Genomic DNA, 54,102 nt, shown 5'->3' with positions numbered 1-54,102 from the left:
CCAGGCGACGGCGACGCGGGCGCCCTCGGTGCCGCGCACGAGGGCGGTGAGGGCCTCGGTCAGCTCGCGGCTGACGCCGGCCCCGACGGCGCCGTCGAAGGCGTCCATGCCGCCGGTGGCCCGCCGGTAGTCGATGGCCTCTCGGGCGGCGTGCAGGGCCTGGTGGAGGCGGACGGCGAGCGGCCGGCCGCCCGGCACGGGAGCGAAGGCGGTGAGGGGGCGGCCTTCGGCGGCGGGGCCGACGAGGACGTCCCGCAGCAGAGCGGTGGCGGGGCCGCGGTGGCGGGCGCCGTGGTAACCGGCACGCGCGCGTGTGGCGAGCGCGGCGGCGAGCAGCATCCGCCGTGCGGCGTCGCGCAGTTGCTCGTCGGCCGGCCAGGGCGCGGCTCCCGCCGGCCCGCTGGGCGTGTCCCGCCACCAGCGGATCTCGTCGCTGGGCAGGGTGAGGGAGATCAGCACCTCGCGCGCGGCGGGGCTGTCGCTGCGGGCGAGGGCGCCGAGGGCGTCGCCGAGCAGGTCGTCGCTGTCCGGGAAGGCGCGGCTCACGGGCACGAGCAGGCTGGTCCCGCCGCCGCCCGGTCCCGGCGGGGTCCAGCGGCCGTAGCGGCCCGCCGCTCCGCCGCGCCGCTGCCAGCCGTGCCGGTGCAGCAGGGCGCCGAGTACGGCGGGGTCGACGTCGGCGGGCCGCGGGGGCCGGTCCCAGGGTGTGCCGGCGGGGTGGGGCCTGACCTGCCGCACCGGCTCCTCGTGGGGGCGCTCTGTCATGGTCTGCCTCCCGTCCCGACCCGCGTCATGATCTCGCAGAGCGCCCGGTCGTCGAAGATGCGCGAGGTCGGTATCCGCACGGTGGTCCGGTGCCGGCCGGTGAGGGGGTGGCCGGCGAGGTTGACCCAGTAGCAGCAGTGCCGGAGGTCCAGCCGGTCGTGGCCGGCGCGCAGCCAGTCGTCCGGTGAGCGCGGCACGAGCATGACGACCAGGATCTTGTGCACCGAGACGGGGGTGCGGGCCAGTTTGCGCAGGTGGTCGTTGTCGAGCGTGAAGGAGAAGGTTCGGCCCGGGGGGTTGGGCGCGATCTGGTAGGTGCACTTCAGCTGCACCTTGATGGTGACCTCGTCGTCGACGGTGTGTCCGGGCGCGCTGTGGCTGACGTGCCAGTCGATGCCGTTGTCCGGGAAGGGCTGGGAGAGCGAGCAGCCGGCCGCGGCGGCGACCGCGTGCAGATAGCCGACCTGCAGTGTCTCCATGCAGGCGGTGGTGGCGAGCGAGCCGCGGAGGTGGCCCGTCCGGTCGGGCAGCAGCCCGCGCCGCTCGGGCTGCGCAATGGCCATGACCAACAGCCTTCCAAGCCAGGGGTTTCCCCGTTCCGGGTCGCTGAACTGCAAAGACCCGTATTCCTGTTGTCTCCTCCCGGCGTATCGCGCAAACGGCCCGGGTATCACCAAACGGGCAGAAGACGGAACGTCACCTGCCGTGGGCGAGCGAGGAGTTGGGGCGTGATGACGACCTGGTACGAGGGGCCGCTGGCCGCTTTCGACACGGAGACGACGGGCGTGGACGTCGAGACCGACCGGATCGTGTCGGCCGCCGTCGTCGTCCAGGACGCGCCGGGCACCAGGCCCCGGGTCACCCGGTGGCTGGTGAATCCGGGCGTGCCGGTGCCCGGGGCGGCGACGGCGGTGCACGGGCTGACGGAGGAGCACCTGCAGCGCAACGGCCGCTGGCCGGCGCCGGTGATGTACGAGATAGCCGAGCAGCTCGCGGAGCACGCGGCGATGGGCCGGCCGCTGGTGGTGATGAACGCGCCGTTCGACCTGACGCTGCTGGACCGCGAGCTGCGCCGGCACCGGGCGTCCGCGCTGGACCGCTGGTTCGAGGCGCGGCCGCTGCGGGTGCTGGATCCGCGGGTGCTGGACAAGCAACTGGACCGCTACCGCAAGGGCCGGCGCACGCTGACCGACCTGTGCGGGCACTACGGCGTGACGCTCCAGGACGCGCACGACGCGGCGGCCGACGCGCTGGCCGCGCTGGAGGTCGTACGCGCCGTGGGCCGCCGCTTCGCGGCCCGCCTGGAGCGCCTCTCCCCCGCCGAGCTGCACACCCTGCAGACCGACTGGCACGCGGCGCAAGCGCGTGGTCTCCAGGCGTGGTTCGCGCGCAGCGGCTCGGAGGAGATCGTCAGCACGGACTGGCCCCTGCGGCCGGAGCTTCCCGCGGCGGCCTGACCACGGGCGGCATGAAGAAGGCCGGTCCGCTGCTGCGGACCGGCCTTTCCCGGTGGGCGATACTGGGTTCGAACCAGTGACCTCTTCGGTGTGAACGAAGCGCTCTCCCACTGAGCTAATCGCCCGGGAACGCACTGAACAATACAGGTCTGAGCGCGGTTCGTTCAAACCGCTCGGAGGCGGCGCACCAGTCCCCGCCGTCCGGCGGCCATCATCAGCCGGTGGTTGGCGCGGAAGACCGGCCGTCCCGGTACGGCCAGCCGTCTGAGGAGGGGCTTCGTCACGTCGACGTCCTGGTCGTACCGGGCGAGGGTTCCCGCGCCGCCGGGGGTGACCGTCCAGCACGCCGAGCCCTCGATGTCTCCGGACAAGGTGGCCTCCAGAACTCCGGCGGCCGGGTCGCGGCGCGTCTCGCGGGCGACGAAGGTGATGTCGTAGGGCAGGACGGAACGGATGGTGAGGACGCCGGTCGCGCCGTCGAGGCGGGTCACCGCGCGCACCTGCGGCCACCATCCCGGGTAGGTCTCGGGCCGCTCCAGCGCGGCGAAGACGGCGGCCGGCGCCGCGGGCACGGACCACAGGGTGCGGAAGCGGTAGTGGTTCCAGTCCATGGCCGGAGTCTGCCCGGCCGGGCCGGTGCGTGCACAGGTGCCGCATATATCTGAGTACGCGTACTCATGCGTTCCGGCCGCGGCCCGGGCCACACTTCGGGGACGAGCGCCGCCGCCCGTGCGACGGCGCTCCCCCCATCCTCTGACCGGGGCTCAGATTTCCCGCCCGTGCGCGGGACCCGAGGCCTACGGGAATTCCCCCGCCTTCCGTACTTCCGGCGGAATGTGACGGCGTTTTGGAAAATCTCCGGGGAATTACCGCCGGCCACCCGGGGTCGGAACTTCCGTCTGTACGGCCGATAGGTCTCGGAGCCGGTCTTGACCTTGAGCTTCGGGCGCTTCTCCCGAAAGGCACGATCGTCCGGTTGATCTCTTCGCCCCGCTGCGCGAAGGCGCCGGACACGCCGACGGCCCACCTGCTTCTCGCAGGTGGGCCGTCGGTCCGGGTGGGCGATACTGGGTTCGAACCAGTGACCTCTTCGGTGTGAACGAAGCGCTCTCCCACTGAGCTAATCGCCCGGACGCAGGAAGAACATTACCCCATGTCAGGGGGTGCCTGTGACCAGGAGCCCGGACGCCGGGCGGCCGGACTCCGGTCGCGCGTCACTGATCCTTGATCTTCCATGGCATGACGAGGCCGAACTTCCACAGGTAGACCCCGGCCACCGCACCGATGATCACCAGTCCGAGCACGGTGAGGACGATGTTGCGCCGGCGCACCTTCGGGTCGAGGGCCCGTTGGGCCGCCTCGGTGACCTTGCGTTTGGTCCAGCGGAGCACCAGCTGCGCCCAGACGAACTCGGTCGCCCAGATCGCCATGCCGCCGAAGATCACCACCCAGCCGGGTCCGGGCAGTGGCAGCATGACGATGCCGGCGGCGACGACCGCCAGACCCACCACGAAGACGCCGACCTGCCAGCTCAGGTGCAGGGCCCGGCGGGCCTTGACGAATTCGGGCGCGCGGGAGCCGAGGCCGCGCCCGGCCCCGTCCTCGCCCACTGGTCCTTCCACCCTCACCTCGTCCGCCGCCGCGACGACATCGCCCTGCTGGTCACTCCCCGTATTCATACAGACAAACCCTACCGGAGTGAATCCTGTCACCGGAATGGACGTAGATCTGGTACGAGTTCTCGGCCGGAAGAGTTACGTAAACACACGCAAAACCCTCAGAGGGGTTTACAACGGCACCGTAGGTGGCATGTCGATTTCGCCGACGTGCGAATCCCCGAGCGCACACTGAGCGAAAGGCCCTGGCGCTTATGAACACCACGGTCAGCTGCGAGCTGCACCTGCGCCTCGTTGTGTCGAGCGAGTCCTCCCTGCCTGTCCCCGCAGGCCTGCGGTACGACACGGCCGACCCCTACGCCGTGCACGCCACCTTCCACACCGGAGCCGAGGAGACCGTCGAGTGGGTGTTCGCCCGTGACCTCCTCGCCGAGGGGCTTCATCGGCCCACCGGAACCGGCGACGTCCGCGTCTGGCCGTCCCGCAGCCATGGTCAGGGCGTCGTGTGCATCGCCCTCAGCTCCCCCGAGGGGGAGGCCCTGCTGGAGGCCCCGGCGCGGGCCCTCGAGTCCTTCCTGAAGCGAACCGACGCCGCCGTGCCGCCCGGCACGGAGCACCGGCATTTCGATCTCGATCAAGAGCTCTCGCACATCCTGGCGGAGAGCTAGGCCGCGGCCCCCACAAGCAGCCCGGTGCCGTCCACTCGGGGAGACGGCTCGGGCCAAGACAACCGCATACGGCCGGACCGGCGCCGTCACCGTGCGTGTTCGCGGGGCGGCGTCGGATCCGCGAGGGTGATGACCGGCCGCAGCCGGGCGGGACGTCGGCCTGCGGCTGCGACGGCCCGGTGCGGCGTCGGCGGCGCTACCATCGGCCAGCATCGGCGGGCGCCCGCCCGACCCCAGGCCAGGGAGCGAAACGTGCTGATCACCCACGACACCCGGTGCGCCCTCGACACCGTGGTGGATCTGGTGAACTCCGCGCCGGAGGACGAAGCGGCGGTGGACGGACTGCTGGATGTGCCGGCTCTCGCCGATTTCGTGCGAAGCCACAAAATGAGCGACGTCGGAGTGCTGTCCGAGTTCGACCTCTCGGCGGTGCGCAAGGTCCGTGCCAAGTTCGCGGGGATCTTCGCGGCACCGGACGCCCGGGCCGCCGCCGGTCTGATCAACGAACTGGTCGCCGCCGCGGGCACCACTCCGCGCCTGACGGACCACGACGGCTACGACTGGCACGTGCACTACTTCGCGCCCGGCGCCTCGGTGGCCGACCACCTCGCCGCCGACTGCGGAATGGCGCTCGCCTTCTTCGTGGTCGCCGGGGAGCAGGAACGGCTGCGGCGGTGCGAGGCACCGGACTGCCGACGCGCCTTCGTGGATCTGTCCCGCAACCGTTCGCGCCGATACTGCGACAGCCGCACCTGCGGCAACCGGCTCCACGTCGCCGCGTACCGGGCGCGGCGCAAGGAAGCGACTGGCTGACACGTCCGCGGCGACGTCGGTCCCGGCGGGTGGCGCCGGGACGGACGTGTACGGCTCACAGCAACAGCAGGTCGTGCAGCGCAGCCATGAGGATCAGACACCCGATCACCGCAAGGAAGATCATCAGCGGTGGCTGGGAGAGGGCGAAGAGGCATCCGCGCGGCTCGTCCTTCGGCGGCGCGGCCTCGCTCTGTGTCGTGTCCAGCATCTCGCGGCCGATGATGACCTACGCGGCACCCCGCACGCGATCAACACTCGGGGATCTTGCGGACTGCGCCGATTGCCGTGATCTCTCGTTCGGCTGGTGATCGTTTCCGGACGCCCCGGGACTCACTGTGTCGTTTCAGTGACTCGTGTGACTGTCATATGCCGTGCTTCTTGAGGATGGCCTCGATGTCGCTGAAGTCCTCGGCCGGCTCGGAGGCCCGGGGCGCCGCGGACGGCCGGGCCGCGGCACGTCCTGCCTGGCCCAGGGAGGGCGCCGAGGCCGCGGGCGCCACCGCCTCGCGCCCCGCGCGCCTGGCGGCTCCGCGTCCGGTGCCGGCACCGGAGTCGCCGCCACCGCGTCGGCGCTCCACGGCACGGGTGCCCGCGAACAGCAGCCAGGCCGCGCCGAGCACCCCGAAGCCCGCCCAGGCGGTGGGGCTGAAGGCGGTGTCGGCGAGCCAGCCGACGATCCCCGTCATGACCAGGCCGATGGGCACGAGCGAGTAGGCCGCGACACGGGCGGCCGCCAGGAAACGTCGGCGGTAGGCCGTGACCACCGCGATGCCCAGGCCCGCCACGGACACGGCGGAACAGACGGTCTCGGCAATCATCCGGTCCTCCTGGCGGGCTCGGGCGGTGGAAAGCGGGGCGGCTGGGCGCACGAGGTACGTGGCAGGTGCGCTCCGTCCCTTCCATCCTGCACCGCCAGGTCCGCGTGATGCCATGCTCCCGGCGGACATCAGGGACATCTCCGGGTCGCCCCTCCTCCTGGAGTGCCGGCCCGGGTGCGCGGCGGCGTCCCGATTGGGTCGCCCGCGCCGGGCCTGGAAGACTGGTGCGCATGAGCGACTCCTCCCCCGAACGCGCCGACGCCCTCGTTCTCGACGTCTGGTGCGAACTGCAGTGCCCCGACTGCCGTACCGCCCTGGACGACGTCCGTGCCCTGCGCGCCCGCTACGGCGACCGGCTGGAGTTGCGCCTGCGGCACTTCCCGCTGGAGAAGCACAAGCACGCCTTCGCCGCCGCCCAGGCCGCCGAGGAGGCGCTGGAGCAGGGCAAGGGCTGGCCGTACGTGGAGGCCGTGCTGGAGCGGGTGGCGGAGCTGGACCGTGCGGGCGAACCGCTCCTGGTCGAGGTGGCCCGTGAACTCGGCCTGGACGCCGAGGAGTTCGACACCGCTCTGATCGACGGGCGGCACATCCTGATCGTCGACGCCGACCAGGCCGAGGGCAAGGCCATCGGTGTGACCGGCACCCCGACGTACGTCATCGGCGGCGAGCGCCTCGACGGCGGCAAGACCCAGGAGGGTCTGCGCGAGCGGATCGAGGAGATCGCCGACCGGCTGCTGGCCGGGCAGGCATGAGCCGTCGGCCTACAGCAGGGTCTTGAGGAAGCTGAAGCTGTCCGTCTCGTAGCCGAGTGAGGCGTACAGCCGCTCGGCCGGCGTGTTCCCCGCGAACACGTTGAGCCCGAGGAGGGGACGCCCCGCTTCCAGCGCCTGGCGCTCGGCAAGCAGCATGAGCGAACGGCCGTGGCCGCGGCCGCGGTGGTCCGTGGCCGTCTCGACGTCGTAGACGAACGCCTCACCGTCCCGCAGCGCCAGCCACAGCGTGCCCACCGGGTTCCCCTCGTGTTCCAGGACGGTGAGAACCATGCCGCCGGTCGCGCGGCCGTCCGGCAGCAGCCTCGCGTGATCCTGGTGCGCCTTGGCCCGCGCCGCGTCCTCGGGCAGGCCCCGTTCGATCCATGTACGGGCGTAGCGTGCGGCCTCGCGGGTCCGCCAGTCGTCGAACTCGGCCGGGCTCATGGGGCGGGGACGGCTCCCCGGCGGCAGTGCGGGCGGCGTGCCGCCCAGGTGTTTGCGCATGCCGCAGTTGGTGAGGGTGTAGCCGAGGGTCCGCGTCAGGCGCAGCGCCCCCTCGGCCCCGGCCGGCACCGCGGCCCCGATGCGCGTGCACCCCCATCCGCGCGCCACCTCCTCGGCGGCGAGCGCGGCCACCGTCGCCCGCCCGCGCCGCCGGTCCGGCTCGGCTATCCGCAGGTCGAGGATCCTGGCCACCGAGTCGCCGAGCGACGCCGAGGTGCCGAGGTGGATCTCGCCGACGGGGCGGCTGTTCACGCACACCTGGTAGCGGCGTGAGCGCGTTCCGTCGGCATGGCGCTGAAGCGGCTCGGCCGGCCGCAGGGTCGTCGTCATCACGGGTGTTCTACCCGCTTCGCGGCCCCGGGTCAGCAGCGATTTCGGCGCTGTCAGGGATCCAGGTCGTCGCCGGCCCGCTCGTCGAAGATCCGCATCGCCTTGGCGGTCACCGGGCCCGGGGCGCCGGCCGGTTCCCGGTCGTCGACCCGGTGCACCGCCTGCACGTCGCGCAGGGTGGAGGTCAGGAACACCTCGTCGGCCCGCTGGAGCACGTCCAGCGGCAGGTCGGTCTCCTTGGCGCCCGTCCACTCGGCCACCAGGGCGCGGGTGATGCCGGGGAGGCAGCCGGAGGCGACCGGCGGGGTGTGGATCTCGCCGTCCAGGACGACGAAGACGTTCGAGCCGGTGCCCTCGCAGAGCTGTCCGACCGTGTTGCCGAACAGCGCCTCGGACGCGCCGTGTTGGTGGGCGCGGGCGAGCGCCACGACGTTCTCCGCGTACGAGGTGGTCTTCAGGCCGGTCAGGGCGCCGCGCTCGTTGCGGGTCCACGGGACGGTGATCACCGAGGTGGAGTCCGGGCGGCGGGCCGTCTCGCCCACGGCGACGACCAGGGTCGGACCGTGCTCGCCGCGGTCGGAGCCGAGCGGGCCGTGGCCGCCGGTGTAGGTGATCCGCAGCCGGCCGAGCGGCATCGGGTTGGCCTCGAGCACGGCCGCGCAGGCCTCGCGGACCTCGTCGTGGTCGGGGTCGGGCAGGCCGAGGCCGCGGGCCGAGCGGGTCAGCCGGTCGAGATGCCGGGTGAGCGCGAAGGTCCTGCCGTCGAGGGCCTTCACCGTCTCGAAGATGCCGTCGCCGACCGTCAGCCCGTGGTCGAAGACGGAGACACGGGCGGAGTCCAGGTCCCGCAGCCCGCCGTCAAGCCAGATCCTCATGCGAACGCCCTTCCACTCTCGTCGTACCACCCCGACGCTACCGCGAGCAGCCGGGACGCCTTGAGTTCGGTCTCCCGCCACTCGCCCTCGGGGTCGGACCCCCAGGTGATGCCGGCCCCGGTGCCGAAGCGCAGGACGCCTTCGGCGCGGTCGATCCAGAAGGTGCGGATGCCCACCGCCAGCTCACCGGTGCCCCGGTCGGCGTCCACCCAGCCGACGCCGCCGCAGTACGGGCCGCGCGGGGCCGTCTCCAGGGCGTCGATGATCCTCAGGGCGCTCGACTTCGGCGCGCCGGTCACCGAGCCCGGCGGGAAGGCGGCGGCGAGCAGTTCGGGCCACCCGGCCCCGGCGGTCAGCTCGCCGCGGACCGTGGACACCAGGTGGACCAGGCCGGGGTGCTTCTCCACGGCGCACAGGTCGGGGACCGTCACGGTGCCGGTCGCGCAGACGCGGCCGATGTCGTTGCGGACCAGGTCCACGATCATCACGTTCTCGGCGTAGTCCTTCTCCAGGAGGTCCGCCTCGGTGCGCCCGGTGCCCTTGATGGGACCCGACTCCACGATCCGGCCGTCCCGGCGCAGGAACAGTTCGGGTGAGGCGGTGGCGATCTCCACGCCGTGCCCTGGCAGGCGAATCGTTCCGCCGTAGGGCGCCGGGTTGCCGCGGGCCAGGAGCGCGGTCAGGGCGTCCACGTCCGCGCCGGGCGCGACCGGCGCGCTGAGGACCCGGCAGAGATTGGCCTGGTAGACCTCGCCGGCGGCGATGTGCTCGCGTATCCGGCGCACGGCGGCCGTGTACGCGGCGCGGTCCAGGGAGGAGGTCCACTCCCCCACCGCCGGGCCCCGCCAGCCGCCCGGAGCGGGCGCCGGCACCGGCTCCTCCCTGACCTCCGCGAAGCGGGCGCAGGTCAGTCCGCCCTCGAAGTCCGCGCAGACGGCCCAGAAGCCGGTGGAGTCCAGGGCGGCCGGATCACTGGTGACGTCGAGGAGGCCGGTGGCGACACGGTCACCGAAGCGGGCCAGGGGAGACAGCCGGGAAGGGGGGCCGGAAGGGTGGTGGAGCACGTGGTCGAGTCTAGGTCGGGTGTCGCACAGGTGGCCCGGGGATGTCCCGCCGGGGGGCCGGACCATCCGGCCGGTCGGGTGCAGCGCAGCACGCTGCGCAAACGCGTTTTTGTACTGGCCCGGGAATCCGCTAGAGTTCAACACGTCGCCGGGACGCGCAAGCGGACCGAAACGACAGGCGGACGTAGCTCAGTTGGTAGAGCGCAACCTTGCCAAGGTTGAGGTCGCGAGTTCGAGCCTCGTCGTCCGCTCGAAGGAAGTAGGGTTCATCCCGATCCCCTACACTCCTGGTGGAGTGGCCGAGAGGCGAGGCAACGGCCTGCAAAGCCGTCTACACGGGTTCAAATCCCGTCTCCACCTCCAAGGACGATTAGCTCAGCGGGAGAGCGCTTCCCTGACACGGAAGAGGTCACTGGTTCAATCCCAGTATCGTCCACTGGATCTTCTTCGAAGGTCCGAGGATCTTCAGCGAGATCCGTACCCGCGCGATTAGCTCAGCGGGAGAGCGCTTCCCTGACACGGAAGAGGTCACTGGTTCAATCCCAGTATCGCGCACCGACTGTGACCCGAGGGTTACAGCCCGCGGACGATTAGCTCAGCGGGAGAGCGCTTCCCTGACACGGAAGAGGTCACTGGTTCAATCCCAGTATCGTCCACGCACCGGGAAGCCCCCGGCCGTCTCGTACGGCCGGGGGCTTCTCCGTGTCTCCGGGTCAGCTGGAGAACAGCATGTGGCCGAAGCTCTTGTGGCGGTGGTGACCGTAGTGGCCGTGGCCGCCCTGGTGGCCGCCGTGCTGGGCGCCCCAGGCGGGCGCGGGCGGAGCCGGGTAGGCCTGCGGAGCCGCGGGGGGCGGCGGGGCGGGCTGGGACCACTGGCTCTCCAGGCGGGTGAGCGCCTCCAGCTCGCCGTAGTCGAGGAAGATGCCGCGGCAGCCGCTGCACTGCTCGATCTGGACGCCGTTGCGGTTGTAGGTCTGCATCGGCGCATGGCACTTCGGACACTGCATGGTCGGCTCAACTCCCTGCCGGTCGGTCCTGCTTCTCGTTTCCCCAGGACAGACTCCGTCCGGCCCCGGGCGGTTGCAGCCTAGTCCGGATGTCCGCCGGTCAACTGACGGGGGACCGTGACCATTCGGGCACAGGCGTCGACCAGGGCCTGCTCCACCACGTCCAGCGGGCGGCGCGCGGCCACCGCCTTGGTGATCGCCAGGGCCGCCGTCTGCACGGTGAGCGCGCGGGCCGGGACGTCCAGGGCGGCCCAGGGGTCGCCGTCCGAGGGCACGGCCGGGCCGCCGGTCCGCTGGTACGCGGTCAGGAAGCGGGTCCATTCGCCGGGCGGGAGGAGCCCGCAGGCGTACCAGGCCGCGGGGCGGGCGAGGTCCCAGGCCGGGACGCCCACGCCGAGGTCGTCCACGTCGATCAGCCGCCAGGGGCCGTGCGGGGCGGGGTGCCGGACGAGCTGGCCGAGGTGCAGGTCGCCGTGGCACAGGTACGCGGGTCCGGGCATCGCGGCTTCCGCGCGGGCCCAGGGCGGGAGTGCGGCCCAGGCGCGCAGGACCGCGGGGGCGGCTCGGGGGGCTAGGTCGGGGGCGGTGGCGGGATCGGGCGTGATGGCAGGGTCGGGGGCCAGGGTGGGGGCGGGTTCGGTTCGGCTCGCGGCTGCCGGCGCGGCTGTGTGCGGGGTGTCGCTCAGGGCCGCGTGGAGCCGGGCGATGGCACGGGCCGCCTTGGCGGGGCCGCGCATGGGAGGCAGGGCGGTGGGCGGGGCCGCCCTGTGGAGCCGGGCGAGGAGCGTGCCGACGGCCTCCCAGGGGGCCGCGTCCGGGTCGTCCGGGTCCACGGGGGCGCCGTGGGGCCAGAGGGTGACCAGGCGGTCGTGCAGGGGGGTGACGGTGGAGGTGAGCGGGGCCAGGAGGACCTCGGGGAGGCGGGCCGCCGTCGTGAGGCGCAGGCTCAGTTCGGTGGGGTCGGTGCCGGGGGCGTGGGCCTTGGCGACGGTGCCGGCGTGGCGGACGACGGTGGCGTCCTCGCGGTCGGCGAGGGTGGTGGTGGGGCCGCACGCGCAGGTCGTCTCGGTGGGGTGGGCGGTGGCCTCGGCGTGCGCGGCGAGTGCGGGGAGGAGGTTCACGGGTCCTGGGGGGTCGGGGTGTGGGGTGAGCGTACGTGTGCGGGGCGCTTGCCGGCGGCGGTGGGGTGCCGGATGCGCTGCGGGGTGGCGGTTCCTGCCCGCGCTCGCGGGGTGCCGCTGCGCCCACCCGTGCCGCCCCAGCGGCACGACTGCCCGCAGCTACGGCGTGCTACCGCCCTGCGGCTACGGCGGTGCGACTGGCCGCGGCTATGGCGGTGCGACTGCCCGCTGCTACGGCGGGACGGCGTAATGCCGGCGCAGCTCCCCAGCTGCGCCGGCATTCGTGCCGTCCGCCGCACCCCCGTCCCCACGGGGTTTCATGGGTGGATGTCCCCGCCCGGACCGCTCTTCCGGGCCTGGGGTCGCTGGTCAGCGCCCCAGCACCACACCCACGGACGACGCCTGTGTGGCCACCGTCTCCCAGCCGTCGAAGACGAGCAGGAGCAGGGCCGCCAGGGGAAGGGCCATGAGCGTCGCCACCAAGGGGTGGCGGCGGCCCGCGCGGCGGGGGGCGAACGTCGTGCGTCGCGGTGCCGTGTGGGCCATGGTCCCTCTCCTGACCGGTTCTGTTGTCGTTGGCAGCGGCGGGCGTCTGACCTCGGGGGACGAGTGCTGCGCCCGCCGCTTGACCTCAAATCTAGGCGCGGGGCGGGCGCGGCACGTCATGCCTTCGTACCGATTGCCGGGCCTCCCGGAGGATGAGCCACGACCTGCGAGGTACTCCCCTGGGTGGAGACGCGGCGCCGCCTCTCGGGGTCTTCCCGGAGAGGGCGCCCGCCGTGTCCGTCATTTCGGATGCGTCCGGCGGGCCTGCCGGGGTGACTTCGGTCACTTCGTCCGGGGTTCCAGGGGGTGCCGCGTGCCGTCGCCGTTCCGCTCCGCTTCCGGTCCGCCAAGCCGTTCCCGGCGGCAGCGGCACGGGAGTGGGTCCGTCGTCGCCCGGGCACCTCGGGGTCTCAACCGCCGCCTGCGTAATACGGGTTGGGGGCGTCCGGGAGTCAAGGGAGCTGGCGGCCAGGGGTTGGTGACCACCTTTCACTTCGTACCGGCACCCCGCACAATCCGTGTGGTCCGGAGGGCGCGGCCTCTGCGCGCAGGAGGCCGTGGAAACGTAAGCTGGGCCACGTCACAGGGACCGGGCAGCGGGGATGAACATGGCGATGATGCGCCTGAGGCGCGAGGACCCGCGCGTCGTCGGCTCGTTCAGGCTTCACCGACGGCTCGGCGCGGGTGGGATGGGCGTGGTCTACCTCGGCTCCGACAAGAAGGGGCAGCGGGTCGCGCTGAAGGTGATCCGGCCCGACCTCGCGGAGGACCAGGAGTTCCGGTCCCGGTTCGCCCGTGAGGTCTCGGCGGCCCGGCGCATCAGGGGCGGCTGCACGGCCCGTCTGGTCGCCGCGGACCTGGAGGCGGAACGGCCCTGGTTCGCCACCCAGTACGTGCCCGGGCCCTCGCTCCACGACAAGGTCGCCGACGGGGGCCCGCTCGGCGCGGCGGACACGGCGGCCATCGGCGCCGCCCTGTCCGAAGGGCTGGTCGCCGTGCACGAGGCCGGAGTCGTCCACCGGGACCTGAAGCCCTCCAACATCCTGCTGTCCCCCAAGGGACCGCGGATCATCGACTTCGGCATCGCCTGGGCCACCGGCGCCTCCACGCTCACCCACGTCGGCACCGCGGTCGGCTCCCCCGGCTTCCTCGCTCCGGAACAGGTTCGGGGAGCCGCCGTCACCCCGGCGACGGACGTCTTCTCGCTGGGCGCGACCCTGGCGTACACCTCGACCGGCGACTCGCCCTTCGGGCATGGCAGTTCCGAGGTCATGCTGTACCGGGTGGTGCACGAGGAGCCGCACCTGCACGGGGTGCCGGACGCGCTCGCCCCGCTGATCCGGGCCTGTCTGGCGAAGGACCCCGACGAACGGCCCAGCACCCTGCAGCTGTCGCTGCGGCTCAAGGAGATCGCCGCCCGGGAGGCACAGGGCCTGCCCGACGTACGGCCGCCGCGGCCGCGCGCCGCCGAGGCGGACCGGCCCACCGGGCGGCTCGTCGACTCCTACCCCGAGCAGCAGCGCGGACAGCGCCGCACCTCCCCCGGTACGCCGGTACCGCGCGGCACAGCGCCCTCCCGTGGTGGTGCGCCGCAGCGCGGCGGAGTGCCGTCGCGGGGCGGCAGCGGCCCGCGTGGCGTCGCGTCCCGGCCGGGTACGGCCCCGACCCCGGCGCCGCGCGGCGGTGCCCCGCGTTCCGGCGGGAGCCGCCCGGGCACCCGCGGCGGGCGGCCGGGACCGCGTTCGACCGGGACCGGGCGGCGGCCGGCCAACCCGCGGCTGCTGCGGCAGCGGCTGTTCGTGTTCGTGGTGGTGACGCTGCTCGTGGCGCTCGGCATCGCGGTGGCGCAGGGCTGCCAGGGCCCGGCTCGCGGGCTCGGCGGCGACGGCGGTGTCCAGCGGCAGCGGCAGGCGCAGCCGAGCTTCACGCCGCTTGACACCGGCAGGCTGATGTCCGAGCAGTACCGTTCGACGATGAGCCGGGACGACGGGAAGTGAGCGCCGGACCGGCGGCTCAGGAGCGCGGCCGGCCGGTGGCCACCGCGTAGAAGGCCACCGCGGCCGCGGCGCCCACGTTGAGGGAGTCGACGCCGTGGGACATCGGGATGCGGACCCACTCGTCGGCGGCGGCCAGGGCCCGCCGGGACAGCCCGTCGCCCTCGGCGCCGAGCATGAGCGCCACCCGGTCCATCGTGTGCGGGGCGGCCTCGTCGAGGCTGCGGGCCTTCTCGTCCGGGGTGAGAGCGAGGAGTGTGAAGCCGGCCTCGCGGACGGACTCCAGACCCTGCGGCCAGGTCTCCAGGCGGGCGTAGGGCACGGAGAACACCGCGCCCATGGAGACCTTGACGCTGCGCCGGTACAGGGGGTCCGCGCAGTCGGGTGAGAGCAGGACCGCGTCCATGCCGAGGGCCGCCGCCGAGCGGAAGATCGCGCCGATGTTCGTGTGGTCGTTGACCGACTCCATGACCACCACCCGGCGGGCGGTGCGGAGCAGACCGGCGGCCGTGGGCAGCGGCTTGCGCTGCATGGAGGCGAGGGCCCCGCGGTGTACGTGGTAGCCGGTGACCCGTTCGGCGAGTTCCGGGCTGACGGCGTACACCGGGGCCGGGAGCTCGTCGATGACGTCGCGCATGACGTCGACCCACTTGGCCGAGAGCAGCATCGAGCGCGTCTCGTAGCCCGCTTCCCTGGCCCTGCGGATGACCTTCTCGCCCTCGGCGATGAACAGGCCCTCGGCGGGCTCGCGCCTGCGGCGCAGCTCCACGTCGGTCAGGCCCGTGTAGTCGGAGAGGCGGGGGTCGTCGGGGTCGTCGACGGTGATGAGATCGGCCACGGGGTGCTGCTGCCTTGTCCTGGTGGGGGTACCGACGGTCGGATACGGGTGCGCGACGCCCGTCACCCGGGGTCGCGCGGAATCAGCCACTCATGCGCGGGCCGCGTCCGGGCCGACGTTCACGACCGCGCCGACGACGATCACCGCCGGGGGCCTCACGTCCTCGGCGCGCACGGTCTCGGCGACCGTGGCGAGGGTGGCGTCCACACGGCGCTGGGCGGCCGTGGTGCCCTCCTGGACGAGGGCGACGGGGGTCTCGGGGGACCTGCCGTGCGCGACGAGCGTCTCGGCGATCTTCCCGATCTTGTCGACGCCCATGAGGATCACCAGGGTGCCGGTGAGCCGGGCCAGCGCCGGCCAGTCGACCAGGGAGCGCTCGTCGTCAGGAGCGACGTGGCCGCTGACCACGGTGAACTCGTGGGCGACGCCGCGGTGGGTGACGGGGATGCCGGCCGCGCCCGGGACCGAGATGGAGCTGGAGATGCCGGGAACGACCGTGCAGGGGATGCCTGCCTCGGCGAGCGCCTGGAGCTCCTCCATTCCCCGCCCGAAGACGTAGGGGTCCCCGCCCTTGAGCCGGACGACCGACTTGCCCTGCTGAGCGTGCTCGATCAGGGCGTTGTTGATCGCCTCCTGGGCCATGTAGCGGCCGTAGGGGATCTTCGCCGCGTCGATGACCTCGACGTGCGGCGGGAGTTCGGCGAGCAGGTCGCGCGGGCCGAGCCGGTCGGCGATGACCACGTCCGCCTCGGCGAGCAGCCGGCGGCCGCGGACGGTGATCAGGTCCGGGTCGCCGGGTCCGCCGCCCACCAGGGCGACGCCGGGCGTACGGGTGCGGTGGTGGGGGGCGACGAGGGTCCCGTCGCGCAGGCCCTCCACGACCGCGTCCCGGATGGCGGCGGTGTGGCGGGGGTCGCGGCCGCGCGCCCGCGTGGTGAGTACGGCGACGGTGACGCCCTCGCTGTGGCCGGTCGCCGGGGTCCAGGCGGTCGCCCGGTCGGCGTCGTCGGAGCGCACGCACCAGACGCGGTGCCGCTCGGCCTCGGCGGAGGCCAGCTCGTTGGCCTCGGGGTCGCTGGTGGCGATGAGCGCGTACCAGGCCTCGGCGAGGTCGCCCTCGGCGTACGGCCGCCGGTGCCAGGTGATCTCGCCGGCGTCCGCCATGGCCTCGACCGACGGGGTCGCCTCCGGGGACACGAGGACGACGTCCGCGCCGGCCGCGATCAGTGCCGGGAGACGGCGCTGGGCGACCTGGCCGCCGCCGAGGACGACCACGCGGCGGCCGGAGAGGCGGAGGCCTACGGGGTAGGCGGGGTGTTCGGCCATGAGGGGCAGCTCCTCGTGCAGCTGTGCGTGGGGCGCGCTGCACCTTCGGAGCGGCCCTGACGTGCGGATTTTACGCGGTGGGCAGGGCGTGGGACATGGGTGGTCCGGCAGCTGAACACCGGACCGCCCGTCCTTCGGCGCCTACTTCTCCGTGACGCCCGCCGAGTCGAACGTGGCCACCTCGTGCATGGCGCGCGCGGTGCTCTGGACCAGCGGCAGCGCCAGCAGGGCGCCCGTACCCTCGCCCAGGCGGAGGTCGAGGTCGACCAGGGGGCGCAGGCCCAGCTTGTTGAGGGCGGCGACGTGGCCGGGCTCGGCGCTGCGGTGGCCCGCGATGCAGGCCGCGAGGACCTCGGGGGCGATCGCGCGGGCGACGAGTGCCGCGGCGCCGGCGCTGACGCCGTCGAGGATCACCGGCGTACGCAGCGAGGCGCCGCCGAGGAGCAGGCCGACCATGGCCGCGTGCTCGAAGCCGCCGATGGCCGCGAGGACGCCGACGGGATCGGCCGGGTCCGGCTGGTGGAGTTCCAGGGCGCGGCGGACGACCTCGGTCTTGCGGGCCAGGGTCTCGTCGTTGATGCCGGTGCCGCGTCCGGTCACCTCCGCCGGGTCGGCGCCGGTGTAGACGGCGATCAGGGCGGCGGACGCGGTGGTGTTGGCGATGCCCATCTCACCGGTGAGCAGCGCCTTGTTGCCGGCCGCCACCAGGTCACGGGCGGTCTCGATGCCCACCTCGATGGCCGCCTTGACCTCGTCGCGGGTCATCGCGGGTCCGGCGGTCATGTCGGAGGTGCCGCCGCGGATCTTGCGGGGCAGCAGGCCGGGGGTCGCGGGGAGGTCCGCGGCCACTCCCACGTCCACGACGCACACCTCCGCGCCGACCTGGGCGGCGAAGGCGTTGCAGACGGCTCCCCCGCCGAGGAAGTTGGCCACCATCTGGGCGGTGACCTCCTGCGGCCAGGGGGTGACGCCCTGGGCGTGCACGCCGTGGTCGCCGGCGAAGATCGCGACGGCGGCGGGCTCCGGGATCGGCGGCGGGCACTGCCGGGAGAGCCCGGACAGCTGCGCGGAGATGATCTCCAGCATGCCGAGCGCGCCGGCCGGCTTGGTCATGCGCTTCTGGCGCTCCCATGCCTCGCCGAGCGCCTTGGCGTCGAGCGGGCGGATCTGTGCGACGGTCTCGGCGAGCAGGTCGTGGGGTTCCTCTCCGGGCAGGGCGCGGCGGCCGTACGTCTCCTCGTGCACCACCCAGGACAGGGGGCGCCGCTTGGACCAGCCGGCCTGCATCAGCTCGGGCTCGTCCGGGAACTCGTCGACGTACCCGACGCACAGGTACGCGACGACCTCCAGGTGCTCGGGCAGGCCGAGCGCGCGGACCATCTCCCGCTCGTCGAAGAAGCTGACCCAGCCGACACCGAGGCCTTCGGCGCGGGCGGCGAGCCAGAGGTTCTCCACCGCGAGCGCCGAGGAGTAGGGCGCCATCTGCGGCTGGGTGTGGCGGCCGAGGGTGTGGCGGCCGCCGCGGGTGGGGTCCGCGGTGACGACGATGTTGACCGGGGTGTCGAGGATCGCCTCGATTTTCAGTTCCTTGAACTGCTTCGCCCGGCCCTTGGGCAGCGACTTGGCGTAGGCCTCGCGCTGACGCATCGCCAGTTCGTGCATGGCGCGCCGGGTTTCGGCGGACCGGATGACGACGAAGTCCCAGGGCTGCGAGTGGCCCACGGAGGGGGCCGTGTGGGCCGCCTCCAGGACGCGCAGCAGCACCTCGTGCGGGATGGGGTCGTTGCGGAAGCCGTTGCGGATGTCCCGGCGTTCGCGCATGACCTTCAGGACGGCCTCGCGCTCGGCGTCGGCGTAACCGGGCGCGGCCGGGCCGGCGGACTTCTGCGTTTCCGCCACTGCGGCCGTGTCCTCTTCCTGGTCGGCGGCCCTGGTCTGCAGGTCCTCCGCGTTCTGTACGGCATCGGGGACGGGCTCGCCGTCCGGCGCGGCCGCCGCGGCGGCCGGCTCGGCCTCGCGCGGCGCGGGCACGGTGGCCACCGGCTCCGGCTGCTCCGCGGAGGTCTGCGGGCCCTGCGCGTTCCGCGGCCCCTGCGCCTCCTGCGCGGGCAGGACCACGGGGTGCGGCGGAGTCGGCGCCAGGTGCGGGGTGGTCGGTACCTGGCCCTGCACCGGCACGAACTGGCCGAGCGGCTGCTCCGGATACAGCTCCGAGGGAACGTTGGCGGGCAGCGGGCCGGCGGCGGGCGGCGTCGTCTCCGGGTGCGCGGGGGCGGCCTCGCCGGTCTGTGCCTGCGGGTCGACGGGCACCTCGGGGCCGTCGGCCGCGGCCGGCTCGGCGCCGCCGGGTCCGGCCTGGTCGGCGCCCTGCTGGGACGGTACCGGCTGGGCCTGCGGCTCCGGGTCGGCCGGTGCCTGGGGCTGGGGCTGCGGCGCTCCGGGCACGGCCTCTGCGGTGGGCGCCACCGGTTCGACCGACTGCGGGCCCTGTGCGGGGTGAGCGTGCGGCTCGGACGCGCCGTCAGCGCCGGCGGCCGCCGGTACGGCGTTCTGGGCCGGGAGGGCGGCGGGGGCCTCGGTCTCCGCCGTTTCGGGAGCGGCCGCTCGGGCGCCGGACTCGGGCGCCGGGGCCGGCCCGGACGGCTGCGTGGCCTCGGCGGCGGGCGCGGTGGGGGCGGTGGGGGCGGTGGGGGCGGTGGGCGCGACCTCGGCGGGGACAGGGCTGTCTTCGGCGCCAGGAGCCGCCTCAGGGCCGGCGGGCCGGGCTTCGGCGCCGGCAGCGGCCTCGGGGCCGGCGGGCTCTGCCTCGACGCCGGGAGCCGCCTCGGGGGCGGCGGGCTCTGCCTCGACGCCGGGAGGGGCCTCGGGGGCGGCGGCCTGAGCCTCGGCCCCGGCGATGGCGTGAGCGCCGGCGGACGCCCCGTCAGTTGCCACAACCGCCTCCGTGACGAGGGGCGCGGCTTCGGGGGCGACGACCTGAGCCTCGGCACCCGCGACGGCGTGAGCGCCGGCGGAAGCCCCCTCAGCTGCCGGAACGTTCTCCGCCACGACGGGCACGGCTTCGGTGACGGCTACGTGCGCCTCGACGACGGCGGGCGCGGCCTCGACCACGGGCACGGCCTCGGCGGCGGCCAGGCTTTCGGCGGCGGGGACGGCCTGCGTGACGGCGGTCGGGGCCTCCGCGGAGCCGGCCTCGGACTGGGCGGCACCGGGCTGGACGTCCGCGACGCCGGACGGAGCTTCCGGAGCACCGGGCTGAACGCTCGCGCCATCCGGCTGGGCGTCCCCGGTACCGGGCCGGGGCTCCGCGGCGCCGGCGGCGTGCGGGGCCGGCTGCTGCGGGGCCGGCTGCTGCGGGGCCGTGGCTTCGGCCACGCCCTGCGGGGCATCGGCGAGTTCGGGCTCGGTCACGGTCTCGGCGGGAGTCGCCTCCGCGGTGCCCTGGGTGGGCAGTGCGACCCCGGGCTCGGCCACGGTCTGGGCGGAGGCCGCCTCGGCGGCTCCCTCCCCGGGCACGGTGCCGTCCGCGGGCGCGGGTGCCTGCGCCCCGTCGGCGGCCTGTGCGTCCGCGCCCTCCGGCGCGGTCACACCCTGCTCGGCTCCGTCGGCCGGCCGGGCCCCCTCCGGTGCCGTCTCCGCCTGCTGGTCGGGGACGGCCCCGGCGGCGTCCGCGGCCCGACCGCCTTCCGGCGCCGGGTGACCGCCGGGGGCGTCAGCGGCCCGATCCGCTTCCACGGGAGCCGCGGCCGCCTCCGTGGCCTGCCAGGCGTCCTCGGGGCCCTGAGCCGCCGGAGCCGGGTACACCCCGTCGTGGCCGTGCGCGGGCTGCGGGCCGTCGTGGCCGTGCACCACCTCGGCCGCCTGGGCCGCAGCCGGTGCCTGCGTGGCCGCCTGGGTCGCCAGGCGGGCGATGGTGGCCTCTGCGGCGCCGGACGGGCCGCCCGGGGCGTCCGCCACCGGACCGGCCGGGTCGGTTGTTTCGGCGGCCGGTTCCTGCGCGCCGGCCTGAGCCCCCGCCGGTGCGGCGCCCCAGGGAGCCGCACCCTGCGGGCCCGCCTCCCGCGGGGATTGCGCGTCGAGGTACTCGGGACCGGTGGCCGGCGGGCCGGGCTGCCGTACCGGCGCTCCGGCCGGGCCGCGGTCGGCGAGGGAACGCACGGGGCTCGCGGAGACGTCGGGGAGGGGCGGGCCGAGGTGCAGCGGGCGGCGCGGCGCCTGCGGCGCGGCGGCCGCGTCGTGCGGGGCGGAGAGGATGGGTGACGGTGGCACGGACGCGGGGGCCTGGTCGGGCAGGCGGACGCCGCTGAGGTCGACCGAGCCGCTGTCCCGGCCGGCCGTCTCGTGCGGGCCCGGCTCGTGGACGGCCTCGACCACCGGCTCCGGGGCGGGTGGCGGCACCTCGTTGCCCCACGCGCCCTGGGCACCCGGCAGCAGCAGGTCTTCGTCCTCGGCGGGTGCCTCGGAGAGGTAGGTGTACGCGCCGTGTGCGGGGACGCCCGGCTGCTCCACCATGCCTGCGCTCTCCGGCTGCCCCTCGCCCGGGACCTGGCCGGTGTCGGTCATGCGTACCCCTCGCCCATCGGTTAGTGCCTCTACGACCAGCTCACCCGGAACGGCGCACCGACCGCCCCGTAGTGAAGAACGAGCGTGCGTGCCCAGCGGCACGAACGACCCGCCCAAAAAAGGCGACAAAGCCATTCAGTGGCATTGTCCCGGTCGTCCGGCCATCGCGACAGCATGATCCGCGACAGCCCGCTGTGGACTGCGCCACGTTGCGCGTCCTCCGGTTCCGCCGTACCGCACCCACCGCGAACCGGGCGTGCGTTCCGGACATTGGCGAACGAAGTTCCGGGCCACCCGGTGCGGTACAACGATCGGCCAGCCTACCGCGCGCGGTACGACAACCGGATCACGGGGCGCGGTCCGGCAGAACCCCACTGAGCAGGAAGGCGACGTTCCGCTCGGTCTCCGTCCAGGCCCGCGTGTCGAGTTCGACGGACTGCAGCAGGGCGCACTGGACGCGGTATCCGTGCTCGGTCAGGTCGCGGCCGACGCGCTCGGCCGCGTCACGGGTCGCGGCGTGCGTGACGATGCGCTGCGGGCGCCGGTCGGCGACCGCCGAGACGACGGCCGCTCCCCCGCCGCCGACCCGTACGACGTCCGGTTCGGGAAGGTTCTCCAGGACGTGCGGGGCGGTGCCGTGCACCACGTGCAACTGGACGCCGGACCGGCGTGCGGCGCCCTCGGCGCGGGCACAGGCCTCCGGGTCGTGGTCGACCGCGATGACGGCCGCCCCGGCGCGCGCGGCCTCGACGGCGAACGCGCCGGAGCCGCAGCCGATGTCCCAGACCAGGTCGCCGATCCGGGGGCCGAGACGGGCGAGTTGGGCGGCGCGGAGCAGTTCCGTCTCGCCCTCCCCGAGGCCGCCGCCGTAGGTCTCGTCGGGCAGAACCCAGCCGCGCGGGCCGGCGCCCGGGTCGCGTCCGGCGATCCACCCGCCGTCCTCCGCGGCCGCCACCGGGCCGCCGATGACGATGACGACGTTCGGGTCGCGCCAGGTGTGGTCGGCGGCCTTGTCGGAGGTGACGACGCTGACCTGCTCGTGCTCGGTGCCCAGTTCCTCGCAGATGACGAAGGTGCGGTGCACGCCCTCCAGCAGCAGACCGAGTTCGGCGGGGCCGGCGCCCGGGGCGGTGAGGACGGCGACCTTGGTGTGGGCGCGGCAGACGTTCACGGCCCGGCGCAGGGTGCGCGGGTGGGCGACGACCACCTGGGCGTCGTCCCAGGGCATGCCGGCGCGGGCGAAGGCGGCGGCGACGGAGGAGACGGCGGGGACGACCTCGACCTCCAGGCCGAACTCAGGTGCGCGCAGAGTGCGGACCACGCCGAAGAACCCGGGGTCGCCGTCGGCCAGGACGACGGCCGTGCCGCGGTGGGCGGCGATGCGGCGGGCGGCGAGTGCGGGGCTGCCGAGGCGGACGCGTTCGGCGGCGGGCGGGACCTCGGGCAGCGCCAGGTGGTGTGCCGCGCCCGCCACGAGCGTGGCAGCGCCGAGGGCGGATCGCGCCGCCTCGGTCAGCGGCGAACCGTCCCAGCCGATCACCGTGACCCGGTCGGCCATCGTCGTGTCTCTCCAGGTTTCCGCGGGTCGTCATGGGAAGGGCCCGTGGTCGGGCTCCGTGAGACTACCGGGTGGGGCGGCCGGACGCGTGCCGGGGCCGGGCCCGCGCTCCGGTGCGCTTCAGTTCCAGTCGGAGTAGGCCGTGAAACCGGCGAGCTGCTCGTCGGCGCCCTCGAGGTCCTCCGGGAGGAGGCTCCAGACGATGAAGTCGCTGCGCAGGTCGGTCCAGGTGCCGTCCTCCGCGCGGACGTGGACTATGCAGGCGTTGCGCAGCACGCCCTCGCTGATGCAGCCGATCTTCTGGGCCACCTGCTGGGACGCGGCGTTGTCGGCGGCGGTACGGATCTCGATCCGTTCGAACTTCTGGTCGCCGAAGAGCCATTGGGCGGTGGCGAGCGCTGACTCGGACGCGTACCCCTCGCCGCGGGCCCAGGGGGCGACGATGTACGACAGTTCGGTGGCACGGATGTGCCAGTCGGTGTTGGTCAGCTGGACGATGCCGACCAGGCGCTGGGTGAGGAATTCGGTGACGGCGAGGTCCAGGCCCCGGCCGGCCGCGCGCTCGGCGGGCGCGTACTCGGTGATCCAGTGGCGGGCGCCGTCCTCGGTGAACGGCTGGGGGACGTCGGTCCAGGCGGCGATGTTCTCGTCGTTCATCATCTCGGCCAGGGCGGGCACGTCGTCCTCGTCGAGTGGACGCAGCACCAACCGCTCCGTGCTGATGGAGATGCTGGGGAAGGTGCTCGTCATGCGCCGCTCCGTAACCATCGTGAATTCCTTCAGGGGCTGCTGAACTGCCCAGCATGCAGCATGAAAGCACCGAATCGCACAACGGGGTCCACTCCTTGTGAGGAAGCGGACCCCGTGCGTGGCGATATGGGCCGGTAGGGCGGGACGGATTCAGGAGGAGGGGCGGGCTCAGAAGGTCGGGAGGACCGAGCCCTGGTACTTGTCCTCGATGAACTTCTTCACCTCGGGGGAGGTGAGGAGCTTGGCGAGCTTCTTGACCCGCGGGTCCTTCTCGTTGCCCTCCTTCACCGCGAGGAAGTTGCCGTACCGGCTGTTCTTGGCGGACTCCAGGATCAGGGCGTCCTTGGCGGGCTTGATCCCCACCGGAAGGGCGAAGTTGCCGTTGATGACCGCGGCGTCCACGTCGTCCAGGGAACGCGCGGTCTGGGCCGCCTCGACCTCCTTGAACTGGAGGTTCTTCGGGTTCTTGGCGATGTCCCGGGGGGTGGCCCCGGAGCCGGCGCCGTCCTTGAGGGTGATGAGCCCGCCTGCCGCGAGCAGCTTCAGGGCGCGGGCCTCGTTGACGGCGTCGTTCGGGACGGCGATGGTCGCACCGCTCTTCAGGGCGTCGGCCTTCTCGACCTTGTGGGAGTAGAGGCCGAGCGGCTCCAGGTGCACCGTGACGACGGGCGCGATGTGCGTGCCGCGCGTCTTGTTGAAGTCGTCGAGGTACGGCTGGTTCTGGAAGTAGTTGGCGTCCACCGAGCCGTCCTCGGTCGCCGTGTTCGGCGTGATGTAGTCGGTGAACTCCTTGACCTCCAGGTCGAGTCCCGCCTTCTCCGCCAGGTTCTTCTTGACGAAGTTCAGGATTTCGGCGTGCGGGGCCGGGCTCGCGGCGACGACCAGCGGACCGCTGTAGTCGGAGGAGCCCGCGGAGTCCTTGTCGGAGCCGCAGGCGGTCAGCCCGAGGGTGAGGGCTCCGGCGGCGAGGACGGCGGTGGTGAGCTTGGCGGTGTTACGCACGAAAAGTGCCTTTCCTTAAGGGTGGTGCGACCCCGTCATGGGTGAACGGGGAGTCTCTCGGCGGGGTGTTCAGGCGACCTTGCCGATGTCGGCCGCCGCGGGCTCCTTGGCCTTCAGCAGGCGGAGCTTCGGCGCGGGGCCGGAGCGGGCGCCGCGGTGGTGCAGGGCGCGGGCCGCGTAGTCGCCGGCGAACTGGATGAGGGAGATGACGACGGCGAGGATCGCGACGATCACCCACATGAGGTCGGTCTCGAAGCGCTGGTAGCCGTAGCGGACGGCGAGGTCACCGAGGCCGCCGGCGCCGACCGTGCCGGCCATGGCGGAGTAGCCGATGAGGGCGACGAGGGTGGTGGTGGCGGAGGCGATCAGCGACGGCAGGGCCTCCGGTACGAGGACCTTGCGGACGATGGTCAGGGTGTTGCCGCCCATCGACTGCACGGCCTCGACGAGCCCGCCGTCGACTTCGCGGACAGCCGTCTCGACGAGCCGGGCGAAGAACGGGATGGCGCCGATGGCCAGCGGCACGATGGCGGCGTCCCGGCCGATGCTCGTCCCGGTGACCGACCGGGTGAAGCTGGTCAGGGCGACCATCAGGATGATGAACGGCATGGAGCGGGTGACGTTCACGACCTGCCCGAGGACCTTGTTCACCACGACGTTCTGCAGCAGGCCGCCGCGCTCGGTGAGCACGAGCAGGATGCCCAGCGGCAGACCGCCGGCGATGGCGATGAGCGTGGACCACCCGACCATGTAGGCGGTGTTCCAGCACTCCGGCTCCAGCAGCGTCCACATCTCGGACCAGGTCACTTCGCACCTTCCTTCACCAGCACGGGCTCCCGGCCCTCGTGCTGCCCGACGACGTCGATCTGCAGGCCCTGCTCGCGCAGGAAGCCGACCGGCACCACGTTGTCCTCGTAGCGGCCGGGCAGCTCGATGCGCATGCGGCCGATCTGCAGGCCGCCGACGGTGTCGATGGCGGCGCCGAGGATCGATATGTCGATGTTGTAGGTGCGCGAGAGCTGGGAGATGACCGGCTGGGTGGCGGCCTCGCCGTGGAAGGTGACGTCGAGGACGGTCCGCTCGGGGCCCGAGGCCTCGCCGCCGACGGGGAAGAGGGCGGAGGCCAGCTCCGAGCCCGGGGTGGCCAGCAGCTCACTGACCGTGCCGGACTCCACGATCCGGCCCCGCTCCATGAGGGCGGCGGAGTCGCAGATCGACTTCACGACGTCCATCTCGTGGGTGATGAGCAGGACGGTCAGACCCAGCTGCCGGTTGAGGTCGCGCAGCAACTGGAGGATGGAGCGGGTGGTCTCGGGGTCGAGGGCGCTGGTGGCCTCGTCGGAGAGCAGCACCTTGGGGTCCCCGGCCAGGGCGCGGGCGATACCGACGCGCTGCTTCTGACCGCCGGAGAGCTGGGCGGGGTAGGCCTTCGCCTTGTCGGCGAGGCCGACCAGGTCCAGCAGCTCCAGGGCCTTGCGGGAGCGCTCCTTGCCGGACCGGCCGAGGATCTCCAGCGGCAGTTCGACGTTGTCCTGCACGGTGCGCGAGGAGAGCAGGTTGAAGTGCTGGAAGACCATGCCGATGCGGCTGCGCGCCCGGCGCAGCTCCCTGCCGGCGCGCGGCCCGCGGCCGGCCAGCGCGGTGAGGTCCTGCCCGGCGACGCTGACGGTGCCGGAGGTGGGTCGCTCCAGCAGGTTGACGCAGCGGATGAGCGAGGACTTGCCGGCGCCGGACTGGCCGATGACGCCGTACACCTCGCCTTCGCGGACGTGCAGGTCGACGCCGTCGAGGGCGGTGACCTCACGGCCGCGCGAGCGGTAGACCTTGGTGAGGCCCGTGGTGGTGATCACGTGGATTTCCGTCACTGTCGAGTGCGCGGGCGTGGGTGTGCCCGGGCACGGGGGCGTGCAGGTGCATGCGGTCAGGGACGCGGCACGGTTCTCGCTGCGGCGGCATCACCGGGGAGAACGGAGAACCTCGTGTGCGCGACGGGGGTCCCCGCACGCCGTCGGGCGGCGGGGGAGGCGGTCCGCGATGCCGCTGGGCGGCAGGGGACACGCCACGGCTCTCGCTTCGGGGCGCGAGGCTCAGATGGTGCGGGGGCCCTCTAGAAGGCGCACATTCGACACATACAGCGAGCACCGGGCGTCATGGTCGCCTCGGTCGCAAGGGTGCGGGTGCTCGTCGTGGTCATGTGTTCAGTAAACCAGACGTACGGTCCTGACAGGCCGCGCCAGTCCGCATGCTGGACGGGCGTGGACACCAGGGGGCGCCCGTTCAGGGGCGGACGGAGATGTCCACTCCCCCGTCGGTGACCAGCGCCCGCAGGGCCGACAGGTCCCGCACGACCAGGTCGGCGTCCAGCTCCGCGGCCCGGTGGGTTGTGGCCAACGCCACGGTGGTCATGCCGGCCGCGCGGCCCGCCCGGAGTCCGGCGGGGGCGTCCTCGAAGACGACGCAGCGGGCCGGGTCCACGCCGAGCTGCCGGGCCGCGAGCAGATACGGCTCGGGGTCGGGCTTGCCGCGGGTGATGTCGTCGGCGGACACCAGCGCCTTGGGGCGGATGCCGACCGCGTCGAGGCGGGCCTCGGCCAGGCGCCGGGTCGCCGAGGTGACCACGGCCCAGCGGTCGGCGGGCAGGGAGTCCAGGAAGTCCCGGGTGCCGGGCAGCAGGTGCACACCCCCGTTCGGCACGTCCTCGACCTCCAGCTGCTCGACCCGCGAGACCGCCTCCGGCACCAGACGGGCGGGCAGCAGGTCGCCGACTATGTCGACCGCCGGGCGCCCGTGCAGTTCCACGCGCCGGAGGGCCTCCGCGGTGATCCCGTACTCCCGCGCCCAGCGGCTCCAGCAACGCTCGACGGAGTCGAGGGAGGAGACGAGGGTGCCGTCGTTGTCGAACAGGAGGGCGTGCGCGTGGATCGTCATGGTCTAGACCCTACGGCGTACGCCGGGGTCGGCGGCGGCGGCACGTTTCGGGCGTAATAAGGTCACCGCATGCTCACTGTCCTGACGCTGGTGACCGGGGTCGCCGCGCTGCTGCTGTCCGCCTGGTGCGGCTGGGCCGCCCACCGCGACCAGCCGACCAAGGACTGGCACTTCATCGGCATGGCCGTGGTGGCGGCGCTGGCCCTGATCCAGCTGGTCACCGGGATCGTGCTGCTGGCGCGGGGCGAGAAGCCGGAGCAGGGCACCACGATCTTCGTGTCGTATCTGCTGGGCGCGTTCGCGTGCGTTCCGGCGGCGGGGTTCATGTCGCTGGCCGAGCGCACGCGCTGGGGTTCGGTGACCGTCGCGGCGGGCGGTGTGGTGCTGGCCGTGCTCGAGGTGCGGCTCTACGACATCTGGGGAGGCTGAGGTGACGGCGGTGGAGGAGAAGCCGGCCCGGCTGATCAGCGGACCGGGGATGCTGCTCGTCTGGTTCTACGGCGTGATGGTGGTCGGCGCGGTGTCGCGGTCGGCGTACCAGATCGCGACCGGATTCGACCGGGCGCCGCTGGCCTACTCGCTGTCGGCGGTGGCCGGAGTGGTGTACGGCTTCATCACCTACACGCTGATCCGCGGCGGGGAGACGGCCCGCAGGGCGGCACTGGTGTGCTGTGCCGCCGAGCTCGCGGGCGTGCTGGTCGTGGGCACCTGGACCCTGGCCGACTCCTCGGCCTTCCCGGACGCGACCGTCTGGTCCGACTACGGCATGGGGTACGTCTTCATCCCGGTGCTGCTGCCGCTCTCCGCGCTGTACTGGCTGCGCAGGTCGCGCGGCCGCGTCACGCCGTAGCCGCGTAGGTCCCCGCGTCCTTCTCCAGGACGATCATCTCGACGCCGTCGGCGCCCCTGGACCTGCCCACCGCCTGGTAGCCGACCCGGCGGTACAGGCGCAGGTTCCCTTCGCTGCGGTGGCCGGTGTGGAGGCGGAACCTCGTGGCGCCGCGCTGCTCGGCCAGGGCCGTCTCGGCCGCCCTGAGCAGGCGCGCGCCGATGCCGTGGCCCTGCAGGCGCGGGTGGACGCAGAGCCTGCCGATGGCCGCCGCGCCGTCCTCGGTGATCCTGCCGCGCACGGAGCCGACCACCTCCTCACCGAGCCGGGCGACGAAGACGCAGTCGGCGGTGACTTCCTGGCGCACGGAATCGAGGGTCTGCACGAGCGGGTCGATGCGGTAGTTGCCGTACAGCGCCGCCTCGCTCTGGAAGCACAGGTACTGGAGCTTGAAGATCTGCTCCGCGTCCTGCCCGGTCGCCACCGAGATGGTCACGCTCATGCCCATGTGCGCATGCCTCCCGCTCACCTGATCACCTGTCGTCCCCCACTCCTATCCCCGTCCCGCACGGGAAGCAACCTCCGGGGCGAGCAATCGGCGAAGACATCCCAGACATCGGGAGCGTTCCGGTCCGAGACTGCCCTGTGAGATACCCAACTCCCCCGCGATCTCCCGGTATGTCGGGTCCTTGGGGGAGAGCAGGGCGCCGAGGAGGCGGGGGCAGCGGCCGGGCAGGCGGCGCACCGCGTCCCGCAGCGCGCGGTAACGGGCCGCCGTCAGGGCGAGTTGCTCGGGGCCGGGCCGGTGGTGGTCGGCCGGCTCGGCGCCGTACGGTCGTTCGCGGCGGGCGGCACGGCGGGTGCGGCGGGCCTCCGCGCGGACCGCCCTGCGCAGCCAGCCCTGCGGATCCGGCGGGGGCCCGTCGGTCTCCAGGCGCTCCAGCAGGCGGAGCCAGACGGCCTGCTCAAGATCTCCCGGCTCGCCTCCCGCCGCATATGCCTCCGCGGATGCCTCGGCGGTGAGCAGCGGGCCCAGGGCGGCCACCAGGTCGTGCGTCATATGCGGAACGACGAGCCGCCCCGGCGGCAGGTTGCCGGGGCGGCCCGGAGTCACCCCGAAAGGGGTGCCGGCGCACGCGCCGGTTGACGCGCTCAGCCGTCCAGGAAGTCGGCCCGGGCGAGCAGGCCGGTGTCGGCGTTGTCGGTGAAGACACCGTCGATGCCGGTGGCGAAGTACGTCCGGTAGGCGCCGAAGACGTCACCGTAGGCGTCCGCCGCGGTGCCCTTGCGGTACTCGGCCGGCAGGAACGGGTTCTCGTTGCGCATGGTGTACGGGTGCAGGAGCAGGCCCGCCTTGTGCGCGTCGGCGACGAGCGTGGTCGGCTCGCCGAGGGTGCCGTCGGCCCGCCTGGGGATGACGAGGTCCAGGGTCGGCCCGATGCCCCGCGCGTAGCCGGCGATCTCCCTGAGGCCCTGGGGCGTGATCAGGTCGGCGACCGTGCGCGGGTCGCCCGCCTCGACGAAGTCGTAGGGGCGGCTGCTCGCCGTGGAGAGCAGGACGACGAGCGGGTTGTCGACCAGCCGGTTCAGCCGCTGGATGCTGCTGGGCTCGAAGGACTGCAGGATGACCGGCGCGTTCCGGCCGTCCTTGCCGTACTTGCGCAGCAGTTTCGCGACCCGCTCCTCCAGTCCGAGGCCGAGCCGCCGGAAGTAGGTGGGGTGCTTGGTCTCGGGGTAGATCCAGACCTGCCTGCCGCGCTTGCGGGTCTGCTCGTCCTGCCACTTGAGGACCTCTTCGAACGTGGGGATCCCGAAGCGCCCGTTGTACAGGGTGTTGTGCGGCCGGTTGGCCGGGATGCGCTCGACGGCCCGCAGCGTCTTCAGCTCGGCGAGCGTGAAGTCCTCGGTGAACCAGCCGGTGGTGGAGACGCCGTCCAGGACCTTGGTGGTCCGGCGGTCGGCGAACTCGGGGTGCGAGGCGACGTCGGTCGTGCCGCCGATCTCGGGCTCGTGCCGGCAGACGAGGTGGCCGTCCCTGGTGGGGACCAGGTCGCCCGCCTCGACCACGTCGGCGCCCAGGTCGAGGGCGAGGTCGTACGAGCCGAAGGTGTGCTCGGGGCGGTAGCCGCTGGCTCCCCGGTGACCGATGATGGTCGGCACCGGCAGGCCCTTCAGCCCGCGCCCCCCGTGCCCCCCGCGCCCCGCGGCGCCGGCGGCTCTGGCCGCGCCGGGCAGCCCGAGGACCGCTCCGCCCGCGCCGAGCACCGCCGCGCCGAGGACGGCCCGCCGTCCGGTGATGCCCTGTGTCTGCTCGTTCGCCTGGTCGCTGTCCATCGGCGCCCTCCTGGCCGTCGGCTTCTGTCGTGCGCGCCGATCGTAGGGGCGTGTACATGACGGAAGGGAGACCCCGGTCCGAACACGGGGGTGACGCCGGGTGTCGTGCGGACGGCGGAACCTGACGGGGCGTCGGCATCGGACCACCCGGACGGGGCAGCCGTGGAACGAGGACAGTGCGCGATGTCCGTCACACCGCCCTCGCGGCCGGACGGGCCGGCCCCGGCACACCACCGCAGGTAAACCCGCGTCAACACTTCGTAAGACCTCGGTGAACCGGGCGTACCCGATGTGCGCGCGCAAGGGCACCGCGAGTAATGTCCTCACCTGCACAGACTCATATCGCTTCCCTCGACGCCGGAGGAACCGTTGTCCCGCTTCGCGCTCATCAAGGCAGTGCTCGGACCGATCATGCGCCTGATGTTCCGCCCACGGGTGGAGGGCGCGGAGAACATCCCCGGGGACGGGCCGGTCATCCTGGCGGGCAACCACCTCACGTTCATCGACTCGATCGTGCTCCCGGTCGTCACCAAGCGGCAGGTGTTCTTCATCGGCAAGGACGAGTACGTCACCGGCAAGGGCCTCAAGGGCCGCCTGATGGCGTGGTTCTTCACCGGCGTCGGCATGATCCCGGTGGACCGCGACGGGGCGAGCGGTGGCGTGGCCGCGCTGATGACCGGGCGCCGGATCCTCGAGGAGGGGAAGATCTTCGGGATCTACCCCGAGGGCACCCGGTCGCCCGACGGGCGACTGTACCGGGGGCGCACCGGCATCGCCCGGCTGACGCTGATGACCGGGGCGCCGGTCGTCCCCTTCGCCATGATCGGCACGGACAAGCTGCAGCCGGGCGGCCGCGGCATCCCGAGGCCGGGCCGGGTCACCGTGCGGTTCGGCGCGGCGATGGAGTTCTCCCGCTACGACGGCATGGACCGGGACCGCTACGTCCTGCGGGCCGTGACCGACTCCGTGATGACCGAGGTCATGCGCCTGTCGGGCCAGGAGTACGTGGACATGTACGCCACGAAGGCCAAGGCCGCCTGAGCCCGGGCCGGGATCCGGGGGACGTGCGCGGTGGCCCGGACGGGTCCGCCTGGCGGTGGAATCTGACCCCGGTGCATCGCGCATTCGGCCGCATCGGCGAGGCCGTCTGACCGTCCGACATGTCTGATTCAGACATGTACAAACCTTCTCGGCGTACCGTGCTCCGTGCTCCGCTCGCCGCGGCCGGCGCCGGATTCCTCGCAGCCTGCACCGACTCCCGCTCCGCGCCCCGTTCCGGACCCCAACACCCGGTCGGCGAGAGCAGGTTCGTCCCGGCGGGGCCCAGCGGGTACGTCAATCCGTCGGATCCGGAGGTGCTCGCCGCCGAACGCGCGCGCGGGTCCGGCCGGCTGCGCGCCTTCACGCTGACCGCCGAGGAGGCCGAGCTGGACCTCGGCGGGCGGCGCGTCAGGACGTGGGCGTACAACGAGGAGGTGCCGGGCCCGCTGGTGCGGGTCACCGCCGGGGACGTGCTGGACCTGACGCTCGCCAACCGGCTGCCCGTCACGACCACGCTGCACTCCCACGGGGTGCGGCTGCGCTGCGACATGGACGGCGTTCCGGACCTGACCCAGCGGGCCATCCGTCCCGGGGCCGACTTCCGTTACCGGTTCGCCGTGAAGCATCCGGGGACCTACCTGCTGCACTCCCACGTCGGCATGCAGCCCGACCGCGCCCTGTACGCGCCGCTCGTCGTGGAGGACCCCAGGGAGCCTCTCTCCTACGACAGGGAATGGGTCGTGGTCCTGGACGACTGGCTGGACGGCGTGGCGGGCTCCACCCCGGACGGGGTGCTCGAACAGCTGAAGCCGGGCGGGCCCATGGACATGGGCGGCATGGACATGGGCGGGACGGACAGGGGCGGCATGGCCATGGGTCCCGGCCATGCCGGCCCCGGCCCCGGCCGGACGGCACGCGCGCACTCGTCGCCGGCCGGGAGGCCCGCGGGTCCCCGGCGGCTGCTGGACGAGTCGCACAGCCGCATGCTGCACGGGGAGGGCGGCAGCGTCGACTACCCGTACTACCTGGTCAACGGCCGTCTTCCCACCGATCCCGCGGTGTTCCGCTGCCGTCCGGGCGACCGCGTCCGGCTGCGCATCGTCAACGCCGGGTCCGAGACCGCCTTCCGGGTCGCGCTGGGCGGCCACGGGATGACCGTCACGCACACCGACGGCTATCCGGTGCGGCACAAGAAGACGGACGCCCTCCTGGTCGGCATGGCGGAGCGGTACGACGTCCTGGTCACCGTCCGGGACGGCGTCTTCCCGCTGGTCGCACTCGCCGAGGGCAAGAAGGGTCAGGCCCTGGCCGTCCTGCGCACCGACAAGGGGAGGAGCCGCCCCGCGCCCGGCGTCCGCCCGGACGAACTCGACGGGAAGACGGTTCCCGCGCGCCGTCTGGAGCCCGCCGAGTCCGTCGCCCTCGCCGATCGCCACCCCGACCGCGAACTGCGCATCAGGCTCACCGGCGGCATGCGGAAGTACGACTGGGGGTTCGACCACCACCCCTACTCCGTACGGCAACGCCATCCGGTGCGCGCCGGCGAACGGGTCCGGCTCACCCTCATCAACGCCACCGGCATGTGGCACCCCCTGCACCTGCACGGGCACACGTTCGCGCTGACCGGCCTGGACGCGGTCGGCGCCCGCAAGGACACCGCGATCGTGCTGCCGCACCGGAAGCTGGTCGTCGACTTCGACGCCGACAACCCCGGGCTGTGGATGCTGCACTGCCACAACCAGTACCACTCGGAGAGCGGGATGATGACGGTGCTCGGCTACCGGAAGTGACGTCCCGGGCGGCGCCGTCCGGCCGCCGGCCGCCGGGCCGTCCTGCTCACACCGGCGGTCCGCCGTTCGGATCAGGCCGGATCGGGGCCCGGGCCGTCCGCGCCGTGTCCGCCGTCCAGTTCCTGGTTCCTCAGCAGGAACCAGGCCGCCGCCGCGGTGGTGAGCAGGACCGCCGCTCCCGCGCCCGAGGCCAGGTGCAGGCCGTGGACGAAGGAGTCGCGGGCCGCGTCCAGCAGGGCGTGCGCCGAGCCGGGGGACATGTGCGCCGACGCCTGCACGGCCGCGCCCAGTGACTCGTGGGCGCCGGCCGGGGTGCCGGCCGGGCCGGTGAAGCCGTGGTAGACGCCGGTCACGATCGAGCCGAGCAGGGCGATGCCGAGGGCCGCGCCCAGTTCGTACGCCGTCTCGGAGACCGCCGAGGCGGCGCCCGCCTGTTCCCTGGGCACGCTGGAGAGGATCACGTCGGCGGTGATGGTGAAGGAGAAGCCCGCGCCGACACCGACGACCAGGAGCGCGGCGCCGAGGAACGGGTATCCGGTGGACCGGTCGAGCACGGTCAGCGCGGCGAGGGCCAGGCCGACGGCCGCCAGGCCGCCCGAGACCACCGCGCGGACCGAGAAGCGCCGGGCCGCCCGGCCCGCGAACAGGCCGGACGCCACCGCGCCGACGGCAGCGGGCAGTTCGGCCAGGCCCGCCTCGAAGGGCTGCCTGCCCTGCACGAGTTGCAGGTACTGGGACAGGAAGAACACCAGGCCGGACATGCCGAGGACGGTCAGCAGGTCGGCGAGGACCGCCCCGCCGAAACCCCGGCGCCGGAACAGGCGCATGTCCAGCAGCGGGACCGGCATGGTCAGCTGGCGGCGGACGAAGCCGTGGAGCGCGCCGGCGCCCAGCAGGCCGGAGGCCGACGCGGACCAGGTGAGACCGTGGGTGGCCGTCTCCTTGATCGCGTACACGACGCCGATCACGCCGACCAGTGACAGGAGCACGCTGCGCAGGTCCCAGGGTCCCGGCTCCGGGTTGCGCGACTCGGGCAGCGTGCGGATCCCGACGAGGACGAGGACCGCCATCACCGGCAGGTTGATCAGGAAGACCGAGCCCCACCAGAAGTGCTCGAGGAGGAATCCGCCCGTTATCGGGCCGACGGCCGTGCCCGCGGAGGCGGTGGCGCCCCAGATGCCGACGGCGAGGCTGCGCTCGCGCGGGTCGTGGAAGAGGTTGCGGATCAGGGCCAGGGTGGCGGGCATCAGGGTGGCGCCCGCCACGCCGAGCAGGGCCCGCGCCAGGATCATCAGCTCGGGTGTCGTCGCGTAGGCGTTGAGCACGGAGATCGCGCCGAACGCCGTGGCGCCGCCGAGCAGGATCCGCTTGCGGCCGATGCGGTCGCCGAGGCTGCCCATGGAGACCAGCAGTCCGGCGATGACGAAGGAGTAGACGTCACCGATCCACAGCAGCTGGGTGCCGGACGGGGCGAGGTCTTCGCTGATGTAGGGGGTGGCCAGGCCGAGCACGGTGGCGTCGACGGCCACCAGCAGCACGGCCAGGACGAGGACCGAGAGCGCGAGCCAGCGGCCCGGGCGCTGCTCCGCCTCGGCCGCGCGGGCCGGCTGCAGCGTGCTGGTCATGATTCCTTCCTTCGCGGTGTGTCCGTACGTCGCGCGCCGCCCAGCAGCAGCTCGACGATCATGTAGGTGAAGTCGTTGGCGGCCACCCGGCCCTCGGCCACCGCCCAGGCGCCGGAGGCCAGCAGCCCGTAGAGGGCCTCGGTGAGCCAGGCCGGGGTCAGGTCGATGCGGAACTCGCCGCTCTCCTGGCCGCGCCGGAACAGGGCCGTGAGGCGGTCGTCGATGCGGGTCCAGCCCTGGTTCTGCCCGTCGCCCTCGAAGAGCTGGTTCTCGGTGTAGAGGAAGGCGAGCAGTCCGGCGGCGGGTTCGATCGCGCGGACCAGCCGCCGTACGGCCTCGGCCGCCGGGCCCTCGTCCAGGCGGGCGGCCTCCAGGGCGGCCTCGCACTCGGCGATGCCGAGCGCCTCCAGCGCCCGGACGAGCGCGTCGCGGCCGGCGAAGTGGCGGTGCAGCGTGGCGCGGCTGATGCCGGCGGCCTTGGCGACCTCGTCCATGGTCGCGGTGGATTTACGGGTCAGCAGGGCGGCCGCGCTGCGCAGCACGTGGTCACGATCGAGGGCCATGAGACGAGTGTAGCCCGAATGAGACACTGATGTCTCAATGCGGGCATGGATGCCTCGGCATGGCCGGTCGTCGTCCGCTGTCCCGCTCAGGCCGCCTGGTGTCCCGCTCAGACGCCCTTGTCAGGGGCCGGTCAGTGCCAGGGCAGCTGTCCGCGCCGCTCCCAGTAGGCGTGCGGGTCCTCCGCCAGCGTCGCGAGGCGGGTCAGCTGGTCCACGTCCAGGTCGACGGCGGGTGCGTGCAGGTTGGAGCAGAGCTGGGCGACGGTCGCCGCGCCGGAGAGGACGACGCCCGCCCAGGGCTGCCGCAGGATCCACGCGAGGGCGACGGCGTCGCAGCCGAGCGAGGTCTCCTCGGCGACGGCCCTGAGCATGTCCGGGGCGTGCGGCGCCGCGAGCCGGCCGTTGGCCATGCCCTCCTTGACGATCACGGTGAGCCCGGCGTCGTGCGCCTCGGCGAGGGCGGGGCCCGCCGAGGTCTCGAGGGCGTTGTACGTCGACTGGACGGTCCGGAAGAGGGGCTCGCCGTCCACGGTGACGGCGAGGGCCGCGCGGATGGCGTCCGCCTGGGCGGGGCCGCTGGTGGAGAAGCCGACGGTCAGTCCCTGCGCGGCGGCCTCCGCCAGCCTGGCGTGGAGTTCCTTGTCGGTGAGGGCCGGGCTGTCCGGGGTCACCGAGTGGATCTGGTACAGGTCGAGCCGGTCGCCGAGCAGGGCGTCGGTCTCGCCGCGCTGCCGCTCGTAGGTGGCGAGGCCGTGGTCCTTGACCTCGTGCTGCTCGGCGTCGGCGGACCAGCCGGCGGTGTAGGTGTAGCCCCACTTGCTGCCGACGATGACGTCGGCGGCGTCGGGGCGCGCCTTCAGCCAGTCGGCCAGGAACTCCTCCGAACGACCGTAGGAGCGCGCCACGTCGACGTAGCGGACCCCCTGGGCGTAGGCGGCGTCGAGGAGTTCGTGGGTGCGCTCGCGCAGCGCGTCCACCGTGCGCTCGGCGGGGAGGTCACCGTCCCGGCCGAGGTTGATGTAGCCCGGCCGGCCGACGGCGGCGAGGCCGAGTCCGAGGTGCGCGGTGGGCGTGGTCGCGGCGGCCAGGCGGCTGAAGGGCATGAGAACTCCCGGCACGTGGGGCCCTGAGGGGATGTCCCGCACCAATCTACCCAGCTCCGTGCCCTTCAGCTCGCGCTGCCGCGGCGCCCGGCCGCGCCCCGGCCCGCCGGGCGGCACAGCCGATCGCGGCGGGCGGCGCCAAGGGCCCGGACGGGACGTCCGGGCCCTTGGCGGGAATACGGGGTCTCAGGCCCGCTTGGCCGCCGCCCACGCGTGCTGGGCCGCGACGTCCGCCTTGACCTCGGCCAGCTGGACGGCGACCGCGCTGGGTGCCGTACCGCCGCGGCCGTTGCGGGAGGCGAGGGCGCCCGGGACGTTGAGGACCGTGCGCACCTCGGGGGTGAGGTGGGCGGAGATCTTCGCGAACTGCTCGTCCGTGAGGTCGTCCAGCTCCTTGCCCTCGGCCTCGGCGGCCTTGACGCACTCCCCCGCGACCTCGTGGGCGACGCGGAACGGCACGCCCTGCTTGACCAGCCACTCGGCGATGTCGGTGGCGAGGGAGAAGCCGGCCGGGGCCAGTTCCTCCATGCGCTCGCGGTTGACCGTGAGGGTGGCGATCATGCCGGTGAAGGCCGGGAGCAGGACCTCCAGCTGGTCGCAGGAGTCGAAGACCGGCTCCTTGTCCTCCTGCAGGTCGCGGTTGTAGGCGAGGGGCAGCGCCTTCAGCGTCGCGAGGAGGCCGGTCAGGTTGCCGATCAGGCGCCCCGACTTGCCGCGCGCCAGTTCGGCGATGTCGGGGTTCTTCTTCTGCGGCATGATCGACGAGCCCGTGGAGAAGGCGTCGTGCAGGGTCACGAAGGAGAACTCCTTCGTGTTCCAGATGATGATCTCCTCGGCGATCCGGGAGAGGTTGACGCCGATCATCGCGGTGATGAAGGCGAACTCGGCCACGAAGTCGCGAGAGGCGGTGCCGTCGATGGAGTTGCCGACGCTGCCGCGCTCGAACCCCAGGTCCGCGGCCACCGCCTCCGGGTCGAGGCCGAGGGAGGACCCCGCGAGGGCTCCGGAGCCGTACGGGGACACGGCCGTCCGCTCGTCCCACTGGCGCAGCCGCTCGGCGTCCCGGGACAGTGCCTGGACGTGGGCGAGTACGTGGTGGGCGAACAGGACCGGCTGGGCGTGCTGCAGGTGGGTGCGGCCGGGCATCGCCACGTCCGGGTGGGCCTCGGCCAGGTCGATCAGGGCGTCCTGGAGTTCGGCGACGAGACCGCCGACGATCCGGGCGTGGTCGCGCAGGTACATCCGGAAGAGGGTCGCCACCTGGTCGTTGCGGGACCGGCCGGCGCGCAGCTTGCCGCCGAGGTCGGGACCGAGGCGCTCCAGCAGGCCGCGCTCCAGGGCCGTGTGGACGTCCTCGTCGGCGATGGTGCCCACGAAGGAGCCGTCCGCCACGTCCGCCTCCAGCCGGTCGAGGCCGGCGATCATCCGCCGCAGCTCGTCCTCGGTGAGGAGGCCCGCCTTGTACAGCACGCGCGCGTGGGCACGCGAACCGGCGATGTCGTAGGGCGCGAGCCGCCAGTCGAAGTGCACGGACGCGGACAGCTTCGCCAGGGCCTCGGCCGGACCGTCGGCGAAACGGCCGCCCCAGAGCCGTACGTCACCGCTGTTGCTGCTCACTTGCGTTGCTCCTCGCAGAAGTCGTCGTCGCACGGAAGGTCTCACGCGCCCAGGCGATGCGCCGGGCCCCGTCCGCCGGACAGCGCCGCACAGCGGCATGCATGAGTATGCAGAACTCTGCATGATTCGTCAATCAGGCATCGGCGTCCGTCGTGCACGCGGAACCGGTGCGGGACACCTGCGGACACGCCTGGACGGACCACCCGGGCTGCCGTCGCCGATCCCCCCGCCTACCGTCTGAGCCATGCGCCCATGTGTGGTCCTCGCCCTCGTCTCCGCCTCCTGCCTCGCCCTGCTCGGCCTCGCGCCCGGCGCCGGGCCGGATCCGCTGCCCGCGCGGATGGCGGACACGGGCGGCGGCTCCCAGCTGATCACCGCCGAGGCGCCGGACACCGACTCGACCTCGGGCACGGTCACGTGGTGGGACCTGCGGGACGGGCAGTGGGTGGAGGCGGGGTCCGCACCGGCCCGCTTCGGCGCGAACGGGCTCGCCGAGGGCGCCTCCCGCGTGCAGGGCACGGACACCACACCGACCGGCCTGTACGACCTGCCTTTCGGCTTCGGCACCAAGGCGGCCCCGAGCGGGACGAGGGTCCCCTACCGGCCGGTCGTGGAGAGTTCCTGGTGGTGCCAGGACAACGAGTCGGACGCGTACAACCGGTGGGTGGAGCCTCTTCCGGCCGACTGCCGCGCCTCCGAGGCCGAGCACCTGGTCACGTACCCGACGCAGTACGCGTACGCCCTGGTCATCGGCTTCAACTACGACCGGCCGGTGCGCGGGCGCGGCGCCGGCATCTTCCTGCACGTCAACGGGCGGGCGGCGACGGCCGGTTGCGTGTCGGTCCCGGAGGACGCGATGCAGCGGATCCTGCGGTGGGCGGTGCCGGACGAGCGGCCGCACATCGCCATCGGGACGGCCGGCGGAGCGACGGCGGTGACCCGGTACTGAGGCCGCCGCACGCCGGCACGGCCGAACCGCGCGACGGTACGGCCCCGCGCGCACTCAGGCCGGCAGCCGCACCGTGAACGTCGTGGAACCCGGTCCGCTGTCCAGCCCCACGCTTCCGCCGTGCGCCTCCACCACGGCCGCCACGATCGACAGGCCCAGTCCGGCCCCGGCGCCGGGTGCGTCCGCCCGGCGGCGGTGTTCCGCCCGGGTGAAGCGTTCGAAGACGTCCGGCCGGATGTCCTCGGGGACGCCGGGGCCGTCGTCGTGGACCGAGAGGCGGGCCTCGCCGCCCCCGGCCGCCAGGGTCACCGTCACCTCCGTGCCGGCGGGTGTGTGCGAACGCGCGTTGGCCAGCAGGTTGGCCAGCACCTGCTGCAGCCGGTGCGCGTCCCCCGTCACCGTCACCGGATCCTGAGGGAGGTCCAGCGTCCAGCGGTGCCCCGGGCCGGCGGCCCGGGCGTCGGTGACCGCGTCCAGGACCAGGCGGGTCAGGTCCACCGGCCGGCGCTCCAGCGGGCGGCCCGCGTCCAGGCGGGCGAGGAGGAGCAGGTCGTCGACCATCTCGCCCATGCGGGCGGACTCGGCCGTGATGCGCCGCAGGGCACGGGTCACCTCCGGCGGCACCGGGCCGGGGTGCAGCAGGGCCAGCTCGGCGTGGCCGCGGACCGTGGCGACCGGGGTGCGCAGTTCGTGGCTGGCGTCGGCGGCGAAGCGGCGCAGCCTCTCCTCGACGGCGTGGCGTTTGGTCAGCGCGTCCTCGACGTGGCCGAGCATGCGGTTGAAGGCGGTGGCGACCTGCCCCACCTCGCCGTGCGGGTCGGTGTCGGGGGCGCGCGGCGGCAGCACGACCTCGCCGCTGGCCAGCGGGAGTTCGCTGACCCGGGTGGCGGTCGCGGCGACCCGGCTCAGCGGGCGCAGGGACCAGCGGACCCAGAAGGCGCCCGCCACGCCGGTCACGACCAGCGCCAGCCCGAACACCATCCCGGCGACCAGCTCCAGCCGGTGGACCGTGGCCTCGACCGGCTCCAGCGGGAGGCCGACGATCAGGACGTCCCCGTCCCGCCCGGGCGAGGCGACCACCCGGTAGTCGTCCAGGGCGGAGAGTTCGACGGTGTGGGGTCTGCCGTCGACCGGTACCGCGGCCAGCCGCCGGGCGTCCCGCGCCGTGAGGCCGACGTCGAGGTCGGCGGCCGGGTCGCCGCTGCGGATGAGGCCCTTGTGGGTGACGGTGCCGTTCAGCAGGCGGGCGCCGAAGGTGCCGGTGGCCGTCCGCCGCGTGTCGGCGTGCTCGTCGCCGTCGTGGTCCGGCAGCCGGACCTTGTGCTCCAGGCTCTCCGGGAAACGGGTGCCGACCTGGGCGAGCTGTTCGTCCAGGCGCTGGGTGAGGAAGCCGTTCAGCTCGACCACGGCGGCCAGTCCGACGGCCGCGCAGCTCACCGCGAGCAGCACCACCAGACCGACGGTGAGGCGGGCGCGCAGGGTGCGGGGGCGGGGCAGCCCGCGAAGACGGCGCGGGCGGCGCGGCGGGTTCACCTGGCCACCGGCTTCAGCACGTAGCCCGCCCCGCGCACGGTGTGGATCACGGGTTCCCGCCCGGCGTCGATCTTCTTGCGCAGGTAGGAGATGTACAGCTCGACGACGTGGGCCCGGCCGCCGAAGTCGTAGGACCAGACCCGGTCGAGGATCTGGGCCTTGCTGAGCACGCGGCGCGGGTTGCGCATGAGGAAACGCAGCAGCTCGAACTCGGTCGGCGAGAGGTCGATCAGCTCGCCGGAGCGGGTCACCTCGCGGGCGTCCTCGTCCATCACCAGGTCGCCCACGACCATCCGCGGGCCCTCCTCATGCGAGCGGGCCATGCCGGCCCGGCGCAGCAGCCCGCGCAGCCGGGCCACGACCTCCTCCAGGCTGAACGGCTTGGTGACGTAGTCGTCGCCGCCCGCGGTGATCCCCGCGATCCGGTCCTCGACCGCGTCCCGTGCCGTCAGGAAGAGCACGCACACGTCGGGCTTCACGGCGTGCAGACGGCGCAGCACGGCGAAGCCGTCGGTGTCCGGGAGCATCACGTCCAGGACGACGGCGTCGGGCAGCAGCTCGCCCGCGGCGGCGAGGGCGGCGGCGCCGTCGCCGGCCGCGCGGACCTCCCAGCCCTCGTATCGCAGGGCGCCGGTGAGGACCTCGGCGAGGTCGGGGTCGTCGTCGACGACGAGGACGCGCAGCGGAGTGCCGTCGGGGCGGGTGAGGGCCGGGCGGCCGGAGCGGGTGGTGTTCATCGCGTCTCCCAGCATCGCTCGTGCGCGCGGCGCCCGGCCGCCCCGTCAGCTGTGAGTTTGCTCTGAAAACGCTCCGAGGGTGAGCGGCGGATGAGAACCGCCTCTGAGTCCCCTCTGAACAGGCCTGCGACGCCGCCGCTCATAGCCGCCTCAGAGCTTCGTCCAGCACAGTGGCCTGGCACGACGGACGAAGGGACGGCGACTGATGACCACCGTGGATACGGGGCGGGCGGCCCCGCCCCGGCGCGTGCCCGCAGGGCGCTCCCCCGCCGGGCCCCTGCTGGCCGTGCTGTGGGCGGGGGCGGCGGCCGTGGTCGCCCTCTGGTGGACGGACACCGGTTCCGTGGTCGGTACGGCGGGCTGGCTGACCGGCGCCGGACGGATCAGCGGTCTGCTGTGCGGGTACGCCTGCGCGGCACTCGTCGCCCTGATGGCGCGGGTGCCGCTGCTGGAGAACCGGATCGGCTCCGACCGGGTGGCCCGCTGGCACGCGATGGCCGGCCGGTACACGGTCAGTCTGCTGGTGGCGCACGTCGTGCTCGTCCTCTCCGGGTACGCCGCCCAGGACCGGGCCTCGCTGTGGCACGAGACGGTCACCGTCGTCCTCGACTACCCGGAGATGCTCAAGGCCACCGCGGGCACCGTGATCCTGTTCGCGGTCGGCGTCACCTCGGCACGGGCCGTGCGCCGCCGGACCTCCTACGAGTTCTGGTACTACGTCCACCTGCTCACCTACGCGGCCGTCTACCTCGCCTTCGGCCACCAGCTGGCCATCGGCGACGAGTTCAACGGCAAGCCGGTGGCCACGGCCGCCTGGTACGCGCTCTACCTCGGCGCGGCGGGGCTGGTGCTCTGGTACCGGGTGCTCGCCCCGGTCCGGCTCAACCGGCGGCACCGGCTGCGCGTGGAGTCGGTGCACCAGGAGGCGCCGGGTGTGTACTCGGTCGTCATGCGCGGGCGGAACCTGGACGAGCTGGGTGCCCGTCCCGGACAGTTCTTCCGCTGGCGGTTCCTCGGCGCGGGCCTGGGCTGGACGTCGACGCCGTACTCCCTGTCGGCACCGCCCCGCCCCGACCTGCTGCGGATCACCGTGAAGGCGCTCGGCGGCCACAGCGCGGCCGTCGCGCTGCTCAGGCCCGGCACCCGGGTGTGGGCGGAGGGCCCGTACGGCTCGCTGACCGCCGACCGGTCCACCGGCCACCGCTCCCTGCTGATCGCGGCGGGCGTCGGTGTCACTCCGCTGCGGGCGCTGTTCGAGACGCTTCCCGGTGAGGTCGCCCTGCTGTACCGGGCGCGGTCCGCCGAGGACCTGGCGCTCGGCGGCGAGCTGGAGGCGATCGCCCGCTGGCGCGGCGCCCGGGTGCTGTACGCGCTCAACGGGGCGCACGGGGAGCGTCCGTCCATCACCGCCGAGGCGCTGCGCGCCACCTTCCCCGGCCTGGCCGGCCACGACGTCTACATATGCGGCCCGCACGGTTTCGCGCGGGACGTGTACGAGGCGCTGCGGGCGGCCGGCGTGCCGGACCGCCGTATCCACCACGAGTCGTTCGAACTGTGAGGCAGCACCTGTGCACGCGTTGAAGAAGAGCCGTCCGCTGCGCCGTGTCGTGCTGGCGAGTGCCGCCACCGTCTCCGGGATGGTGCTGCTGTTGTCGCTGAAGCCGCACACCAGCCCCACCGTGGTGACGGCGCAGACCCGGTCGCCGTCGTCCGCCGGCAGTTCTGCGTCGCCCGGCGCCACGGCCTCCGGGAGCAGGTCGGTCACCGGGGGCCCGGTGCAGACCCGCTGGGGGCCGGTCCAGGTGCGGATCACGCTGAAGGACGGCCGGCTGACCGACGTGACGGCCCTCGACTACCCGCAGGACAACCCCCGCGACCAGGAGATCAACAGCTACGCGCTGCCGCAGCTGCGGCGCGAGGCGCTGACGGCGCAGAGCGCGCGGATCGACACCGTGTCGGGAGCGACGTACACCAGTGACGGCTACCGCCGGTCACTCCAGTCGGCGCTGGACTCGGCCGGACTCTGAACACTCCGCGCACGCGGCGCGTATCTGTGGGCCAAGGGTCAAGTCCCCACGGAGGAACCGTGACCACCACCACGCTCGCGGGCGGACGTGCCGCCCGCCGCCAGACGATGCGCCGCATCCGCCCGCGCCGCTCCCCGGCCGTCCCGCTGCTCCTCGCGGTCTGGGCGGGCGCCGCGGCCGTACTGTGGCTCTGGTGGCACAACACGCCGTCCATCGCCGACGACAACAGCAGGATCCTGAACGCGGGCCGGATCACCGGCCTGCTGGCCGGCTACCTGATGGCGCTGGTCGTGCTCCAGATGGCGCGCGTACCGGCGCTGGAACGGCGGGTCGGATCCGACCGGGTGGCCCGCTGGCACGCGATGAGCGGCCGCTACACGCTCTGTCTGATCGTCGCGCACGTGTTCCTCACCATGTGGGGTTACGCGCTGCAGGCCGGCAAGTCGCTCGGCGACATCGTGGGGCAGACCGTCGACTCCGTCGAGCAGCTGCCCGACATGGGCAAGGCCGCCGTCGGCACGGGCCTGTTCGTGCTCATCGGGCTGACGTCGATCGGCGTGGTCCGCCGCCGGCTGCCGTACGACGCGTGGTACCACGTGCACCTGCTGACCTACGCGGCGGTGTTCCTGACGTTCTGGCACCAGATCACCACCGGCAACGACTTCGCCGTCGAACCCGCCGCCAAGACCTTCTGGTACGGCCTGTACGGCACGGTCACCGCGCTGGTGGTCTGGTACCGCATCCTCACCCCCGTCCGGCTGAACCTGCGGCACCGGATGCGGGTGGAGGCGGTCATCGAGGAGACCCCCGGCATCGTGTCGGTGCTGATCGGCGGACGCCGGCTGCACCGGATGGGCGCGGAGGCGGGCCAGTTCTTCCGCTGGCGGTTCCTCGCCCCCGGGATGCGTTTCAGCTCGCACCCGTACTCGCTGTCGGCGGCGCCCCGGCCCGACATGCTGCGGATCACGGTGAAGGCGATCGGCGACCACAGTGCCCGGCTGCGCGAGCTGACGCCCGGCACCAAGGTGTGGGCCGAGGGGCCGTACGGCGCGCTCACGGCGCAGCGGCGCAGCCGCGGCAAGGTACTGCTGGTCGCGGGCGGGGTGGGGATCACCCCGATGCGGGCGCTGTTCGAGACGCTGCCCGGGGCGGCCGGGGACATCACCCTGCTCTACCGCGCCAACACCACGCAGGACCTGGCACTGTGGGACGAGCTGGCGGCGATCGCCGAGGAGCGGGACGCCCGGCTGATGTACGCGGTGAACAGCCCGGAGGGCGAGCGCCCGGACATCTCGGCGGAGAACCTCCAGCGGAAGATCCCGGACATCGACCGGCACGACGTCTTCATGTGCGGCCCGCCCGGGTTCGCGCAGTCGGTGTACGAGGCACTGCGCGGCGCGGGGGTCCCCGCCCGGCGCATCCACCACGAGTCGTTCGAGATGTGAGCGGGAGCTGCGGAAGAGATGCGCAAGAGCCACCCCATTCGGCGGGTCGTGCTGGCCACGGCCGCGACGGTGTCCGGTGTCGTGCTGCTGCTGTCGCTGAAGCCGGCGTCGGACCCGGCCGCGGCGTCGGCCGCCGGCGCGGGCCCGCAGCAGGCGGCGGGCCAGGAGTCCCCGCAAGGCGGCGCCCAGGCCTCCGCCGGTTCCGGCACGGTGACCGGTGACGCGGTGCAGACCCAGTACGGGGCCGTGCAGGTACGGCTGACCGTCAAGGACGGGAAGATCACCAAGGCCGAGGCGGTCCAGGCGCCCAAGGGCGGCCTCAGCGACCAGAAGACCCAGCTCGCCGTGCCCAGGCTCAACCAGGAGGCCGTGTCGGCCGGCACCGCGGACATCGACGCGGTCTCCGGGGCCACCTACACCAGCACCGGGTACCGGAAGTCGCTGCAGTCGGCGCTGGACAGGATGAAGTCGGCGGCGCCTTCCGGCGCTTCGGGCGCCGGGTCCACGGGAGGCGGTTCCGGGTCCTCGGGTGCGGCGCAGGCCCGCACGGTCACCGGGAAGGCCGCGCAGACGCAGTACGGCGCGGTCCAGGTGCGGATCACCGTCAAGGACGGGAAGATCACCAAGGCCGAGGCGGTCCAGGCGCCCAAGGGCGGCCTCAGCGACCAGAAGACCCAGCTCGCCGTGCCCAGGCTCAACCAGGAGGCCGTGTCGGCCGGCACCGCGGACATCGACGCGGTCTCCGGGGCCACCTACACCAGCACCGGGTACAAGCAGTCGCTGCAGTCGGCGCTGGACCAGGCGGGTGACTGACACGGTGACCGCAGGGGACGCGGCGCCCGCCGGGATCCGTCACGCGGAGGAGGTCATGGGGACCGTCTTCTCCTTCGACGTCCGCGGCGGGGAGCCGGGGGCGGTACGGGCAACGCTCGGCGAGGCCGTCGCCGGCCTGCACCGGGCCGACGCGCTGTTCAGCACCTACCGCGAGGACAGCGAGGTCTCGCGGCTGGCCCGCGGCGAACTGACCGTCGCCCGGTGCGCTCCCGAGGTCGCCGAGGTGCTGGAACTGGCCGCCGAGGCGGAGCGGGTGAGCGACGGCTGGTTCAGCACCCGCTACCGGGGCTCGGTGGACCCCACCGGCATCGTCAAGGGCTGGGCGGCCGAGCGGGCGGCCCGGCTCCTGGCGGCGGTCGACGGGGTGCGGGGGGTCAGCGTGAACGGGGGCGGAGACGTCCAGATGCTCGGCGCGCCGGACCCGCAGCGTCCGTGGCGGGTGGGAGTGGCCGACCCGGTCCGCCCGGGCGGTCTCGCGGCGGTGATCTCGGCGGCCGGCGTGGCGGAGCTGTCCGTGGCCACGTCCGGGACGGCGGAGCGCGGGGCACACATCGTGGACCCGCGCACGGGGAAGCCGGCGGTGACGGACCTGGTGGCGGTGACCGTGGTGGGGCCCCGGCTGACCTGGGTGGACTGCTGGGCCACGGCGGCCTTCGCGATGGGGTCGCGGGCGGGTCTGGCATGGCTGGAGTCGCTGCCGGAGACCGAGGCGCTGCTGATCACCGCGGGTGACGAGGTGCGCTGCACCGGGGGGCTGGCGGCACGGCTGGGCTGAGCGGGGGGCGGCGCCGCGCGTCCCTCCCCTCCCCCTTCTGCGGCGTGCCTGTTCCCCTCGCTGGAACTTTTCCCGGCAACTTTTTCGCCCGGAACAGCATCCGATGTCCGTCCTGAGACGTATCCCGTGTGAGGCGAGTTTCAGGAGGAACGACATGGCCATCTTCAGCAGTCTGATGCCCGCGAAGCATCGGAACCACGGCGATGACACGTCGAGGAACGACTTCTCGGGGCACGGGCACGGGAACCGTCACGGCCACGGCGACCACAGCAACGGCCACGGCTTCGGCCACGGTCACGGCAGCGGTCACGGCCGGGGCCACGGCGGTCACGGCGGTCACGGCGGCTACTGACCGTCCACGAAGGCTGAGCGGACCGGGACCGCGTGGCTCCGGTCCGCTTCGCCGAACCCCGAGGAATCCAGCCCATGGTGCATGTCCTGCGACGTCTGCTGTCGGCCGGCGACACCTCGGACGCCGTGGTCGAGGCCGCGCCGGCGATCCCCCCGCGTGAGGTGTTCCGCCGGTTCTGGCCGTACACCCGTGGTGGCCGGCGCTGGCTCGTACCCGTCGTCTTCTTCAGCATGACCGCCCCGGCCGTCGACGCCGCGGAACTGTGGCTGTTCAAGGTCGTCGTGGACGACGTGCTCGTCCCCCGGGACCTGAGCCCGTTCCTGTGGATCGCACCGGCCTACCTCGGCCTCGTACTGCTCTCCGGCGTTCTGGGCTTCGCCGACGACGTCACCTCCACCTGGGTCGGCGAGCGTTTCCTGCTCGCTCTGCGCGCCGACGTGTTCCGGCACGTACAGGGGCTCTCGCTGGGCTTCTTCGAACGCCGGCGGCTCGGGGACGTGCTGTCCCGGGTCACGGGCGACGTCGACGCGGTGGAGACGTTCCTGCTCTCCGGCGTGGCGGACGCCCTCTACTACGTGGTCCGGCTGGGTGTCTTCCTCGGCCTGCTGTTCTACCTGCGCTGGGACCTGACCCTGCTCGCCCTGGTCATCGTGCCGCTGTTCCTGGGTTCCGCCCGGCACTTCTCGCGGCTGATCAAGGAGGCCTCGCGGGAGCGCCGGCGCCGCAGCGGCTCGCTCAGCGCCGTCGCCGAGGAGTCCCTCGGCAACGTCGTCCTGGTGCAGGCGTACAACCGGCAGGGCTGGGAGGAACGCCGGTTCGAGCGGGAAAGCCTCGGCAGGTTCCGGGCGACGATGGCCTCGGTGCGGATCCGTGCCGTCTACGGGCCCGTCGTCGAGCTGATCGAGGTGTCCGGCGGCCTGGCGGTGATGGGCCTGGGCACCTGGAAACTGGCGCAGGGACAGCTGACGCTCGGCGGGCTGCTGGTCTTCCTGGCGCTGATCGGCAAGCTGTACAGCCCCGTCCGCGGCCTGTCCCACCTGGGGACCACCTTCTACGCGGCCTCCGCCTCGGCGGAGCGGATCATCGAGCTGCTGGACCAGCGGCCCCAGGTCACCGAGGCCCCGGACGCCCGGCGGATCGGCCGTGCCCGGGGCGACGTCGAGTTCGACGGGGTGTCCTTCCGCTACCCCGGCACCTCGTCCTGGGCGCTGTCGGACGTGTCCTTCCACGTGGCGCCCGGCGAGACACTGGCACTGGTCGGGGCCAGCGGGGCCGGCAAGTCCACCGTCGCCAAACTCCAGCTCCGCTTCTACGACCCCGACCTGGGGGCGATCCGGCTCGACGGGACCGACCTGCGCCGGCTCAGCCTGTCCGACGTGCGGGAGAGCGTCGCGGTGGTGCTGCAGGAGACGCTCGTGTTCCACGGCACCGTGCGGGACAACATCGCCTACGGCCGGCCCGACGCGTCCGACGCGGACATCGAGGCGGCGGCGCGGGCGGCGGACGCCCACGAGTTCGTCGAGCGGCTCCCGGAGGGCTACGACACGCTGGTCGGCCAGCGCGGCAGGACGCTCTCCGGCGGACAGTGCCAGCGGCTGGCGATCGCCCGCGCGATGATCAGGGACGCTCCGGTCCTGCTGCTCGACGAACCGACCGCGGGGCTCGACGTCCGGTCGGGCCGGCGGATCATGGATCCGCTGCGCCGGCTCATGGCCGGGCGGACCACCGTCGTGATCTCCCACAACCTGCTGACCGTCCGCGACGCCACGCACATCGTGGTCCTCGACCACGGACGGGTCGTCGAGCACGGCGCCCACCAGGACCTGCTCGGGCGCGAGGGGACGTACGCCCGGCTGCATCGGCTGAGCGCCGGAGCGGTGCTGTCATGAGCGTCACCGTGGTGCGGCGGCCCCCGGCCCTGGCGTCGGGCACGGAACCGGTGCCGGGATACCGGGTCCTCGCGCACCTCACCCGCACGGGCTGGCTCGACGTGTACGACGCCTGGAGCGAGGAGCGCGCCTGCCGGTGCGTGCTCAAGGCGGTGCGCCCCGACCGCCGGGGCGAACGGCGGCTGGGCGAGCGGCTGCTGCGGGAGGGCCGGTGGCTGCGGGACCTTGCCCACCCCCACCTGGTCCGTGCCTACGACACGTTCAGCGCGCCCGAGCCGCTCGTCGTCCTGGAGACGCTGACCGGTGAGACCCTCGCACACCTGCTGTACCGGCTGCGCCGCCGCCCGGCCGCCGCCGACGTGGCGCTCCTCGGGGCGCAGCTGTGCTCCGCGGCGCACTACCTGCACGGGCACGGCCTGCTGCACCTGGACCTCAAGCCGTCGAACGTGGTGGTGGACCGCGGCCACGCGAAGGTGCTGGACCTGAGCGTCGCGCGGCCCCCGGGTCCGGCCCCGGCGGGGATCGGCACGCTGCGCTACCTCGCCCCGGAGCAGGCCCGCGGCGGACTCCTCACGGCGGCCGCCGACGTGTGGGGGATCGGCGTCACCCTGTACGAGGTCGCGTGCGGGGAAGGGCCGTTCGACCCGGGCACGGCCGGCGGGACCGCCGCGGGGCCGTACGACGGGACCGGCACCTACGGCCGGGAGGACCGGTACCCGCAACTGGAGCGCGGTGCCCCGCCGGTCGCGTCCCGGCGGCGGCTGCCGCCCGCTCTGGCCGCCGCCGTCGACGGCTGCCTGCGGACCGATCCGCGGGCCCGTCCCGCCGTCGCCGAACTGGCCGCCGCCCTGGAGGCGACGCTGCCCGTCCCGGGCCGCCCCGGCTGAGGCCCGGCGGGCCCCGGTCACCGCACCGGTCACTCCACTCGGGTGAGGACGTGACCCCTCTGCAGCTGGGCGGTGGCGAGGACGGTGCCGTCGGGTGAGGTCAGCCGGGCGCGGGAGAACCTGGTGAGGTCGCCGGGGACGGCCACGCCCCAGTTGCCCTGCCCGTCGCGCAGCAGGAAGTCGCCGACGCGGACGGTCGTGCCGTCGGTGCGCTGCAGGAGGCAGGTGACCTTGCCGGAGTAGGGAATGCCGGGGCCGTCGAGGGCGACGTCCACGAAGACCCAGCCGGGGCTGCCGGGATGGGCGTAGACCTCGCCGACGGAATGGCCGCCGTTGCGGGCCCGGGTCATGTCCCCGACCATCAGCGGCTCGGCCTGGACGGCCGGTGCCGGCCGGGAGGCGAGCTGCTGCACGGCGGTGCCGATCCCCCAGCCGGCGAACGCCACGCCGGCGGTGAGCGCCGCTCCGGCCGCCGCGATCCGCAGCCGGGTCCGCCGGCCGCGGGATTCCGGACGGGCGCGGCCAGGGGCGCGGGCGGTGCGGCGTCCCTCGGCCGCCGCCGGCTGCTGGGCCAGGCTGCGCGCCACCCGGGACTCGAAGCCGAGCGGAGGCTCATTGTCCGGGACGAGGCCGATCAGCCGGTCGGCGATCCCGGTCAGCTGCCGGACGTACTGCCGGCAGTCCGCGCACCGGTCGAGATGGGCGACCGCCTCGGCCCGCTCACGGCCGGGCAGCACACCGAGCGCCAGCTCCGGGCCGATCTCCCGCAGTTTCTCGCAGTTCGCGTCACTGGACATGGTCGTCTCGATTCGGCGACGCGAGGGTGGTGCGCAGCTTCGCCATCGCCGCCCTGATCCGCGTCTTGGCGGTGCCCAGCGGGATGTGCTCCGCGTCGGCGACCTGCTGGGCCGTCATGCCGTAGATGCCCGCCATCATCAGGGCCCGGGCCTGTTCCCGCGGCAGCCTCGCCAGAGCGGCCCGGAGCTGGGACGAGGCCTCGTCGGCCAGCGCCCATCGCTCGGGGGTCTCGGTGACGACGCCGAGGAGGCCGTCCAGGTCCTCCGGCGCCATCGGCTCCGTCCGCCGCGCACGGACGGCGTCGATGGCGAGGTTGTGCGCGATGGTCGTCAGCCAGGTCATGACCGACCCGCGGCGCGAGTCGTAGATCTGCGCGTGCCGCCAGGCGCGCTCGAACGTCTGCTGGGCGACGTCCTCGGCTAGCTGCTGGTCCCCGGTGACCGCCATCGCGACACCGAAGACCCGGTGCTGGAACCTCCGTACGAAGATGACCGCGAGCTCCGGATCGCCGGTCGCCAGCCCGGACAGCAAAGCCTCGTCCGGGAGGCGTCCGACGGGGAACCGGAAACCCGACACACCTCTGTGTACGTTCGAGGGCCGCCAGGGGATTGCCCACCCGCCCGCGCGCTCGCCGCGGTTGACCACACGCCCATTCTGCGCCCGCGGACCCGGTGCCGCACGCGGTCAGTGACCGTTCTGCGCCAGCCGCAGCAGGTGGTCCGCCAGGGCCTGGCCGCCGGCCGGTTCCCGGCTGATCAGCAGCAGGGTGTCGTCCCCGGCGATGGTGCCGAGGATGTCGTGCAGCTCGGCCTGGTCGATGGCCGAGGCGAGGAACTGGGCGGCCCCGGGCGGGGTGCGCAGCACGACCAGGTTGGCCGAGGCCTCGGCGGAGATCAGCAGCTCCTGGGAGAGCCGCCGCATCCGCTCCTCCTTCGCCGACTCCCCGAGCGGGGCGCGCGGGGTGCGGAAGCCACCCTCGCTCGGCACCGCGTAGATCAGGTCGCCGTCGTTGTTGCGGATCTTCACCGCGTTCAGCTCGTCGAGGTCCCGGGAGAGCGTCGCCTGGGTGACGCTCAGCCCGTCGTCGGAGAGCAGCTTCGCGAGCTGGCTCTGGGACCGCACCGGCTGCCGGTTGAGGATGTCCACGATCCGGCGGTGCCGTGCGGTGCGGGTCTGCGGCACGGCGGGTCCGGCGCCCGCCGCCTGCTCGTGGTCCTGCGCCTGGCTCATCGTCGTCTCATTCCCCGGATCGTCCGTCCCCGTCGGCTGCGTCGAGGATGCCGGGCAGCGCCTGGAGCAGGGCACCCGCCTCGTCGTCGCGGAGGTTGAGCGGCGGCATGAGCCGTACGACGTCGGGGGCGGGCGCGTTCACCAGGAACCCGGCCTCCTGGGCCGCCTGCTGCACCTGCGGCGCGCGCGGCCCGGTGAGCACGATACCCAGGAGCAGTCCGGAGCCCCGGACGTGGTCGACCAGCGGGTGGCCCAGCGCCTCGATCCCCTCGCGCAGCTTCTCGCCCTGCCGCTTGACGTTCTCCAGCAGGCCCTCGCCGGCAATGGTGTCCAGCACGGCGAGACCGGCGGCGCAGGCGACCGGGTTGCCGCCGAAGGTCGTGCCGTGCTGGCCGGGCCGGAGCAGGTCGGCGGCGCGGCCGAAGGCGACGGTGGCGCCGAGCGGCAGTCCGCCGCCGAGGCCCTTGGCCAGCGTGACGACGTCCGGCAGGACTCCCTCGTGGGCCTGGTACTCGAACCAGTTGCCGGTGCGGCCGATGCCGGTCTGCACCTCGTCCAGCACCAGCAGGGCGCCCGTGGCGGCGGTGATCGCGCGGGCCGCCTTGAGATAGCCGGCCGGGGGCACGACGACCCCGTTCTCACCCTGGATCGGTTCGATGACGACGAGGGCCGTCTCCTCCGTCACCGCGGCGGCCAGCGCCTGCGCGTCGCCGTACGGGACGTGCGTGACGTCGCCGGGCAGCGGCAGGAAGGGCTGCTGCTTGCCGGGCTGGCCGGTGAGCGCGAGGGCGCCCATCGTCCGGCCGTGGAACCCGCCCTGGGTCGCGACCATGTGCGTCCGCCCGGTGAGCCGGCCGATCTTGAAGGCGCCCTCGTTGGCCTCGGCTCCGGAGTTGCAGAAGTAGACCCTGCCGTCCCGGCCGAAGAGCTGCAGCAGGCGCTCGGCGAGGGCGACCGGCGGCTCGGCGACGAACAGGTTGGAGACATGGCCGAGGGAGCCGATCTGCCGGCTCACGGCCTCCACCACGGCCGGGTGGGCGTGGCCGAGCGCGTTGACCGCGATGCCGCCGACGAAGTCGAGGTACTCCTTGCCGTCGGCGTCCCACAGCCTGGCGCCCGCACCGCGCACGAGGGGCAGCCGCGGGGTGCCGTAGTTGTTCATGAGCGCGCCCTGCCACCGCGCGGTCAGCTCCTGGTTGCCCGTCATGACTGCTCCCCCTCGGTCTCGTCGGGCACGACCATCGTGCCGATGCCCTCGTCGGTGAAGATCTCCAGCAGGATCGAGTGCTGCACCCGGCCGTCGATGACGCGGGCGGTGCGCACGCCGCCCCGCACCGCGTGCAGGCAGCCCTCCATCTTCGGGACCATGCCGGCGGACAGCTCCGGCAGCAGCTTCTCCAGCTGGGCGGCGGTGAGCCGGCTGATCACCTCGTCGGAGTTCGGCCAGTCCTCGTAGAGCCCCTCGACGTCGGTGAGGACCATGAGGGTCTCGGCGCCCAGTGCCGCAGCGAGTGCCGCAGCCGCCGTATCAGCATTGACGTTGTAGACATGTCCGTCGTCCTGGGACCGGGCGATCGAGGACACGACCGGGATGCGGCCGTCGGCGAGCAGTGCCTCGATGGCGCCGGTGTCGATGGCGGTGATCTCGCCGACCCGCCCGATGTCGACGCGTTCGCCGTCGATCTCGGGCTGGTGCCTGGTGGCGGTGATGGTGTGGGCGTCCTCGCCGGTCAGGCCGACGGCGAGCGGCCCGTGCTGGTTGAGCAGGCCGACCAGCTCGCGCTGCACCTGCCCGGCCAGCACCATCCGTACGACGTCCATGGCGTCCTCGGTGGTGACCCTGAGGCCCGCCTTGAACTCGCTGACGATGCCGTGCCGGTCCAGGGCCGCGCTGATCTGCGGACCGCCGCCGTGCACGACGACCGGCCTGAGGCCGGCGTGCCGCAGGAAGACGACGTCCTGGGCGAAGGCGGCCTTGAGTTCCTCGTCCACCATGGCGTTGCCGCCGAACTTGATGACGACGGTCTTGCCGTGGTGCCGGGTCAGCCAGGGCAGCGCCTCGATGAGGATCTGGGCCTTGGGCAGTGCCGTGTGTTTGCGCGTCGTGGTCATGAGGAGTAGGCGCTGTTCTCGTGGACGTAGTCGGCGGTGAGGTCGTTGGTCCAGATGGTCGCGGTCTCGTCGCCCGCGGCGAGGTCGGCGACGATGTGCACCTCGCGGTAGCGCATGTCGACCAGTTCCCGGTCCTCGCCGACCGAGCCGTTCCGGCACACCCAGACGCCGTTGATGGCGACGTTGAGCCGGTCGGGCTCGAACGCGGCCCGGGTGGTGCCGATGGCGGACAGGACGCGGCCCCAGTTGGGGTCCTCGCCGTGGATCGCGCACTTGAGGAGGTTGTTGCGGGCGATGGAGCGGCCGACCTCGACGGCGTCGTCCTCCGTCGCGGCGC

The 54,102-nt window shown here is 73.3% G+C and carries 54 protein-coding genes and 7 tRNA genes (2 of these 61 only partly in view); 23 read left to right on the top strand and 38 right to left on the bottom strand.

Translation table 11 applies throughout. The features are described from left to right. Both IE177_RS14520 and IE177_RS14515 read right to left on the bottom strand, forming a co-directional pair. Window positions 1-765 carry the 5' portion of a hypothetical protein gene (locus IE177_RS14520; RefSeq protein ID WP_190015731.1) on the bottom strand. The gene continues 474 nt to the left of window position 1, outside the view, so the window shows 765 of its 1,239 coding nt (coding positions 1-765); it begins with the start codon at window positions 763-765; its stop codon lies beyond the left edge, outside the window. Beyond that, window positions 762-1,328 carry a DUF4365 domain-containing protein gene (locus IE177_RS14515; RefSeq protein ID WP_190015730.1) on the bottom strand — a complete coding sequence of 189 codons (567 nt, stop codon included), beginning with the start codon at window positions 1,326-1,328 and terminating at the stop codon, window positions 762-764. Before IE177_RS14515 ends, IE177_RS14520 begins: the two co-directional genes overlap by 4 nt. A gap of 168 nt (window positions 1,329-1,496) precedes the next feature. On the opposite strand from IE177_RS14515, the gene IE177_RS14510 reads away from it, so the two are divergent. Then, window positions 1,497-2,222 carry a 3'-5' exonuclease gene (locus tag IE177_RS14510; RefSeq protein WP_190015729.1) on the top strand — a complete coding sequence of 242 codons (726 nt, stop codon included), beginning with the start codon at window positions 1,497-1,499 and terminating at the stop codon, window positions 2,220-2,222. 53 nt (window positions 2,223-2,275) lie between these two features. On the opposite strand, the gene IE177_RS14505 is transcribed toward IE177_RS14510, so the two are convergent. The 4 genes from IE177_RS14505 to IE177_RS14490 all read right to left on the bottom strand — a co-directional run bounded on the left by IE177_RS14505 (window position 2,276) and on the right by IE177_RS14490 (window position 3,901). Continuing rightward, window positions 2,276-2,347, bottom strand: a tRNA-Val gene (locus tag IE177_RS14505). Between the two features lie 39 nt (window positions 2,348-2,386). Further along, the gene (locus tag IE177_RS14500; RefSeq protein WP_190015728.1) at window positions 2,387-2,833 is read right to left on the bottom strand and encodes an SRPBCC family protein; all 447 of its coding nucleotides are present in this window, start codon (window positions 2,831-2,833) and stop codon (window positions 2,387-2,389) included. Window positions 2,834-3,280: 447 nt separating this feature from the next. After that, window positions 3,281-3,352: transfer RNA gene (locus IE177_RS14495), tRNA-Val, on the bottom strand. An 84-nt stretch (window positions 3,353-3,436) separates the two neighbouring features. Continuing rightward, window positions 3,437-3,901 carry a TIGR02611 family protein gene (locus IE177_RS14490; RefSeq protein WP_190015727.1) on the bottom strand — a complete coding sequence of 155 codons (465 nt, stop codon included), beginning with the start codon at window positions 3,899-3,901 and terminating at the stop codon, window positions 3,437-3,439. A gap of 191 nt (window positions 3,902-4,092) precedes the next feature. On the opposite strand from IE177_RS14490, the gene IE177_RS14485 reads away from it, so the two are divergent. Together IE177_RS14485 and IE177_RS14480 are read left to right on the top strand one after the other, a co-directional pair. Further along, complete coding sequence (locus IE177_RS14485) at window positions 4,093-4,506, top strand: SsgA family sporulation/cell division regulator (protein ID WP_004002642.1); 414 nt, start codon at window positions 4,093-4,095, stop codon at window positions 4,504-4,506. Window positions 4,507-4,758: 252 nt separating this feature from the next. Next, window positions 4,759-5,319, top strand: coding sequence for a CGNR zinc finger domain-containing protein (locus IE177_RS14480; RefSeq protein ID WP_190015726.1), 561 nt, complete (start codon window positions 4,759-4,761; stop codon window positions 5,317-5,319). 55 nt (window positions 5,320-5,374) lie between these two features. On the opposite strand, the gene IE177_RS14475 is transcribed toward IE177_RS14480, so the two are convergent. Next, on the bottom strand, window positions 5,375-5,527 hold the full coding sequence (locus IE177_RS14475; protein ID WP_164932512.1) for a hypothetical protein: 153 nt from the start codon (window positions 5,525-5,527) through the stop codon (window positions 5,375-5,377). A 154-nt stretch (window positions 5,528-5,681) separates the two neighbouring features. Then, on the bottom strand, window positions 5,682-6,137 hold the full coding sequence (locus IE177_RS14470) for a hypothetical protein (protein ID WP_190015725.1): 456 nt from the start codon (window positions 6,135-6,137) through the stop codon (window positions 5,682-5,684). A gap of 230 nt (window positions 6,138-6,367) precedes the next feature. Between IE177_RS14470 and IE177_RS14465 the strand changes: the two genes are divergently transcribed. Continuing rightward, complete coding sequence (locus IE177_RS14465) at window positions 6,368-6,889, top strand: DsbA family protein (protein ID WP_190015724.1); 522 nt, start codon at window positions 6,368-6,370, stop codon at window positions 6,887-6,889. A 9-nt stretch (window positions 6,890-6,898) separates the two neighbouring features. Here IE177_RS14465 and IE177_RS14460 read toward each other — a convergent pair whose 3' ends face one another. Genes IE177_RS14460 through IE177_RS14450 form a run of 3 tightly spaced genes read right to left on the bottom strand, consistent with a single transcriptional unit; the run spans window position 6,899 to window position 9,662 of the window. After that, on the bottom strand, window positions 6,899-7,723 hold the full coding sequence (locus IE177_RS14460) for a GNAT family N-acetyltransferase (RefSeq protein WP_190015723.1): 825 nt from the start codon (window positions 7,721-7,723) through the stop codon (window positions 6,899-6,901). 53 nt (window positions 7,724-7,776) lie between these two features. Then, the gene (locus IE177_RS14455) at window positions 7,777-8,598 is read right to left on the bottom strand and encodes an aminotransferase class IV (protein WP_190015722.1); all 822 of its coding nucleotides are present in this window, start codon (window positions 8,596-8,598) and stop codon (window positions 7,777-7,779) included. Further along, window positions 8,595-9,662 carry a chorismate-binding protein gene (locus tag IE177_RS14450; RefSeq protein ID WP_190015721.1) on the bottom strand — a complete coding sequence of 356 codons (1,068 nt, stop codon included), beginning with the start codon at window positions 9,660-9,662 and terminating at the stop codon, window positions 8,595-8,597. Before IE177_RS14450 ends, IE177_RS14455 begins: the two co-directional genes overlap by 4 nt. A gap of 178 nt (window positions 9,663-9,840) precedes the next feature. On the opposite strand from IE177_RS14450, the gene IE177_RS14445 reads away from it, so the two are divergent. The 5 genes from IE177_RS14445 to IE177_RS14425 all read left to right on the top strand — a co-directional run bounded on the left by IE177_RS14445 (window position 9,841) and on the right by IE177_RS14425 (window position 10,318). After that, a tRNA-Gly gene (locus tag IE177_RS14445) sits at window positions 9,841-9,913 on the top strand. A gap of 38 nt (window positions 9,914-9,951) precedes the next feature. Beyond that, window positions 9,952-10,025 (top strand) — tRNA-Cys (locus IE177_RS14440). A 1-nt stretch (window position 10,026) separates the two neighbouring features. Continuing rightward, a tRNA-Val gene (locus IE177_RS14435) sits at window positions 10,027-10,098 on the top strand. 47 nt (window positions 10,099-10,145) lie between these two features. Then, window positions 10,146-10,217: transfer RNA gene (locus IE177_RS14430), tRNA-Val, on the top strand. A gap of 29 nt (window positions 10,218-10,246) precedes the next feature. Then, window positions 10,247-10,318: transfer RNA gene (locus IE177_RS14425), tRNA-Val, on the top strand. 57 nt (window positions 10,319-10,375) lie between these two features. Here IE177_RS14425 and IE177_RS14420 read toward each other — a convergent pair. The 3 genes from IE177_RS14420 to IE177_RS14410 all read right to left on the bottom strand — a co-directional run bounded on the left by IE177_RS14420 (window position 10,376) and on the right by IE177_RS14410 (window position 12,336). Continuing rightward, window positions 10,376-10,669 carry a TFIIB-type zinc ribbon-containing protein gene (locus IE177_RS14420; RefSeq protein ID WP_190015720.1) on the bottom strand — a complete coding sequence of 98 codons (294 nt, stop codon included), beginning with the start codon at window positions 10,667-10,669 and terminating at the stop codon, window positions 10,376-10,378. A gap of 80 nt (window positions 10,670-10,749) precedes the next feature. Further along, window positions 10,750-11,790, bottom strand: a complete 1,041-nt coding sequence (locus IE177_RS14415; RefSeq protein ID WP_190015719.1) for a phosphotransferase — start codon at window positions 11,788-11,790, stop codon at window positions 10,750-10,752. 369 nt (window positions 11,791-12,159) lie between these two features. Continuing rightward, window positions 12,160-12,336 (bottom strand): hypothetical protein, encoded by a 177-nt coding sequence (locus IE177_RS14410; RefSeq protein WP_190015718.1) that lies wholly within the window; start codon window positions 12,334-12,336, stop codon window positions 12,160-12,162. Between the two features lie 602 nt (window positions 12,337-12,938). On the opposite strand from IE177_RS14410, the gene IE177_RS14405 reads away from it, so the two are divergent. Continuing rightward, a complete protein-coding gene (locus IE177_RS14405; RefSeq protein ID WP_190015717.1) occupies window positions 12,939-14,333 on the top strand; it encodes a serine/threonine-protein kinase in 1,395 nt (464 codons plus the stop codon). 16 nt (window positions 14,334-14,349) lie between these two features. On the opposite strand, the gene IE177_RS14400 is transcribed toward IE177_RS14405, so the two are convergent. From IE177_RS14400 to IE177_RS14360, 9 genes are all read right to left on the bottom strand, one after another. Continuing rightward, a complete protein-coding gene (locus IE177_RS14400) occupies window positions 14,350-15,168 on the bottom strand; it encodes a TrmH family RNA methyltransferase (RefSeq protein WP_190015716.1) in 819 nt (272 codons plus the stop codon). A 90-nt stretch (window positions 15,169-15,258) separates the two neighbouring features. Then, window positions 15,259-16,494, bottom strand: a complete 1,236-nt coding sequence (gene cobA / locus IE177_RS14395; RefSeq protein ID WP_190015715.1) for a uroporphyrinogen-III C-methyltransferase — start codon at window positions 16,492-16,494, stop codon at window positions 15,259-15,261. A 141-nt stretch (window positions 16,495-16,635) separates the two neighbouring features. Beyond that, window positions 16,636-21,057, bottom strand: coding sequence for a nicotinate-nucleotide--dimethylbenzimidazole phosphoribosyltransferase (gene cobT / locus IE177_RS14390; protein ID WP_190015714.1), 4,422 nt, complete (start codon window positions 21,055-21,057; stop codon window positions 16,636-16,638). A 346-nt stretch (window positions 21,058-21,403) separates the two neighbouring features. Further along, window positions 21,404-22,615, bottom strand: coding sequence for a precorrin-6y C5,15-methyltransferase (decarboxylating) subunit CbiE (gene cbiE / locus IE177_RS14385; RefSeq protein WP_190015713.1), 1,212 nt, complete (start codon window positions 22,613-22,615; stop codon window positions 21,404-21,406). A gap of 120 nt (window positions 22,616-22,735) precedes the next feature. Continuing rightward, window positions 22,736-23,365, bottom strand: a complete 630-nt coding sequence (locus IE177_RS14380) for a GNAT family N-acetyltransferase (protein ID WP_190015712.1) — start codon at window positions 23,363-23,365, stop codon at window positions 22,736-22,738. Window positions 23,366-23,533: 168 nt separating this feature from the next. Continuing rightward, window positions 23,534-24,367, bottom strand: coding sequence for a MetQ/NlpA family ABC transporter substrate-binding protein (locus IE177_RS14375; protein ID WP_190015711.1), 834 nt, complete (start codon window positions 24,365-24,367; stop codon window positions 23,534-23,536). Between the two features lie 69 nt (window positions 24,368-24,436). Further along, the gene (locus tag IE177_RS14370; protein ID WP_190015710.1) at window positions 24,437-25,174 is read right to left on the bottom strand and encodes a methionine ABC transporter permease; all 738 of its coding nucleotides are present in this window, start codon (window positions 25,172-25,174) and stop codon (window positions 24,437-24,439) included. Further along, complete coding sequence (locus IE177_RS14365) at window positions 25,171-26,217, bottom strand: methionine ABC transporter ATP-binding protein (RefSeq protein ID WP_190015709.1); 1,047 nt, start codon at window positions 26,215-26,217, stop codon at window positions 25,171-25,173. The genes IE177_RS14370 and IE177_RS14365 overlap by 4 nt, the downstream gene beginning before the upstream one ends. Before the next feature lie 427 nt (window positions 26,218-26,644). Continuing rightward, entirely contained in the window at window positions 26,645-27,295 is a 651-nt protein-coding gene (locus tag IE177_RS14360; RefSeq protein ID WP_190015708.1) for an HAD family hydrolase, read from the bottom strand. Between the two features lie 69 nt (window positions 27,296-27,364). Here IE177_RS14360 and IE177_RS14355 point away from each other — a divergent pair, with 69 nt between their 5' ends. Then, window positions 27,365-27,724, top strand: a complete 360-nt coding sequence (locus tag IE177_RS14355; RefSeq protein ID WP_190015707.1) for a hypothetical protein — start codon at window positions 27,365-27,367, stop codon at window positions 27,722-27,724. A gap of 1 nt (window position 27,725) precedes the next feature. Further along, window positions 27,726-28,145: a hypothetical protein gene (locus tag IE177_RS14350; protein ID WP_190015706.1), complete on the top strand. Its 420-nt coding sequence runs from the start codon at window positions 27,726-27,728 to the stop codon at window positions 28,143-28,145. On the opposite strand, the gene IE177_RS14345 is transcribed toward IE177_RS14350, so the two are convergent. The 3 genes from IE177_RS14345 to IE177_RS14335 all read right to left on the bottom strand — a co-directional run bounded on the left by IE177_RS14345 (window position 28,135) and on the right by IE177_RS14335 (window position 30,458). Continuing rightward, window positions 28,135-28,632 (bottom strand): GNAT family N-acetyltransferase, encoded by a 498-nt coding sequence (locus IE177_RS14345; RefSeq protein ID WP_190015861.1) that lies wholly within the window; start codon window positions 28,630-28,632, stop codon window positions 28,135-28,137. The genes IE177_RS14350 and IE177_RS14345 overlap by 11 nt on opposite strands. Window positions 28,633-28,677: 45 nt before the next feature. Then, entirely contained in the window at window positions 28,678-29,184 is a 507-nt protein-coding gene (locus tag IE177_RS14340) for a sigma-70 RNA polymerase sigma factor region 4 domain-containing protein (protein WP_190015705.1), read from the bottom strand. Window positions 29,185-29,276: 92 nt separating this feature from the next. After that, complete coding sequence (locus tag IE177_RS14335) at window positions 29,277-30,458, bottom strand: glycerophosphodiester phosphodiesterase (protein WP_190015704.1); 1,182 nt, start codon at window positions 30,456-30,458, stop codon at window positions 29,277-29,279. 411 nt (window positions 30,459-30,869) lie between these two features. Between IE177_RS14335 and IE177_RS14330 the strand changes: the two genes are divergently transcribed. Together IE177_RS14330 and IE177_RS14325 are read left to right on the top strand one after the other, a co-directional pair. Beyond that, a complete protein-coding gene (locus IE177_RS14330; protein WP_308431558.1) occupies window positions 30,870-31,499 on the top strand; it encodes a lysophospholipid acyltransferase family protein in 630 nt (209 codons plus the stop codon). A 134-nt stretch (window positions 31,500-31,633) separates the two neighbouring features. Next, window positions 31,634-33,289 (top strand): multicopper oxidase family protein, encoded by a 1,656-nt coding sequence (locus tag IE177_RS14325; protein ID WP_190015703.1) that lies wholly within the window; start codon window positions 31,634-31,636, stop codon window positions 33,287-33,289. 71 nt (window positions 33,290-33,360) lie between these two features. Here IE177_RS14325 and IE177_RS14320 read toward each other — a convergent pair whose 3' ends face one another. The 4 genes from IE177_RS14320 to argH form a co-directional block, all read right to left on the bottom strand. Continuing rightward, window positions 33,361-34,914 carry an MFS transporter gene (locus tag IE177_RS14320; protein ID WP_190015702.1) on the bottom strand — a complete coding sequence of 518 codons (1,554 nt, stop codon included), beginning with the start codon at window positions 34,912-34,914 and terminating at the stop codon, window positions 33,361-33,363. Further along, window positions 34,911-35,477 carry a TetR/AcrR family transcriptional regulator gene (locus tag IE177_RS14315; RefSeq protein WP_190015701.1) on the bottom strand — a complete coding sequence of 189 codons (567 nt, stop codon included), beginning with the start codon at window positions 35,475-35,477 and terminating at the stop codon, window positions 34,911-34,913. The genes IE177_RS14320 and IE177_RS14315 overlap by 4 nt, the downstream gene beginning before the upstream one ends. Window positions 35,478-35,608: 131 nt before the next feature. Next, on the bottom strand, window positions 35,609-36,580 hold the full coding sequence (locus IE177_RS14310) for an aldo/keto reductase (protein WP_190015700.1): 972 nt from the start codon (window positions 36,578-36,580) through the stop codon (window positions 35,609-35,611). A gap of 186 nt (window positions 36,581-36,766) precedes the next feature. Then, a complete protein-coding gene (gene argH / locus IE177_RS14305; RefSeq protein ID WP_190015699.1) occupies window positions 36,767-38,197 on the bottom strand; it encodes an argininosuccinate lyase in 1,431 nt (476 codons plus the stop codon). Between the two features lie 244 nt (window positions 38,198-38,441). Here argH and IE177_RS14300 point away from each other — a divergent pair, with 244 nt between their 5' ends. Further along, entirely contained in the window at window positions 38,442-39,146 is a 705-nt protein-coding gene (locus IE177_RS14300; RefSeq protein WP_190015698.1) for a L,D-transpeptidase family protein, read from the top strand. Between the two features lie 54 nt (window positions 39,147-39,200). Here IE177_RS14300 and IE177_RS14295 read toward each other — a convergent pair whose 3' ends face one another. Beyond that, on the bottom strand, window positions 39,201-40,679 hold the full coding sequence (locus IE177_RS14295; protein ID WP_190015697.1) for a sensor histidine kinase: 1,479 nt from the start codon (window positions 40,677-40,679) through the stop codon (window positions 39,201-39,203). Beyond that, on the bottom strand, window positions 40,676-41,416 hold the full coding sequence (locus IE177_RS14290) for a response regulator transcription factor (RefSeq protein WP_190015696.1): 741 nt from the start codon (window positions 41,414-41,416) through the stop codon (window positions 40,676-40,678). The genes IE177_RS14295 and IE177_RS14290 overlap by 4 nt, the downstream gene beginning before the upstream one ends. Window positions 41,417-41,621: 205 nt before the next feature. Here IE177_RS14290 and IE177_RS14285 point away from each other — a divergent pair, with 205 nt between their 5' ends. The 8 genes from IE177_RS14285 (at window position 41,622) to IE177_RS14250 (ending at window position 49,625) form a co-directional block, all read left to right on the top strand. After that, window positions 41,622-42,974 carry a ferredoxin reductase family protein gene (locus IE177_RS14285; RefSeq protein WP_190015695.1) on the top strand — a complete coding sequence of 451 codons (1,353 nt, stop codon included), beginning with the start codon at window positions 41,622-41,624 and terminating at the stop codon, window positions 42,972-42,974. A gap of 10 nt (window positions 42,975-42,984) precedes the next feature. Beyond that, entirely contained in the window at window positions 42,985-43,443 is a 459-nt protein-coding gene (locus tag IE177_RS14280; RefSeq protein WP_190015694.1) for an FMN-binding protein, read from the top strand. 107 nt (window positions 43,444-43,550) lie between these two features. Continuing rightward, window positions 43,551-44,888: a ferredoxin reductase family protein gene (locus IE177_RS14275; RefSeq protein ID WP_190015859.1), complete on the top strand. Its 1,338-nt coding sequence runs from the start codon at window positions 43,551-43,553 to the stop codon at window positions 44,886-44,888. 18 nt (window positions 44,889-44,906) lie between these two features. Next, window positions 44,907-45,701 carry an FMN-binding protein gene (locus IE177_RS14270; protein WP_190015693.1) on the top strand — a complete coding sequence of 265 codons (795 nt, stop codon included), beginning with the start codon at window positions 44,907-44,909 and terminating at the stop codon, window positions 45,699-45,701. 55 nt (window positions 45,702-45,756) lie between these two features. After that, complete coding sequence (locus tag IE177_RS14265; protein ID WP_190015858.1) at window positions 45,757-46,497, top strand: FAD:protein FMN transferase; 741 nt, start codon at window positions 45,757-45,759, stop codon at window positions 46,495-46,497. A 154-nt stretch (window positions 46,498-46,651) separates the two neighbouring features. Further along, a complete protein-coding gene (locus tag IE177_RS14260; RefSeq protein WP_190015692.1) occupies window positions 46,652-46,849 on the top strand; it encodes a hypothetical protein in 198 nt (65 codons plus the stop codon). 74 nt (window positions 46,850-46,923) lie between these two features. Continuing rightward, complete coding sequence (locus IE177_RS14255; protein WP_190015691.1) at window positions 46,924-48,738, top strand: ABC transporter ATP-binding protein; 1,815 nt, start codon at window positions 46,924-46,926, stop codon at window positions 48,736-48,738. After that, a complete protein-coding gene (locus IE177_RS14250) occupies window positions 48,735-49,625 on the top strand; it encodes a serine/threonine-protein kinase (RefSeq protein WP_190015690.1) in 891 nt (296 codons plus the stop codon). The genes IE177_RS14255 and IE177_RS14250 overlap by 4 nt, the downstream gene beginning before the upstream one ends. Window positions 49,626-49,654: 29 nt before the next feature. Here IE177_RS14250 and IE177_RS14245 read toward each other — a convergent pair whose 3' ends face one another. From IE177_RS14245 to argJ, 6 genes are all read right to left on the bottom strand, one after another. Then, the gene (locus IE177_RS14245) at window positions 49,655-50,422 is read right to left on the bottom strand and encodes a zf-HC2 domain-containing protein (protein ID WP_190015689.1); all 768 of its coding nucleotides are present in this window, start codon (window positions 50,420-50,422) and stop codon (window positions 49,655-49,657) included. Then, complete coding sequence (locus IE177_RS14240) at window positions 50,412-50,999, bottom strand: RNA polymerase sigma factor (protein ID WP_190015688.1); 588 nt, start codon at window positions 50,997-50,999, stop codon at window positions 50,412-50,414. The genes IE177_RS14245 and IE177_RS14240 overlap by 11 nt, the downstream gene beginning before the upstream one ends. 108 nt (window positions 51,000-51,107) lie before the next feature. Then, window positions 51,108-51,653, bottom strand: coding sequence for an arginine repressor (locus IE177_RS14235; RefSeq protein WP_190015687.1), 546 nt, complete (start codon window positions 51,651-51,653; stop codon window positions 51,108-51,110). Between the two features lie 7 nt (window positions 51,654-51,660). Next, window positions 51,661-52,860 carry an acetylornithine transaminase gene (locus IE177_RS14230; RefSeq protein ID WP_190015686.1) on the bottom strand — a complete coding sequence of 400 codons (1,200 nt, stop codon included), beginning with the start codon at window positions 52,858-52,860 and terminating at the stop codon, window positions 51,661-51,663. Then, on the bottom strand, window positions 52,857-53,765 hold the full coding sequence (gene argB / locus IE177_RS14225; protein WP_190015685.1) for an acetylglutamate kinase: 909 nt from the start codon (window positions 53,763-53,765) through the stop codon (window positions 52,857-52,859). The genes IE177_RS14230 and argB overlap by 4 nt, the downstream gene beginning before the upstream one ends. Beyond that, a protein-coding gene (gene argJ / locus IE177_RS14220) for a bifunctional glutamate N-acetyltransferase/amino-acid acetyltransferase ArgJ (RefSeq protein ID WP_190015684.1) crosses the window boundary here: on the bottom strand, window positions 53,762-54,102 show its 3' portion. Its footprint extends 811 nt past the window's final position; 341 of the gene's 1,152 nt are visible here — the last part of the coding sequence; the start codon falls outside the window, past its right edge — the gene reads right to left on this strand; its stop codon occupies window positions 53,762-53,764. Before argJ ends, argB begins: the two co-directional genes overlap by 4 nt.

Origin of the sequence: Streptomyces lucensis JCM 4490 (genome assembly GCF_014650035.1) — a bacterium.
GTDB lineage: Bacteria > Actinomycetota > Actinomycetes > Streptomycetales > Streptomycetaceae > Streptomyces > Streptomyces lucensis.
This window is presented reverse-complemented; position numbering and strand designations above follow the sequence as displayed.

What these genes read in the sequence shown, in the direction of transcription:
- IE177_RS14255 (WP_190015691.1), top strand. Translation starts at nt 46,924, where the DNA reads ATGGTGCATGTCCTGCGACGTCTGCTGTCGGCCGGCGACACCTCGGAC.
- IE177_RS14470 (WP_190015725.1), bottom strand. Translation starts at nt 6,137, where the DNA reads ATGATTGCCGAGACCGTCTGTTCCGCCGTGTCCGTGGCGGGCCTGGGC.
- IE177_RS14410 (WP_190015718.1), bottom strand. Translation starts at nt 12,336, where the DNA reads ATGGCCCACACGGCACCGCGACGCACGACGTTCGCCCCCCGCCGCGCG.
- IE177_RS14345 (WP_190015861.1), bottom strand. Translation starts at nt 28,632, where the DNA reads ATGGGCATGAGCGTGACCATCTCGGTGGCGACCGGGCAGGACGCGGAG.
- IE177_RS14325 (WP_190015703.1), top strand. Translation starts at nt 31,634, where the DNA reads ATGTACAAACCTTCTCGGCGTACCGTGCTCCGTGCTCCGCTCGCCGCG.
- IE177_RS14235 (WP_190015687.1), bottom strand. Translation starts at nt 51,653, where the DNA reads ATGAGCCAGGCGCAGGACCACGAGCAGGCGGCGGGCGCCGGACCCGCC.
- IE177_RS14515 (WP_190015730.1), bottom strand. Translation starts at nt 1,328, where the DNA reads ATGGCCATTGCGCAGCCCGAGCGGCGCGGGCTGCTGCCCGACCGGACG.
- IE177_RS14245 (WP_190015689.1), bottom strand. Translation starts at nt 50,422, where the DNA reads ATGTCCAGTGACGCGAACTGCGAGAAACTGCGGGAGATCGGCCCGGAG.
- IE177_RS14510 (WP_190015729.1), top strand. Translation starts at nt 1,497, where the DNA reads ATGACGACCTGGTACGAGGGGCCGCTGGCCGCTTTCGACACGGAGACG.
- IE177_RS14455 (WP_190015722.1), bottom strand. Translation starts at nt 8,598, where the DNA reads ATGAGGATCTGGCTTGACGGCGGGCTGCGGGACCTGGACTCCGCCCGT.
- IE177_RS14320 (WP_190015702.1), bottom strand. Translation starts at nt 34,914, where the DNA reads ATGACCAGCACGCTGCAGCCGGCCCGCGCGGCCGAGGCGGAGCAGCGC.
- IE177_RS14265 (WP_190015858.1), top strand. Translation starts at nt 45,757, where the DNA reads ATGGGGACCGTCTTCTCCTTCGACGTCCGCGGCGGGGAGCCGGGGGCG.
- IE177_RS14485 (WP_004002642.1), top strand. Translation starts at nt 4,093, where the DNA reads ATGAACACCACGGTCAGCTGCGAGCTGCACCTGCGCCTCGTTGTGTCG.
- IE177_RS14260 (WP_190015692.1), top strand. Translation starts at nt 46,652, where the DNA reads ATGGCCATCTTCAGCAGTCTGATGCCCGCGAAGCATCGGAACCACGGC.
- IE177_RS14460 (WP_190015723.1), bottom strand. Translation starts at nt 7,723, where the DNA reads ATGACGACGACCCTGCGGCCGGCCGAGCCGCTTCAGCGCCATGCCGAC.
- IE177_RS14500 (WP_190015728.1), bottom strand. Translation starts at nt 2,833, where the DNA reads ATGGACTGGAACCACTACCGCTTCCGCACCCTGTGGTCCGTGCCCGCG.
- IE177_RS14275 (WP_190015859.1), top strand. Translation starts at nt 43,551, where the DNA reads ATGCGCCGCATCCGCCCGCGCCGCTCCCCGGCCGTCCCGCTGCTCCTC.
- IE177_RS14270 (WP_190015693.1), top strand. Translation starts at nt 44,907, where the DNA reads ATGCGCAAGAGCCACCCCATTCGGCGGGTCGTGCTGGCCACGGCCGCG.
- IE177_RS14420 (WP_190015720.1), bottom strand. Translation starts at nt 10,669, where the DNA reads ATGCAGTGTCCGAAGTGCCATGCGCCGATGCAGACCTACAACCGCAAC.
- IE177_RS14250 (WP_190015690.1), top strand. Translation starts at nt 48,735, where the DNA reads ATGAGCGTCACCGTGGTGCGGCGGCCCCCGGCCCTGGCGTCGGGCACG.
- IE177_RS14340 (WP_190015705.1), bottom strand. Translation starts at nt 29,184, where the DNA reads ATGACGCACGACCTGGTGGCCGCCCTGGGCCCGCTGCTCACCGCCGAG.
- IE177_RS14380 (WP_190015712.1), bottom strand. Translation starts at nt 23,365, where the DNA reads ATGACGAGCACCTTCCCCAGCATCTCCATCAGCACGGAGCGGTTGGTG.
- cbiE (WP_190015713.1), bottom strand. Translation starts at nt 22,615, where the DNA reads ATGGCCGACCGGGTCACGGTGATCGGCTGGGACGGTTCGCCGCTGACC.
- IE177_RS14290 (WP_190015696.1), bottom strand. Translation starts at nt 41,416, where the DNA reads ATGAACACCACCCGCTCCGGCCGCCCGGCCCTCACCCGCCCCGACGGC.
- IE177_RS14285 (WP_190015695.1), top strand. Translation starts at nt 41,622, where the DNA reads ATGACCACCGTGGATACGGGGCGGGCGGCCCCGCCCCGGCGCGTGCCC.
- IE177_RS14475 (WP_164932512.1), bottom strand. Translation starts at nt 5,527, where the DNA reads ATGCTGGACACGACACAGAGCGAGGCCGCGCCGCCGAAGGACGAGCCG.
- IE177_RS14230 (WP_190015686.1), bottom strand. Translation starts at nt 52,860, where the DNA reads ATGACGGGCAACCAGGAGCTGACCGCGCGGTGGCAGGGCGCGCTCATG.
- IE177_RS14355 (WP_190015707.1), top strand. Translation starts at nt 27,365, where the DNA reads ATGCTCACTGTCCTGACGCTGGTGACCGGGGTCGCCGCGCTGCTGCTG.
- IE177_RS14405 (WP_190015717.1), top strand. Translation starts at nt 12,939, where the DNA reads ATGAACATGGCGATGATGCGCCTGAGGCGCGAGGACCCGCGCGTCGTC.
- IE177_RS14300 (WP_190015698.1), top strand. Translation starts at nt 38,442, where the DNA reads ATGCGCCCATGTGTGGTCCTCGCCCTCGTCTCCGCCTCCTGCCTCGCC.
- cobA (WP_190015715.1), bottom strand. Translation starts at nt 16,494, where the DNA reads ATGGCCGAACACCCCGCCTACCCCGTAGGCCTCCGCCTCTCCGGCCGC.
- argB (WP_190015685.1), bottom strand. Translation starts at nt 53,765, where the DNA reads ATGACCACGACGCGCAAACACACGGCACTGCCCAAGGCCCAGATCCTC.
- IE177_RS14310 (WP_190015700.1), bottom strand. Translation starts at nt 36,580, where the DNA reads ATGCCCTTCAGCCGCCTGGCCGCCGCGACCACGCCCACCGCGCACCTC.
- IE177_RS14315 (WP_190015701.1), bottom strand. Translation starts at nt 35,477, where the DNA reads ATGGCCCTCGATCGTGACCACGTGCTGCGCAGCGCGGCCGCCCTGCTG.
- IE177_RS14360 (WP_190015708.1), bottom strand. Translation starts at nt 27,295, where the DNA reads ATGACGATCCACGCGCACGCCCTCCTGTTCGACAACGACGGCACCCTC.
- IE177_RS14490 (WP_190015727.1), bottom strand. Translation starts at nt 3,901, where the DNA reads ATGAATACGGGGAGTGACCAGCAGGGCGATGTCGTCGCGGCGGCGGAC.
- IE177_RS14335 (WP_190015704.1), bottom strand. Translation starts at nt 30,458, where the DNA reads ATGGACAGCGACCAGGCGAACGAGCAGACACAGGGCATCACCGGACGG.
- IE177_RS14330 (WP_308431558.1), top strand. Translation starts at nt 30,870, where the DNA reads ATGCGCCTGATGTTCCGCCCACGGGTGGAGGGCGCGGAGAACATCCCC.
- cobT (WP_190015714.1), bottom strand. Translation starts at nt 21,057, where the DNA reads ATGACCGACACCGGCCAGGTCCCGGGCGAGGGGCAGCCGGAGAGCGCA.
- IE177_RS14465 (WP_190015724.1), top strand. Translation starts at nt 6,368, where the DNA reads ATGAGCGACTCCTCCCCCGAACGCGCCGACGCCCTCGTTCTCGACGTC.